Here is a 57,671-nt window from a genome sequence, read left to right on the forward strand (position 1 = left end):
TTAGGTGGCAAGTGGTATAACTATTTGCAAAAACTAGGATTTGGGCAAAGTACTCACTCTGGTTTGGATGATGAAGTTGCGGGTGCTTTACCAACTGCTAATATCGTTGACCAAGCGATGAGTGCGTATGGTCAAGCGATTGGTGTTACGAATTTCCAAATGATGAAAGCTTTCACTGCGATCGCCAACAACGGCACGATGATCCAACCACGTTACATTAGTAAGATCGTTGATCCAAATACTGGAGAAGAAGTCTCTACTGAAACGGAAGTGTTAGGACAGCCATTTTCAAAAGAAACGACAGAAAAAGTTCGTGAGTATATGCGAGATGTCATAGAAAATGAAAATTACGGTAGTGCTTACGGAGTATATAATGTTCCGGGATACAATATTGCAGCTAAAACAGGAACAGCCCAGATTGCTTCTGATACAGGAGGTTATCTAACGGGTGATACCGCGTATCTGTATTCGATCGTCGAAATGGTACCAGCTGAAGATCCCGAATATGTCCTTTATCTGACAATGAAACATCCTAAGACGTATGACCGCACGGCTTTAGCAAAAATTGCGAACCCATTACTGAAACGAGCAATGGATTTCAAAGAAGCGGAAACAGCTACGCCAGAAGAGAAAAAGACGGAAAATATCACTGTTTCTGACTATCGTAATTTAAATCCTGATATTGCCGCTGCTGATGCACAAAAGAGTGGTTTGCAACCAGTAGTCATTGGCGATGGAAATAAGGTAGAAGCGCAATCCACAGCAAATGGGGATGAGCTGATATCGGGAGAAAAATTGATTCTATATAGTGGTGGTACTGCGTTGATGCCTGATGTGACAGGTTGGTCAAAGGCGGATATCATGAAATTAGGAAAAATACTTGGTGTCGAAGTGACGTTCCACGGTGATGGTTACTGTACAGAACAAAGCCTCGCACCTTATGAAAAAATATCTGATGAAACATTAAGTTTCCATCTAAAAGAATAATAGGAGAGAAGAGAGCATGGATTTGACACAAACATTAATTCCCATTGCGAGTAGTTGTGCAATGACGATTGCAACAATGCCGTTATTTATTGGTTATTTTCAAATGAAAAAACAAGGCCAAGCCATTCGTGAGGAAGGACCTAAATGGCATAATGTAAAAGCCGGAACTCCAACGATGGGGGGATTGGTGTTTTTAGTCAGTGCGCTCTTGACTGGTATCTGGGTAGGCGCTTGGCAACAACAGTTGACGCCTACTCTTTTCATCCTACTTTTTGTACTTGCCCTATATGGAGCAATTGGTTTTTTAGATGATTTCATCAAAATCTTCAAGAAAAGAAATATGGGATTGAACTCAAAGCAAAAATTGATTGGCCAAATTGTTGGGGGAATCATCTTTTATTTCGTTTATCGTGGTGAAGGATACCCTGGAACACTGAATTTTTTTGGAATTGATCTTCCATTAAGTTGGTTGTACGGATTATTCGCGATTTTCTGGTTAGTTGGCTTTTCCAATGCTGTTAACTTAACAGATGGTATTGATGGCTTAGTAGCTGGATTAGGAAGTATTTCTTTTTTGACCTACGCAGTTATCGCTTGGCACCAACAGCAGTATGATGTCTTAATTATCTGCTTGAGTGTTTTAGGTGGTTTACTAGGATTTTTCGTCTATAATCGCAAGCCTGCCAAAATATTCATGGGGGATGTCGGTTCCTTAGCATTAGGAGGATTGTTAGCAGCAATCTCGATCATGCTCAATCAGGAATGGACATTACTATTGATCGGTCTGATGTATGTCATCGAAACAGCTAGCGTGATGTTACAAGTATCTTCTTTCAAATTGACTGGTAAAAGAATCTTTAAAATGTCACCGATCCATCATCATTTCGAGATGAGTGGTTGGTCTGAATGGAAGATAGATACTGTCTTTTGGATAACAAGTGTAATTACTTCATTAATCACATTGTGGATCGTATGGTAGGAGATGACGAGAATGAAAAAAATAACAACTTATGAAAATAAAAAAGTCCTTGTATTAGGATTAGCAAAAAGTGGATTCAGTGCGGCCAAGTTATTACATGAACTGGGCGCACTTGTCACCGTTAATGACGGAAAACCGTTTGATGAAAATCCTGAAGCACAAGAATTGCTTTCTTTAGGGATCAAAGTAGTGACTGGTAGTCACCCAATTGAATTATTAGATGAAAAATTTTCAATGCTGGTCAAAAATCCAGGTATTCCTTACACACATCCATTAGTTGCAAAAGCTCAAGAAATGGGTATTCCGGTAATTACGGAAGTTGAACTGGCTTACGAAGTAGCGGAATGCCCAATTATCGGCATAACAGGCACCAACGGAAAAACGACGACAACAACAATGACTGGGTTATTGTTGAATGCGGGGAAATCAGCAGGTATCACTCGTTTAGCTGGTAATATTGGCTTCCCTGCAAGTAGTGTGGCACAAGAAGCTAATCCGGAAGACAAGATTGTTATGGAACTTTCAAGTTTTCAATTGATGGGGATTACTGATCTTCGTCCTCACATTGCAGTGATCACGAATATCTATGAAGCACATATCGACTATCATGGCTCTCGTCCAGCCTACGTCAAAGCTAAATGGCACTTGCAAAAAAACATGACGTCAGAGGATTATCTTGTACTGAATTGGAATCAGAAAGAATTACAGGAACTAAGTAAAAAAACAAAAGCGAAAGTGTTACCTTTTGCGACAGATCAAGTCTTAGAAACAGGTGCTTATTCTTTTGAAGGAGTTATTTATTACGACAAAGAAAAAGTCATGGAGATCTCAGAAATAGGTGTTCCAGGGGCACACAATGTCGAAAATGCGTTAGCAGCTATTACTGTTGCAAAACAATACAATATCTCAAATGAAGAAATTAAAGAAACATTGAGTCATTTTCATGGCGTACCACATCGTACACAATATGTCGGTGAGGTCCAAGGACGTAAATTTTACAATGATTCGAAAGCCACAAATATCTTAGCGACCAAGATGGCATTAAGCGGATTTCAACCAGAAAAATTGATTCTGATCGCCGGTGGACTTGATCGGGGCAATAGCTTTGATGAACTCATTCCATCACTTGAAGGTGTGAAGGGATTGATCACTTTTGGTGAAACCAAAGATAAATTGAAAGATGCTGGTGAAAAAGCGGGCATACCAACGATCTGCACAGCAGAGTCTGTGGAAGCTGCGGTTCCTGTAGCTTTAGAAAATAGCAAGCCAGGAGATGTGGTTTTATTATCACCAGCCAATGCAAGTTGGGATCAATATCCTAATTTTGAGATCCGTGGTGATCGCTTTATGGAAGCCGTTAGAAAATTAAAAATAGAAAAGTAGAAACGAGCGATAATAACTATGAAAATTTTGGTAACAGGTGGAGGAACCGGTGGACATATCTATCCCGCGCTAGCCTTCGTCAATTATGTGAAAACACAAGAGCCGAACGCCGAGTTTATGTATGTAGGTGCAAAACGTGGTTTGGAAAACAAAATCGTTCCAACCACTGGGATTCCTTTTCATACCTTAGAGATCCAAGGATTTCAGCGAAAGTTTTCACTAGCTAATGTCAAAACGATCCAATTATTCTTAAAAAGTATCCATCAAGCGAAAAAAATACTAAAAGAATTCCAACCAGATATCGTGATCGGAACCGGTGGGTATGTTTCTGGGGCAGTTGTGTATGCTTCTGCTAAGTTAGGGATTCCGACAATCATCCATGAACAAAATAGTGTGCCGGGGATGACAAATAAATTTCTAAGTCGTTATGTGGATCGAATCGCGCTTTCTTTTAAAGATGCAGCAACTTTTTTCCCGGAGGAAAAATCAGTTTTGATCGGTAACCCGCGAGCACAAGAAGTTGCAGATACGATGAAAACAGATATTCTAAAAAAATTTGATCTTGATCCTGAGAAGAAAACAGTCTTGATTTTTGGAGGAAGCCAAGGAGCATTAAAAATAAATCAAGCTGTTACTTCTTATTTGGATACATTTGAAGCGACGGATTATCAGATCCTTTATGCATCAGGAGAACGTTATTATCAAAGCATTAAGGAAAAGTTAGGAGAAACAAAAGCAAATATCAGTATTCAACCCTACATCAATGAAATGGCAGCGGTGATGGCGGCAAGTGATCTATTGGTCGGACGAGCAGGAGCAACCTCCATTGCTGAGTTGACCGCACTTGGGTTACCAGCGATCCTTATCCCAAGTCCTTATGTGACAAACGATCATCAGACAAAAAACGCGATGAGTCTCGTTCGAGTTGGGGCGGCTAAGATGATTGCGGATGGAGAGCTGGATGGTGATTCGTTGGGTGCCGCGATAAATGAGATCATGACAGATGAATCACTGCAACAAAACATGTCAACTGCCTCTAAAACATTAGGTATTCCGGATGCGTCTGAGCGCTTGTATCAACTAGCAAAATCGTTAATCATAGAATAAGGTGGTGGTCATAGATGAGTAAGAAAAAAGAAACAAAAAAAATGCCTGAGAAGTCAAACGATGAAAACTCGCTGACGCCTTGGCAAATGGCCAACCGAAAATACTTAGAAGAACATAAAGAACACACAGATCATCAGACAGGAACAAGTGAAAAAAGCGAGCATAAAGAGGAACAAAAAGAACCTACACCTCCTAAAAAAGAAGAACTGCTTGTTGAAGAAGATGATTTATTAGACTATGAAGAAATCGAACATAAGAAAGACGGGGGACCGTATAATGGTTCGTTTATCGATCGCTTGCCTAATTTAAAAAATTATCGAAACAAAGTTTTATACAAAAGGCTAAGTTTAATCATTTCCATTCTTTTGATTCCTTTGTTATTTTTGATTTATTACGTTTCCCCGTTGAGCAAATTAGAGGGCGTTTCTATTTCCGGAAATGAAGTTGTTTCGAAAGAAGAAATATTGAAGGATACGCAATTGGCATTGAATCAGCATATTTGGGGACAGTATTGGCAGCGCCAAAGTTACATCGATCATTTGAAAAAAGAGCAGCCTCGAATAAAATCTGCTACGATCGGTTTTAGTAGTGTCAATACATTTGATCTGTCTGTCACTGAATATAAAGAGATTGCTTTGATTTTAACGGACGGAAAATATAGCCCTGTGATCGAAGATGGAACAGTGTTGGATGAGATAGTTGAAAGTCCAACAAAAAATCTGCCGATCCTAGAAGGATTTACTGACTCAACAAAAATCAAAGATTTAGCAAAAGAATATAATAAATTGTCTCCAGAGTTACAAAAAGCCATTTCGGAAATCAAATATACGCCGCGTAATACGAATCAAAATTTGATCCAGCTGAATATGAACGATGGGAACCAAGTGATCGTCAATATTACTAACTTAGCAACGCAAATGAATTTTTATGCGCAAGTAGCTAGCGAAATGGAAGAAAATGGTGTGATCGATATGGAAGTAGGGATTTTTTCTTACCCTTACTCAAATAATAGCGAAGAAGCGCAAGAAGATGGATCAGAAGAAAGTACAGATGAAAATCCGCAAACTGCGGATCAAACTTCTACTCCAGAAACAGGCGTTGATGAGTCTCAAATAAGTGAGAATCAAGACGAAATGAATCCAACGAATGAAAATACGACCCCATCTTCGTCAAGTTTAGATGAAAATTAAGAAAACCACTGTAAAATGTGATAATCTACTTTCTAAAAACTGGTAATTTATGGTAAAATTGGAAACAGTGAATATATCTATAAAGTATATTTTTAAAACGGACGTTATTGGTTCGCATGTATATGGAATAGTTAAGTAGGAGGGAATCCCATTCATGGCAAAAACAGGAATGTACGTAGGCCTTGATATTGGAACGACATCTGTCAAAGTTGTCGTGGCTGAATATATCGACAGCCAAATGAATATTATTGGAGTAGGGAACGCAAAATCAGAAGGGATTAACCGAGGCATCATCGTTGATATCGATAAAACAGTACAAGCGATACAGCGAGCAGTGCGTCAAGCAGAAGAAAAAGCCGGCATTCAAATCAAAAGTGTAAGCGTGGGTCTACCAGCAAACATGCTTGAAGTAGAAAACTGCCAAGGGATGATTGCAGTAAACGGAGATTCAAAAGAAATCACCGATGAAGATGTCCGCAATGTGGCTTCAGCTGCACTGGTTCGTTCAATACCTCCTGAACGTCAAATCGTGTCAATTTTACCACAGGACTTTACGGTAGATGGATTCGAAGGCATCAAAGATCCTCGTGGGATGATCGGTGTCAGATTAGAAATGTATGGTCTATTATTTACTGGACCAAAAACAATCATTCATAACATTCGTAAATGTGTTGAAAATGCGGGATTGATCGTCAATGAATTAGTGATCACACCTTTAGCGTTGACTGAATCAATTCTATCGGATGGAGAAAAAGATTTTGGTACAATCGTTATCGATATGGGTGGCGGACAAACAACAACAGCTGTCATGCATGACAAACAGTTGAAATTCACGAGCCTAGATCAAGAAGGTGGCGAATTTGTCACAAAAGATATCTCCATTGTGTTAAATACTTCCTTCAACAATGCAGAAGCATTAAAAATAAATTACGGGGATGCATATCCAGAACGTACCTCAGAGCAAGAAGAATTTCCGGTAGATGTGATCGGCCAAACTGAACCTGTTCGAGTCGATGAACATTACCTATCAGAAGTGATCTCTGCTCGAATGGAACAAATCTTCAATAAAGCAAAAGAAGCGTTAGATCAAATCGAAGCGTTAGAGCTGCCTGGTGGTATCGTATTGACTGGTGGGGCAGCTAGCCTTCCAGGTGTCGTTGATTTGGCACAGGAAATATTTGGCGTAAATGTGAAGCTTTATGTACCAAATCAAATGGGTCTAAGAAATCCAGTATTTACAAACGTGATCAGTATCGTTGATTACTCGGCGAATTTAAGTGAAGTATACCAATTAGCTAAAATCGCTGTTATGGGTGAATCAGCACCTGTTCATTATACAACCAATGAGCCGGAAGCTCACACATCTTATGAACAATACGATGTGGCAGAAGAAACAACGTATAACGAAGAACCAGAAGAAAAAAATTCTGGCGAAAACGTAACAAGTAAAATCAAAGGATTTTTTACCAATATATTTGATTAATCATCGTGGGAGGAAAAAAACATGGAATTCTCAATTGATAATAACATCAATGACGGCGCAGTCATCAAAGTAATCGGCGTCGGTGGTGGAGGCGGAAACGCTGTAAACCGTATGATTGAAGAAAACGTTAAAGGTGTTGAATTTATCACTGCCAACACAGACGTTCAAGCATTAAAAAATTCAAAAGCTGAAACAGTGATCCAATTAGGCCCTAAATACACACGTGGTTTAGGAGCAGGTTCACAACCAGAAGTTGGCCAAAAAGCAGCTGAAGAGAGTGAACAATCTTTACGTGAAGCATTAGAAGGCGCAGACATGATCTTCATCACTGCAGGTATGGGTGGTGGAACTGGTACTGGTGCTGCACCAATCGTTGCTGGAATCGCTAGAGAATTAGGCGCATTAACAGTAGGTGTTGTCACTCGTCCATTTACATTTGAAGGACCAAAACGTGGCCGTTTTGCTGCGGAAGGTATCGCACGTTTGAAAGAAAACGTTGATACATTATTGATCATCTCAAACAACCGTCTTCTTGAAGTCGTTGACAAAAAGACACCAATGCTTGAAGCATTCCGCGAGGCAGATAATGTCTTACGCCAAGGTGTGCAAGGTATCTCTGATCTAATCACTGCACCAGGTTACGTAAACTTGGATTTTGCTGATGTGAAAACAGTGATGGCAAACCAAGGTACTGCTTTGATGGGTATCGGAGTAGCAAGCGGTGAAGAACGCGTGATCGAAGCAACGAAGAAAGCAATCTCTTCTCCATTATTAGAAACATCGATCGATGGGGCAGAACAAGTCCTATTGAACATCACTGGTGGCTTGGATATGACGTTATTCGAAGCACAAGATGCTTCAGATATCGTAGCAAATGCAGCAACTGGCGATGTAAATATCATCTTAGGTACATCGATCAATGAAGAAATGGGCGATGAAATCCGTGTAACGGTCATTGCTACAGGTATTGATGAAACAAAAAAGGAACGGAAGTCTAGTCGTCCAGCTAGACAAACGTCAACTCAAACGCAATCTTCTGCTCAAAGCAATCGATTAGACATGGACCAAGCAAAACCAATTACTGCTGAAGATGAAAGCAGTTTTGGTGATTGGGACATCCGTCGCGAACAAAATGTTCGTCCAAAAGTGGATGAGTCTAATTACGAAACTATTGAGAAAAAAGAATTTGATACATTCAATCGTGAAGAAACAAAAACAAAAGGTGACGACGAATTGAATACACCGCCGTTTTTCCGTCGTAAAAAATAAAAGGAGGAAGAGCACATGATTGCTGACAACTTGCAGAATATCAAGCAAGACATTCAGGATTCGTGTGCTCTTGTTCATCGTGACCCGAAAGAAGTGACATTAGTAGCTGTTACAAAATCTGTAGAATCACTCCAAGCTGAAGAATTAATCAATGCTGGAGTCACACATTGTGCAGAAAATCGTGTCGATAAATTGTTGCAAAAAAAACAAGATTTGCTTAAATATTCTGAAGTAAAGTGGCATTTAATTGGTAATTTACAACGCAGAAAGGTAAAATTGATTGTAAATGAAATTGATTACTTTCATGCGTTAGACAGTTTGAAATTAGCAGAAGAAATCCAAAAAAGATTAGAAAAACAGCTAGCTTGTTTTGTGGAAGTCAATGTGTCTGGTGAAGTATCGAAACACGGTATCTCACCAGCGGAGCTTCTACCTTTCTTAGAATCTTTAGCAGCCTATCCAAATATACAGGTAGTGGGACTTATGACTATGGCACCGAAGGACGCTTCTGCTGAACAAATTCGTAAAGTGTTTGAAACGCTGAGAGAATTGCGTGATCTTGCCCAATCAAAACAATACACACATGCACCATGTACCGAACTGAGCATGGGGATGAGCCAAGATTTTCAACTTGCAATTGAAGAAGGAGCTACATTTATCCGTGTAGGAACAGCGCTATTCAAAGACGAGGAGGAAGAATAATGCCACTTTTAAACAGGGGAGCAATTGCTAATTTTTTCGGATTAGCTGATGAAGAAGAGTACGAATACGAAGATTATCCTGAACAACAACAGGTTGCTAAGCAGCCAACTAAATCAAACACACAGTATCAACAACATTCTCCAGCTGTTTCACAGCCGATTGAAAAAAAACAACGCCCAACGACGACATCTCGTCCGGTTGGTCGTGAGAATGCGCCGACGAACGAAACAAAAAAAATTATCGAATTACATCAAACTTCTACAAAAAATACGCAAAAAGACCAACGACAAACGAGACCATCTGTTCAACCTAACACACAGTTAGCAGGAAAAATCACAGTGATGGAACCTCGTGCCTACTCTGAAGCAATGACGATTGCTAAAAGGATCATTGCGGGAGAAGCAACATTAGTCAACTTTCGGTTAGTAGAAGAAAAGCAGGCTCGACGTATCGTGGATTTCCTAACAGGGACAGTTTATGCGTTAGACGGCGATATCAAACGAGTAGGTGATGAGATTTTCCTTTGCACACCAGCTGGTCTGGAAATCGATAGTTCAACGGCTCAATCTTTCGCAGATGGAAGTATGTTTGATCTGTAAAGAGGAGGAGCAAACATTTATATTCTTTTTATGTTACTTAATTTAATTTCACGTGCTGCATACTTTTATAGCATGATCCTAGTAGTTTATGCGTTACTATCTTGGTTTCCAGGAGGGTATCAATCTAGCCTTGGACGTATATTAGCAAAGATTTGTGAACCATATATCAGCCTATTCGATCGTTTGCCTTTAAGATTTGGACCAATGGATTTTACGATCTTAGCATCAATTGTGATTTTAAATCTTGCTGTCCAAGGATTGCAGCATATCGTTTTATGGATGATTACGTTCGCTATTTAGTGTAGAACAACCAGGGATATATAGGAGGGAATCAAGTGGATACGAATGTGTATCAGCATTTCCGAGTAGATGAACGTCCGTTTATTGACTCTGTCGGAGATTGGATCGAACAGGTCCAGAGTCAGTATGCACCTTATCTGACAGAATTTCTTGACCCAAGACAATGTTACATCTTGGAGACCTTGATTCGCCAAAATAGTGACTTGCGTTTTCAATTATACGGTGGCTATGAGCAAGCAGAACGGAAAAGATGCTTGATTTTCCCAGACTACTATGAACCAGTTGACGATGATTTTGAAATGTCGTTATATGAAATCCATTACCCAAGTAAATTTGCCAGTTTGAGTCATGGAAAGATTTTAGGTACACTAGTTGGCACAGGGATCAAACGTTCTTACTTCGGTGATATTATTTCAGATGATGACCGATGGCAAGTTTTCATTGCAGACGAAATCGATCATTTTGTCGTTAATCAAGTGACTAAAATTGGCAAAGTGGCTGTTCGCTTAGAGGAGATCAATTACACAGATATGATCTTGCCAAAAGACAGCTGGACTCAAGAAAGAGGTACGGTCAGTTCACTTAGACTGGATAGTGTGATTTCGGAAATTTATAATATTTCAAGACAGCGTTCAAAGCAACTGATCGAATCGGGGAAAGTAAAAGTGAATTGGACAGAAAATACAAAACCGGATTTTTTGCTTGAGTTATTAGATATTGTTTCGATCAGAGGATATGGTAGAATACAAATCCAAGACCTTGAGGGGAAAACAAAGAAAGACAAGTGCAGGGTGTTGTTTGGTGTATTACGTAAATAAAACAAGAAGGTGGTTTACTCATGGCTTTAACTCCATTAGATATTCAAAATAAAACATTCCCAACAAAAATGCGGGGATATAATCAAGACGAAGTAGATGATTTCTTAGATTTAGTTGTTCGTGATTACGAAGAAGTAACACAAAGAAATCGTGAGTTAGAAAAAGCAGTGAAGCATTCAGAAGAAAAACTTGAATACTTCAATGAACTGAAAGATGCGTTGAATCAATCGATTATCGTGGCACAAGATACAGCCGACAAAGTAAAAACAAGCGCAAGTAAAGAATCAGAAGTGATCGTGACTTCTGCGCAAAATAAAGCAGACGAAATGGTAGCAAACGCTGAAAAACGCGCACATCAATTAACAACGGATGCAGAAGAAAAAGCACGTCGTATTTTGACAGACGCAACTGAAAAAGCAAGACAACTAGCGACAGAAACAGAAGATTTGAAGAAGAAAACACGTGTATTCCATCAACGAATCAGCTTGATGTTGGAATCACAACTTGAACAAGTGAAAAGTCCAGAATGGGATGAGATTTTACAACCATTCTCTAGTTATGTAACAGACAGCCATGAAGTAATCAAAGAAGTTTTGGCAAAACAGCTTGACAATGAAATTGAAAGTGATGTACACTCTGAAACAGGAGTATACGAGTCTCCAGTGACTGCTTTTGATACGCAAGCAATCGATCTTTCGATCATTCCTGGAGAATACGAAGAAGAGTAGAACAGAAAAGCATTTTGACATTCTTAAAGCGAGCCAATGACAGTGTAAGATTGGTAAGACCCTGCAAAGTGAAAGATCCTCTACTTGCTTTATTTCTGAACGACAGTAAGAAATAGCGGCTGACCTCGTTATCGGTCTTCGAGAGTTACGATCGTAACTAAATTTGGGTGGTACCACGGCATGTTCGTCCCTAGGATGAACATGCTTTTTTGCGTTCTGTAAACTATAGTTAAGGAGTGTTTGTATGAAAATGAAAGAAACCTTGCAACTAGGAAAAACAAGTTTTCCTATGCGTGGGAATTTGCCGAACCGTGAAGGTGAGTGGCAAAAAGAATGGGAAGAAAATCAAATCTATCAACAAAGACAAGCGTTGAATGAAGGCAAACCAAGCTTTATTCTTCATGATGGGCCTCCGTATGCAAACGGAAATATCCATTTAGGGCATTCTTTAAACAAAATCAGTAAAGATATCATCATCCGTTCAAAATCAATGTCTGGTTTTCGTGCGCCGTACGTTCCCGGTTGGGATACGCATGGCTTGCCGATTGAGCAAGTGTTGACGAACAAAGGGATTAAAAGAAAAGAAATGACGATGGCTGAATACTTGGAAAAATGTCGTGAATACGCCCTTTCACAAGTAGACAAACAGCGAGAAGACTTTAAACGTCTAGGCGTTGCTGGTGATTGGGAAAATCCTTATGTCACTTTAGATCCTTCCTATGAAGCTGCACAGATCCGTGTGTTTGGTAAAATGGCTGAAAAAGGATATATCTATAAAGGATTAAAACCAATTTACTGGTCACCGTCTAGTGAATCCTCATTAGCTGAAGCTGAAATTGAATATAAAGATGTCAAATCTCCTTCAATCTACGTCGCCTTCACTGTGAAAGATGGCAAAGGTCTTTTGGAAGAAGATACTGCTTTCGTTATTTGGACCACGACACCATGGACATTACCAGCTAACCAAGGGATTGCTGTAAACCCAACATTTACGTATGTCTTAGTAGAAGCTGATGGCCGCAAATTTGTCGTTGCCAAAGATTTGATGGAAACGGTGCAACAGGCAATTGGCTGGGAAACAGTCACAGTCTTAAAAGAATTTGCAGGACAAGAGATGGAATACATGACAGCGACACATCCATTCTATGATCGTGAATCTTTAGTGATTTTAGGAGATCACGTGACTCTGGATGCAGGTACTGGATTAGTCCACACCGCACCTGGGCATGGTGAAGATGACTATATTGCTGGAAATCGTTACAAATTACCAGTTGTTTCTCCCGTTGATTCTAAAGGTGTATTTACTGATGAAGCGCCTGGATTTGAAGGGATCTTTTATGACAAAGCAAATCCAATGATCACGGATCTATTACAAGAAAAAGGTGCCTTGTTGAAATTGGATTTCTTCACCCATAGTTACCCACATGACTGGCGTACTAAAAAACCTGTCATTTATCGTGCAACACCACAATGGTTTGCTTCGATCAATGATTTCCGCCAAAACATTCTTGATGAAGTGGAAAAAGTTGATTGGATCATTCCATGGGGAAAAACACGTCTTTACAATATGGTACGTGATCGCGGCGATTGGGTCATCTCACGCCAACGTGCTTGGGGCGTCCCTCTACCAATTTTTTATGCTGAAAATGGCGAAGCGATCATTACCCCTGAGACGATTGAACATGTCGCTGAATTATTTGCGGCACATGGCTCAATCATTTGGTTTGAAAAAGAAGCGAAGGACTTACTACCTGAAGGCTTTACGCATCCAGGATCGCCAAATGGCGAATTCACTAAAGAAACAGACATCATGGACGTCTGGTTTGATTCAGGTTCTTCTCATGAAGCTGTTTTACGTCAACGCCCTGAGTTATCTTTCCCAGCAGATATGTATCTTGAAGGTTCAGATCAATATCGTGGTTGGTTCAATTCAAGTATCACTACAAGTGTAGCGATCAATGGTGTTGCGCCATACAAATCAGTTTTATCCCAAGGCTTCACGTTAGATGGCGAAGGTCGAAAAATGAGTAAATCATTAGGCAATACGATCGTTCCAGATAAAGTCATCAAACAATTTGGTGCGGATATTCTACGTCTATGGGTATCTAGTGTGGACTACGAAGCAGATGTTCGTGTGTCTATGGATATTTTAGGTCAAGTTGCTGAAGTTTATCGGAAAATCCGAAATACGATGCGTTTCCTATTAGCAAATACGGATGATTTTGATCCTAAGAAAGATGCAGTAGCGTATGAAGATCGTCGTTCAGTTGATAAATATATGACAGTTCGTTTAAATCAAGTCATCAAAGAAATCCGTGAAGAAGGATATGATAAGTATAACTTTATGCAAATCTATCGCACAGTGATGAATTTCTTAACAGTTGATCTTTCTTCTTTCTATCTTGATTTTGCAAAAGATGTTGTTTATATTGAAGCAGAACATGATCATCAACGTCGTTGTATGCAAACTGTTTTTTACGAAACGGCTGTTTCATTAACAAAATTACTGACACCGATCATTCCTCACACAACAGAGGAAATCTGGTCCTTCTTAAAAGAAGAGGAAGCTTATGTTCAATTAAGTGAGCTACCAGGATATGTTGAATATCCTAACCAAGATGAGTTATTAGATACATGGGCGGCCTTCATGGATTTCCGTGATAAAGTCTTAAAAGCACTAGAAGAAGCAAGAAATAGTAAATTGATCGGAAAATCATTAGAAGCAAAATTAACGATTTATCCAAATCAACAGGTGAATCAATTATTGACAGCAGTTGCTGCTGACATTCCTCAATTATTGATCGTCTCACCAGACTACTTTACGATTATGCCAGAAAACACTGAAGCGCCTGAAAATGCTTTAGTCTTTGATGATGTAGCGATTTTAGTCGAAAAAGCAGAAGGTGAAACATGTGATCGTTGCCGTCAAATCCGTAAAGATGTCGGAACTGATGAAAAATTACCACACTTATGCGGACGTTGCGCACAGCTTGTTGAAGAATTCTATCCAGAAGCAGTCGCAGAAGGTTTTGAATAGAAGTTAGTAAAAAACAACCAAACACATCTTGTGTTTGGTTGTTTTTATTACATCAAAGAGTATTTTTAAGCGAATAGCAAGTGATTGGTCACTAATCCAATTTACCACGTTCACGGTACCAATGATCTGGTTGCCAGATCCATTCGAACCCGTCTTTTTCTAAAAGCTCGAATGCTGCTTCAGGACCCATAGAACCAGCTTTATAATTCGGGAAATCTGGTTGTACTTGATCCCAAACTTGGCGGATCACGTCAACGATATGCCAAGATTGTGCGACTTCTTCCCAATGAGAGAAGTTGGTGCTATCACCGTTCAATGCATCTAACATAAGCTTTTCATACGCTTCAGGACTATTTTCGACCATTTCAGCACTATTACGATATTCCAGTTTGATTGGATCGGTGGCAAAGCCTTGACCAACTTTTTTTCCATTTAATGTAAATGAAAAACCTTCTGTTGGTTGAATATAGATAGTCAAAACATTTGGTGGTAACGTTGGATCATTACAAGGTTCGTCGATCGATGTTTTAAATACATTGACAGGTACTTGTTTAAAGACAATATTGATTCGTGTACCTTTTTCAGTAAGACGTTTCCCAGTACGTACATAAAACGGTACGCCAGACCAACGGAAATTATCGATCGTGAATTTTCCAGCAACAAATGTTTCAGTTGTTGATTCTGGATCAACGTTGTCTTCTTCACGATAGCCTTTGAATGTCTGGCCATCTAGTTGACCTGCAGCATATTGCCCACGTACAAAATTTTCTAAGACTTCTTTTTTTTCATAAATACGAATCGCTTTTAACGCTTTGATTTTTTCTGATCGGATTTCTTTTTCGGAAAAGGCAACGGGTGGTTCCATCGCAAGTAATGCTAATACTTGAAGGATATGATTTTGGACCATATCTTTTAACGCACCACTGTGGTCATAGTAGCCGCCACGATCTTCAACACCTAAACTCTCACCAAAAGTGATTTGGATGTTGTCGATGTAACGATTGTTCCATTGAGACTCAAAAATATTATTGGCAAAGCGAATTGCAGAGATATTTTGGATCATTTCTTTACCTAAATAATGGTCAATACGGAAAATATCGTCTTCTGGAAAGACTTGTCGAATTTTTTCATTCAATTCAAAGGCTGAATGGAAATCAGAACCAAAAGGTTTTTCGATAATCAATCGATTGAAGCCAGTTTCAGTGATGATTTTCTGAGATTTCAAATGTGAAACGATCGTTCCGAAAAATTGTGGAGCCATGGCTAAATAGTACATTCGATTACCATTCAAGTGGTATTTTTCATCTAAACGATCAGATAATTCTTTTAATGTTTGGTAATGAGAAGAATCATTGACATCATGAGATTGGTAATAAAAATGGCTAGCAAATCGTTCGGCTTCTTCGGCAGAAGGATTCAATGTTTCGATTGTTCCTTTAACCACTTCACGATAGTGTTCATCACTCCAAGGACGACGTGCTGTACCGATCACAGCAAAATGTTCACTCAAGTTGCCCTTTTTGTATAAACGAAAAAGGGAAGGATACAATTTACGTTGTGCTAAATCTCCTGTACCGCCAAATATAGTAAATAATACGTTTTTTTCATTCATTATTTGGGTAATCTCCTTTACAGTTTATCAACAAAAATTGTGCTGGCGGCTTTAAAGCTGACAGGAATTTTTTTAGTTTTATTTTGGATGGTGATTGGTCCTTCATAGGCCGCTACATCAGTAATTTCATAAGTTTCATCAATATTGACATCGATTGTGACTAAATAGTCTAATAATTCCTTTTCATCAAGGACACGAGCAATCCGAATTTTGGTACCGACTGGGTAGGATTCCAGTGTTTGACGACGCTCTTCATGGACAACCTGTTCCTTTTTAGGGATAATGCCTCCATGTGGGCAATGTTTAGGATGATTTAAATAACTTTCTAAATGATCCGCAAGCTGTTCAGAAGTCACATGCTCAAGGACCTCAGCATCGTCATGAACCTCATTCCAGTTGTAATCTAAATGTTCGACTAAAAAAACTTCCCATAATCGATGTTTACGTATCAGGCTACTTGCTTTTATCAGTCCGCTATCAGTCAATTGTACACCTTGGTAAGGAGAGTGTTCGACTAGTTTTTCTTTAACGAGTTTAGAAATCATTTCGCTTACTGAAGCAGGTGACACTGCTAGGCTAGAAACGATTTGTTTATTATTGACTTTTGTTGTGTCACCGCCTAATTCCAGAATGATTTTTAAATAATCTTCTCGGTTTGGTGTCATATGCGATCATCCTTTCATGGTAAGAAACCATCACTTGTAAGTGTAACAAAAAAAACACAAATTGACTATTTTATGAGAAAAAAATAGGACGGAAATGTCGGTTTTTTTATTTTTCGTATGCCATCGTTTGTCCATCTTTCTAAGTAGTTGTTTGAGATGTATAGTGATCAAATAGCCGCTAATTGAAAAGTACTTTGCTCTTATCATAGCATAATTTGTTCGATCGTTGTGACCTAGAGGAAATTGCATGGATGAAACTTGTAAAACGAGACAAAGGGTTTAGAAAACAGCAATTTTCTAAACCCTTTGTCTCGTTTTTATAAAAAAGAAGTACGTTAATGAAGTGATTGGCAGTGTATCATCTACTAAGCTAGGATAATCATGATTTTTTAGATAATAAATAAGCGGAATCATTTGCTTCATCGTACAGTAACATGTCGTTGTAAGAAAACGTTAGGTAAAAACCGTACTGATCTCTAACTATCAATTTTTCGGAGGTAACTTCGACTAATAGTGTTCCTAAAGAACGGTCATCAAGCCAAAACGAATAATCAGAATGGATGGTCAGTTCATGGTGTGTTTGGCTGGTATCCGTAAATGACCAAGTTCCACAGTATTTATTCAAATGATCGACCTGTGCTTCTTTCTTTTTATGATCGAGTACTTTTTTTCCAGCAAGTGTTGCGATACCGGCAAGTAGGATATAGATGATTCTTTTTTTCATTTTTTTCCACTCCTTTGTCTTCATTTATGATAAAAGCATATTTTGCTTATTGTTCCTTTTCTTATAGTTTACTAAAGAAAGTGCATGATTTCTCTAAGACTTTCGACTGGTTTTTCAAGTGTTTTTAGTAAAAATATGGTAGGATACAGTAGTAGGGAGACAGGTGATGACTATTGGACTACCAAGATGTTGAAATTGCTTACTTCATTGAACGACCAAATCGCTTTATTGCTTTTTGTTTGAACAAAAAAGTAGAAGTAGTCAAAACTCATGTTAAGAATACAGGTAGAGGCAAAGAGTTGTTGCTTCCTGGTGCAGAGGTGGCGTTAGTACACATTCCTGGAACAAAACGTAAAACTGCCTATGATCTAATTGCTGTAAAAAAAGAGCAGCAGTGGTTCAATATCGATAGTCAGTTACCAAACCGATTAGCGATTGATGGAATTTTAGATGGGACGATCCACTTACCAAATTTAAATGGTGATATTGAGTTCTACAAACGTGAAGTGACCTTTGGAAAGTCTAAATTCGATATTTATTTAGAAACAAGTTGCGGTCAAAAAGCATTTGTAGAGGTCAAAGGGATGACCCTGGAAAACAAAGCAATAGGTGCTTTTCCCGATGCACCGACCATTCGTGGACTTAAACACGTCAATGAATTGATCCGCGCGCATCAAGAAGGCTATGAGACCTATATTCTTTTTATTGCACAATTTGAACACTTGCATCAAGCAACGATCCATGAACAGATGCAACCAGAATTAGCTACTGCTTTTCGTTTTGCTCAACAAGCAGGTGTTCAAGTAATCGTATATAATTGTCAAGTAACAGAAAAACAAGTGGTATTGAAACAAGCAATCCCATTTGACCTAAATACAGTTTTTGAAGATCCTAATTTATAGAAAGAAGGCGTAAAGATGATCCATTTAGGTATAATCGGTACAAATTGGATTACCCATCAATTTGTTCAAGCAGCATTAGCGACACGTAAGTATGAACTAACAGCTGTTTATTCAAGACATTTAGAAAAAGCGCAACAATTTGGCGCAGAATATGAAGGCGATATCGCATTCGCAACAGATTTAACTGTTTTTTTTGAGTTAGAACACATGGATACGGTCTATATTGCTTCGCCAAATAGTTTGCATTTTCAGCATGCGAAGCAAGCAATTTTGGCAGGAAAAAATGTGATTGTAGAAAAACCGGCATTTAGTACACCAAAAGAAATGGAAGAGATCATTCATTTGGCAAACCAAGAGAAAGTCTTTTTCTTTGAAGCCGCGCGAAATATCCATGAAGCTGGGTTTAAAAAAATTGCAGAATTTTTACCTTTGAAAGATGAGATCATTGGCGCAAATTTCAGCTATATGAAATATTCTTCTCGTTATGATCAAGTATTAGATGGGGAAGAACCGAATATTTTCTCTCCGCGTTTTTCAGGTGGAGCAATGATGGATCTCGGCGTTTACCTTGTCTACGCAGCTGTAGGTTGGTTTGGCAAGCCGCAAGAAGTCCATTATTTCCCTAGAAAAATAGCTACAGATGTTGATGGATTAGGTTGGGGGATCTTGCGCTATGCTACTTTTGATGTAGCAATCCAACCGGGCAAAATTGGTGATTCATATCTACCTTCCGAGATTTATTTTGATAGTGGAACAGTGATCATGAATGGCGTCAATGCAATTGAGCAAGCAGAGTACCATGATCGTAACCATGAACAAATTGAAAAATTAGAGATCGTAGCTTCTGAAAATCCAATGAGTGAAGAGGCAGAAGATTTTGCGAATGTGATCATGAACCCTAAAGATCCACAATGGGGATTACAGTATGAAGAATGGGTCGAACTTGCACGAAACGTGAATCAAGTCGTTTATGATTTGCGAATCAGTGGTGGGATCGAATTCGATGCAGATAAAGAGGGAACTGAGTAATGACTGATTTTGTAAAACATTTTCCAACTAATTGGCAAAACAAATGGGCAGACAAAGGGTTCACTGTCCCATCGTTTATCCAACAAGAAGTATTCACTGACTTAAAAGAAGGTAAAAGCTTAATTGCTGTTTCTCCAACCGGTTCTGGAAAGACCTTAGCTTATCTATGGCCGTTACTATTGAATGTGAAAAAAGGAGAGGCAAGTACCCTATTGATCCTTGCTTCTTCGCAAGAATTGGCGATCCAAGTTGCTGAGGTCACCCGTGAATGGGCAAAAGATTTAGCAATCTCTGTCCAATCTGTTGTGGGCGGCGCAAATGTCAAACGCCAAATCGAAGGACTAAAAAAGAAACCGGAAGTATTGGTAGGCACACCAGGTCGTGTATTAGAGTTGATGAAACAAAAAAAAATAAAGGCTCATCAAATCCAAACAATCGTATTTGATGAGGCGGATCAGCTGTTTGATGAAGGAAATCGACCATTTATCGATCAAATCATGCATCAAGCACCAACAGACTATCAATTAGCTTTCTTTTCAGCTACAGCCGATCGTTCGATCGAGCAAATCGAAGCGTTGACTAAACAATCGCTGAAAGTCATCGATGTCACTAAAATGGATGATTCAAGAAAAGGACTTAGTCACTATTTTATCCGTGTTCCTGCTCGAAAAACAGAGGACTATCTAAGACGATTAGCCCATGTGGAAGGTTTCCAAGGTCTTGTTTTTTTCAACCAGTTGAGTGAGTTAGGCATGATGGAAGAAAAAATGAGTTATCGAGGAATCCGCGTGGCGAGTTTAGCATCTGATCAAAACAAGCTGTTACGAAAAGCGGCATTGAATCAATTCAAAGAAGGCAAAATCAGCATGTTGTTATCAACGGATGTAGCTGCTCGTGGGCTAGATATCGCGGAACTGCCTTATGTTGTCAATGTCGACGTTCCAATGACAGAAGAATCATATTTGCATCGTGCAGGTAGAACTGGTCGAATGGGGCAAGAAGGACAAGTCATCACCTTTGTGAATGAACATACACTAAGAGACTTAAAAAAAATGGCTCGACAAACAGAAACAGAACTCACTGAATTATTTATTTATGGGGGAGGCTTACAGACAGAAGCTCCTGAAAAAGCCCCAACAAAAATGCTCCCAAAAAAGAAAGAATTAGGAAAAAAAGAAGCAAGTGAAACAGTTACAAAAAAAGTTGCTTCTTCTCCTAAAAAAAAACACAAAAACAAGCATAAAAAAGATAAAAATAAAGGAGCAAGGCGCAAATAAGCGCCTTTTTGTGTTATTATATTGAAAATGGAAACAGGTCGTTTGGTTAAAGGAGAGTTAGCATGAACGAAAGACAGGAAGAAATCTTGGATTTACTTACGGAAAATCATAAAGGATTGACAGCAACGGATGTTGCGAAGCAATTAGAGATTGATCGTAGTAATGCAAGTCGTTATCTAAGTGATTTATATAAAGCGCATTACATCGTGAAAAGCACTGGCAGACCTGTAGTTTATTCTATGCCTCCCAAAAAAACAGCTTCAGATAAAGTTCATGTGGACGCTTCTACACAAGTCACTTTTGAAACCCTAGTAGGGGAGAATGAATCATTAAAAGTAAGTATCCAACAGGCTAAAGCAGCGATTTTATATCCGCCAAGAGGATTGCATACGATTATTTTTGGGGAGACAGGAACAGGGAAATCGATGTTTGCTGAATGTATGTACCATTTTGCAATCGATTCGGAAATGCTTTCTCCAGATGCCCCATTTATTTCATTTAATTGTGCAGATTATGCGCAAAACCCACAGTTGTTGTTTGGACATATCTTCGGAATAAAAAAAGGTGCTTATACAGGTGCAACACAAGATAGCCAAGGTTTGATGGCTAAAGCAGATGGGGGGATCTTATTTTTAGATGAGATCCATCGCTTACCTCCAGAAGGGCAAGAGATGCTCTTCACGTTTATCGACAAAGGCGTTTATCGCCCATTAGGGGAGAGCGCACAAGTCCATGAGGCGTCTGTTCAGATCATCGGAGCAACGACAGAATCATCTGAAAGTTTTTTGACGACATTTAACCGCAGGATACCGATGGCAATCACTTTGCCAAATCTGGCCTCTCGTTCATTAGATGAGCGGTATGAAATCATTTCCTTGTTTATCAAGCAAGAAGCGAATCGCTTGAATCAGCGGATCGATATTGAAAAAGAAGCGATTTTAGCTTTTATGTTATACGACGCAGAGGGAAATATCGGGCAAGTGAAACGTGACCTGAAATTAGTCTGTGCTAAGTCATTTCTTCATTACCGTATGCACCAAGAAGAAAAATTAGTCATTCGAAAAGAAGAGTTATCCCTGCAAGTCCAAAAAGGATTATTACGAATCAAAGAAGTCCCTGAACGATTAGATCGCTTCATGGATAGTAAGAGTCAATATTTGACATTTGAGCCAGGATTCGCTGATGTGGTTTGGTCTCGGGACCCAGAAAGAAACATGCAAGTGTACAATGATATTGAAGAAAAGGTGATGTCGCTTTCTGAAACGGGTGGCGAAAATATTGATCTTGAGGCGTTGATCTCGAAAGATGTTGATGCCTATTTTCAAACGTATGTCAAAGAATTGACGAAAAGTACGATTCCTAAAGATTTACTTCCAGAAGACATCTGGCGTTTGACAAATGAGCTATACGATGTTGCTGAGAAACGACTAGACCGAATCTATAACCAAAAAGCACGCTTTGCCTTTGCCTTACATTTGCAAAGTACATTGGATCGTGTGAAAGATGGACATATGATCGTTCATCCAGACTTGAATAATATACGAAAGAAGTTCAAAAAAGAATTTCAAGTTGCAATCGATTTGTCTACGATCATTGAAGAAGATCAACAAGTAGAGATACCATTTGATGAAATTGGCTTTATCAGTATGTTTTTATCGATCAACCTCGGAGAAAGTGAACCAGTCAAAGAAAACAAAGTCGACGTGTTAGTCTTGATGCATGGGCGACAAACCGCTTCAAGTATGTTGGAGATGGCGCAAGCTTTACTCGGAACAACGATCGGTCAAGCGTTCAATATGCCATTAGAGATGGAAGTTCAATCCATGTACGAAGAAGTATTGAAATATGTAAAGAATCGTCAAAGCAATTTAACAAATGGGTTGATATTACTGACTGATATGGGTTCACTGAATACATTCAGCGATTTGATCTATGAAGAGACGGGGATACGTACAAAAGCAATCACGATGACCAGTACCATGATCGTCATCGAAGCAATCCGGATGGCAAATGTTGGTAGAAGCTTAGAAGATATCTACCAAAGTATCCAAATGTCTTTTGAATCGATTGTCAAAGATCAATTTAAAATCGAAAAGCAGGAAATGAACGAACGGAAAAAAGCAGTGATCGTGACTTGTTTTACTGGAGAAGGGGTGGCAGCAAAACTGTATCAACGAATTGTGCCCGTTATCAATCAGGATAAAGTTGAAGTGATCCAAATGCAGTTTTTGGAACGTGAATCATTTAAACGCCACATTGATGCGTTATTGGAAGAATATGAGATCAAGGCGATTGCCGGAACTGTTGAGGTAGATTATCAAAATATCCCATTCTTTTCTGCCTATGACGTATTCGATGATGAAAAACTCAATACATTGAAACGCATCGCAGATGACGAAGTTCCGACAGCAAAAATTGTTGATTCATTAAAAGACTCATTGAATGCGATATCATCTGTTGAACGTTTGATTCAAGCTTTGCAAAAAGCGATCCAACAAATCCAAACAGACTTATCGATCATCGTTGAACCAGGTGTGGATACGGGTATCGTGATCCATGTTGCTTTTTTGATTGATGGTCTAATCAAACATGAAAAATTGCGTACATTTGATGATTTCCCCATTTTTGCAAAAATGTATCGCTTAGAAATGGATATTGTTCGAACGAATTTGATCGGGATCGAACGTAAATATGGTGTGAAAATCCCAGAACATGAAATTGCTTTTATCACACAAATGTTTATAGAAAATAAAATAAAAAAATGATTGAAATTACACAGTGTACACACTAACGGTTAGTGTGTACACTGTGTTTGCTTGATCAGTGTTATGAAAACGCTATTTTAGTTACTTAGTGTTTGGCATGCTTCTTGCATTATAGTTATAGTGTAAAACCAAATTTAAAGGAGTGGAAAAAATGGAGAAAAAAACAATCATGTTAGTATGTTCTGCAGGAATGAGTACAAGTTTATTAGTAACAAAAATGCAAAAAGCAGCAGAAGAAAAAGGAATGGAAGCAGATATCTTTGCGGTTTCAGCTTCAGATGCTGACAATAATCTTGAATCAAAAAATGTAGATGTTCTATTATTAGGTCCACAAGTTCGCTTTATGAAAGCACAATTTGAACAAAAATTAGCGCCAAAAGGAATTCCATTGGATGTTATCAATATGCAAGATTATGGCATGATGAACGGTGCAAAAGTACTTGAACAAGCTGAAAAATTAATGAAATAATCAATCGTGAAGCTGGAGGTAGAATAGTGGAAGATCAACAAAATCTAGAAGCCATCATGGGATTGATCATGTATGGTGGAAATGCAAAAAGCGATGCAATGGAAGCGATTTCTGCGGCAAAAAAAGGAGATTTTGATTTAGCGGAGCAAAAAATCCGCGATGCTGAAGCCTCTCTGGTAGAAGCGCATCATTCACAAACTCAAATGCTCACGCAAGAAGCACAAGGAAATCATATGCAAGTAACGCTGTTGACTGTGCATAGTCAAGATCACTTGATGACATCGATCGCATTTACAGACCTTGCAAAAGAAATCATTGATTTATATCGTAGAACTTACGTTGAATAACCAAAACACTTCTTTTTTGAACGGAAGAAGAAAAAAATTTTTGAACGGATTTTTTTAATTTGGTATAAGGAGTTATTCTTTATATAAAAACTTATAGGAGGAAGTAATAATGAATGGATTAACAAGTTGGATGGAAAAATACATCCTTCCAGTTGCCGGAAGAATCGGCGCGCAAAAGCACTTAGTGGCATTGCGTGACGCTTTTATCGGTACGATGCCTGCAACAATGGCTGGATCAGTAGCTGTAATGATCAACGCAATTATTCGTGATTTACCACAGCAATTTATTAGTACGTATGCTGACAGCTTAGCAGCAGACAAAGGTTTTTTTGCTGTATTGAATGTGATCATCGGCATCAATGGGTTCGTTTGGAATGGTACCTTAGCAATCGCCGGACTGATCTTTGCCTTTTCATGGGGATATAATTTAGCCCGTGCATATGGCGTGAATGATTTAGCAGGAGGGATCGTTGGTTTAGCAACACTGATCCAAGGAATCGCTTTTGGCCCGTCATTATCAGCTGCATTGAATGTCAATGTTCCACAAAATGTGGCAGATGCGATCAATGGCTCGGAAATTGGGGCAACGATTGCTGATGGCACTCTATCAGTTGGTTTGTGGGGATGGTTGAAATTAGATCATTTAAACGGTAACGCCTACTTTACAGTAATGATCATGGGTGCAATCTCTGTTATCATTTTCTGTAAATTGATGCTTGCTAATATCACGATCAAAATGCCTGACTCAGTACCACCCGCAGTTTCTAAAGCATTTGCAGCAATCCTACCAGCAACGATTTCATTATATGTCATCGCTATCATTAATTATGTTGTTGGACGTGTGGCAGATGGTCAACTGATCATTGATTTAGTACAAAAATATATTGCAGAACCTTTCTTAGGCTTATCACAAGGTATTGGTGCTGTATTAATCGTTACGATCTTCGTTCAGATTTTCTGGTTCTTTGGTATCCATGGTCCGAACGTATTAGCACCAGTATTAGAAGGTATTTGGGGTCAAGCACAATTGATCAACATCGATATCTTCCAAAAAGGTTACAATGGCAAAACAGGAACACCTGCAGTATTAGATGCGATTGAAGATGGTAAAGCTTACATGTGGGTACGTGGCTCATTTGATGCGTTTGCATGGTTTGGTGGATCAGGTGGAACAATCGTTCTATTGATCGCTATCTTACTATTATCAAAACGTGCAGACTACTTGACTGTAGCAAAACTTTCGATTGGACCTGGTATCTTCAATATCAATGAACCAGTGATGTTTGGTTTACCAATTGTCTTGAATGCGATCATGTTTATCCCATTCTTGGTTGCGCCAGTTGTTGCAACAACAATTGGTTGGGTAGCTACTTATCTAGGATTAGTCGCACCGGTATCCCAACAAGTGACTTGGGTCGTCCCACCGTTCTTGCTATCGTTCCTTGCAACAGGGGCAGACTGGCGGGCGCCGATTGTCACATTAGTATGTATGGTCGTGACCTTCCTGATCTGGGCACCATTTGTGATGTCAGCAAATAAAATGGATCCAGCAGCAGGGGAACCTAAATAATCAGTTGAAGTAGGGGCTATGGGCGATGACGATCCGTCAAATCCCTAGCCCTCGCTTCATTCGAGTAAAACTAAAAGTAATCAATAAAAAAAGAAAAGAGGAGAACAAATGATTTCAATCGCTAGTGCTATGCAACAAGATGCAATCAAAGAATTATTAGAAGGATACAACGAAGAAGGCATGACCTTTACCTTCAAAGAAAAACAAGGAATCAAATTATTCTTTGAAACAAGTGCAGAAGATAAAGAAGCAGCTGCCAAAACAGCAAAAGAATTGATCAAAGCTCAACCATGGGGCACGGTATTATATTTCCAAGCAGCAGCAGTCTAAGAAACAAGATAAGGGTGGTTCAAATGATAAAAAATGGATTGTTTTTGTGTAGTATTGGTTCACTGATCATACTATATAGTTTAAATCCGGGAACACAACAATATGACATTTATAGTATGGTCACTGGGTTGTTTTTTGCAGGACTAGGGATTTACTTCTTTTTAAAAGGTAAGAAAAAAGAAGAAGCAAAGGAGAAAAAGAACTAATGGAAATAATTAAAACACTAAACATTCCGGCATCGTTTTTCTATGATAAAGTGATGGATTCTGTTCTTTTTGATGTCCGCAAAGCCACTGGGAAATCAGTGACACGCAAACAATTAAAGAATCTTGAATACGTCAAACAATTCTCTCAAAATAATCGTGCACGCATTATCATTGAGGAAGTCATTGATAACCAATCTTATAAATTTCGTACCTCAACGACTAAAAATGATTTTGTCGTTCATTATCAAATCAAACCAATTGATGAAAAATCGTGTGAAGTCCACTATACGGAACAAATGGAATCACATGGTATGTTGCAGAAAATGAATGATATGATCTTAGGAACGATGTTGATGTATTTTAAAAAGAGACGTTTTAAAAAGATGCTAGGGATGATTGAAGAATCCTATTAAAAGAGGATGGTCAATCAAATCGTCCATCCAAGAGGATAACTAATGATCAAAATAAGAATAAGTTGTGGAAACAACGTTTGGATCAAAAAAATGAAGCGCTAAAAACCAAAATCGTTTGTTCTATTTTGGCTTTTTAGCGCTATTTTTTGTAAATCATTTTTTGAGAGATACTACTTTGTGAAAGTAATGAAGGTCCGCTTGCTATTATAAAGAAAATAATAGTACAATTGGTATAGATATTTAAAGGGAGAAGGGAAAGTATGACGAATGTTATAAAAGAATTAGGGAACCAAGCGCTAGAAGAAATGTACGCTTTAGCAACCTATGCTTTTAATTCACAAGATACAGACGAACGACGTGAACGATTTAAAATGATTGTTGAAAATTCATGGAACTACGGCTTTTTAGATCCAGAGGGCCATTTGACAAGTCAAGTAATGGCCACACCTTTTTCAGTGGATTTCTATGGAAAAAATTACTTGATGGCTGGGATTGGATACGTTGCTTCCTATCCTGAAGCGCGAGGGCAGGGCGGTATCAATCGGATCATGGAAAAAATTCTTGAAGACTGTCGAGAAAGAAATGTCACGCTGTCTTATCTAGCACCATTTTCTTATCCTTTTTATCGTCGCTATGGCTACGAACAATTATTTGATCGAATCAGCTATGAGTTGGCGAGCCGTGATATGCCAGCTGTAAAGAAAACAACTGGTTATATGAAACGGACAAGTTTTGAAGAATCAGTGGATGCCATACGATCCGTTTATACAAATATGCCGGAGAGTACGCGAGGCGGTTTGGTCCGAGAAGAATGGTGGTATTCCTACAAGTTTAAACAACGAAAAGAGAATCAATATGCACTGTATTACGACCGTGAGGGGAATGCTACAGGATATGTCGTTTATAAATTAGCCGCCCCTACATTTATCATCGTCGAAATGGGTTATCTGAATCATGAAGCATTGAAAGGATTGATGCGTTTCGTTGGTTCACATAGTGGCGCATTTGATTCGTTTGAGTATACATGTGGTTTTTCTGGCTACAGTAAAAATTATTTATTGGATAATCCATTTGCTAAAACCACGATCACGCCTTATATGATGGGGAGAATCGTAGATATTGAGAAATTTATGCAGACTTATCCATTCCGACATGCAATCAACTTTTCTATCCATGTGACAGAAGATCCGTATGCAAAATGGAACGAAGGATTTTTTGATATTTCTTATGTCAATGGAGTACTTGAAGTAAAGAAAGTCCAACAGACAGAATTACCTGTGGTCAGTGGAACGATTCAAAGCTTGACACAATTATTGTTAGGATATCAAACAGTTGAAGAGCTTGATTTCCATGAAAAAATCAAAGTAGAAGGCGCATTGGTGGCTGAACTTAGTCAAGCACTGCCTAACCAACAACCAATTCTCAATGATTATTTCTGAGTGAAGACAATCAGATGATAGGAGGAGCATAGAAATGGAAGCAATGACGTATTGTCAAAGTTGTGGGATGCCACTTGATTCAGTTGAGATTTTAGGGACAAACAAAAACAATAGCAAGAGTGAAGAATATTGCATTTACTGCTACAAAGATGGCGCATTTTTAACTGATTGTACAATGGATGAAATGATTGAAGAGAGTGTCAAGCACATGAATGAATCAGGCATGCTGAAAGAACAAGGCAAGACAAAGGAAGAAGCACGGGAATTCATGCATCACTTTTTCCCAGATTTAAAAAGGTGGAAACATCAATAAAGTTTATTCCAATAGCAAAAAATGGATGCTACCTCATTATCGAATAAAATGACTTCGCATAATGTATTTGGTAATAAGTAAAAAAATGGGATTTAACTTTTGACGCTATTTTTTAAAGAGCAGAAATATAATAGGGGATTGTGACTTGAGGGATCTCATGATTATTAAAACTGAATAAACAGTGTCCATAAGAAATAAGCCCGTCCCCCAAAATACAAGAACAAATTTCTGGGGAGCGGGCTTATTTATCGGAGCTGAACATCACTATCACAAACTCATGATAAGTTCTAAGACGTTCCTGACTGGAATCGAACCAGCGACCTATCGCTTAGGAGGCGATCGCTCTATCCTACTGAGCTACAGGAACAAGCATCAATACTATTATTTTAGCGCTTTGAAGGCATACATGCAAGCTGATTTTTAGAGCAAAACGTTTCCAATAAAGGAATCCTGAGTGGTAGAATGAGGGTGATAAAGGGGGTTTTGATTATGTCTGATAAGCCAAAAGAAGAAGTAATTGCAGAACGTTTAGATGAAGCAAAAAGAGAACGTGAAGAAATTACGAAAGAGGCAATCCAAAAACACGAAGAAGAAAAACCTGTAGAAAAAGAAAGTCGCAAATTTACGTTTACTAAAAAAGAAGATTTATTATAAACATATCTATGGAAAAACAAAAAAAGATCTGGGATTTCCAGATCTTTTTTTGTTTTATTATTACGCCCAGTCGCCATTTCTGAAGATCGGTACGCGTGAGCCATCTTCGCGGATACCATCAATATCCATTTTATCTGAACCAACCATGAAATCCACATGCGTCTGGCTTCGATTCAAGCCTGCAGCTGCCAATTCTTCATCGGTCATTTCTGTTCCACCTTGCACACTAAACGCATAGGCTGAACCAAGTGCTAAATGGTTTGAAGCATTTTCGTCGAATAATGTGTTATAGAAAATGATACCAGATTGTGAAATCGGTGAAGGATCAGGAACTAGAGCAACTTCGCCTAAACGACGTGCACCTTCATCGGTATCTAGTAGTTTTGCCAAGACTTCTTGTCCTTGTTCCGCTGAAAAATCAACGACTTTACCGTCTTTAAATGTAAATTTCATTCCAGTAATGGTCGTTCCTGCATAACTTAAAGGTTTCGTACTTGAGATATACCCATCAACGCGATGACTATCAGGTGCGGTGAAGACTTCTTCTGTTGGCATGTTTGCCATGAATTTTTCATCACGAGCATTATAACTTCCAGCGCCTTCCCACAAGTGATTTTTCGGCAAGCCAATTACGATATCTGTCCCTGGGGCAGTATAATGTAAAGCTGTAAATTGTTCTTTGTTCAATTCTTCTGCTTTTGTCGCTAGTTTTTCATCGTGATTTTTCCAAGCAATTACAGGATCAGATTCATAAATGCGAGTCGTTTTGAAAATCTCATCCCATAATGCGTCGACTTGTTCTTCCTCTGGTAGATCAGGGAATACTTTTGCTGCCCACTGTTTCCCAGCAGCTGCGACAACTGTCCAACTTACTTTATTTGATTGTGTCGCTTTTCTTAGATTCATCAATGCTTTTCCAACTGCTGATTGATAAGTGGCTACACGATCATTGTCAACTCCTGCGAATGCATCTGGATCAGAAGAAACAACGCTGATTCTGCTTGCACCTTTTTCAATCCAATCATCTGCTTGATCGATTTTATATTGTGGAACTGTAGAGATTCGATCATCTGCAGCGTGAGTCAAGAATTCTTTTTGAATGATATCATCTGTCCATTGAACGATCACCTCATCTGCACCTAATTGGTAAGCCTCTTTCGTGATCAATCGGGCTAATTCCGCTTGCTCTACATTGATTTGTAAGACTACTGTGTGCCCCTTCGATACATTGACCCCTGTTTCTGCAATTAAACGGGCGTATTTTTTTAAATTAACATTAAAATCAGCTGACATAATTAAATTCCTCCTCATCGTATTTTTTGTAATTCCTCATTGTATGATAACATTTTATTAGAAGTGAAACAAATAAACATCTGATAAAATAATCATTTGTTTTTAATTAGAAAACACAAAAAAGCGTTGATATCCGAGTATAATGACAGAAAAATTTGTAAAAAATAAAAAAACAAGTTTTGCTTATTGAAAAAAAATGGTACAATAGTATTAATCAATGGTGGAAGCGTTATAAAAAATTTCAAGGAGATTAGAAAATTATGGCAAGAAAAAAAACGATAACAAAGGAGCAGATTTTGGCAGCCGCCTATGAAGTTGCTGCCAATGAAGGATTTTCAAAATTCACTGCGAGAAACATTGCAAATAAAATGAACTGTTCTACTCAACCAATCTATCTAGAGTTTAAAAATATGGATGATTTGAAACACGCGCTATTTGAGCAAATCTACGATTATCTAAAATACGAAGTCTTTCCTGTAGAACATACCGGCAATACGATTGTCGATCTAGCGTTGAATTACATCCATTTCGCAAATCGTGAAAAGAAATTATATAGCTCACTTTACTTGGAAGAGTATGGCGGCGGAAGAGAGATGCAAAATTTCTCCTATAATTACTTTATGGACGTAGTGAAAGAAGATCCAAAATACATGGACTTGTCAGATGATAAACTAGTCTCGCTTCACAATGGGACTTGGATCATTGCAACAGGTATCGCAGCTTTGATGTCATCGAATATCATCCATCCGACGGATACACAAATCGAGAAGATGATCCAAGACAGCATCAATGCCATTTTAAGCTTAAAAGATCCGATTGAAGTAGACTGATCTGCTTATTTGAAAAATTGATCAACCCCATTTGATAGTAATGCCTTGATTTACAAAACGTAATGCTTCTAAATAAAAAGAAGGATGTGGTAAACACATCCTTCTTTTTGTGATTAAGATAACATGGATACAAGAGATTTTGCGAACGCTTCAAGATTTTCAATATCTTCTTCCTCAGCGTTTAAATCAACTTTCACGCTTTCGGCACCTTTAACAGCACCAGTTTTTGCAAAGGCAGCATCAAAATCGTCCACTGACTTACAAAACTCATCATAGAAAGTATCTCCAGAGCCACACACACCGTAGATTTTTCCAGGTAATTCAAGTTCTTGTAAATCTTCATAAAAATCAACGATTTCGTCCGGTAGATCACCGTCATCGTATGTATAAGTAGCAACTACGCAAATATCTGCTTCTTGAAAGTCTTCTGCATCTACTTGTGTGCATTCATTGATTTCAACATCGATATCCATATTTTCCAGAGCCTCTGCAACAATATCGGCGATTTCTTCCGTGTTACCAGTCATACTTGCATAAACGATTTTTGCTAAAGCCATAAGGCGCCTCCTAAATTTTAATGAATAGCATTTCAACAACTACCAATTATACCAAAAGTTTGAGAAAAAGGAAGCGAGATTTATAAAGGTACTATGGGATTTGGCTAAATACTTCCTACTATGTTAAAATAAAAAGGATTTGTAAAAAGGAGACGAGAATAGATGATAACATTAAAATCAGCACGTGAGATCGAAGCAATGGCAGAGTCTGGTGCATTATTAGCAGATGTCCATAAAAATCTGCGAGACTTCATTAAACCAGGAGTAACTAGTTGGGATATCGAAGTATTTGTACGTGATTATATCGAAAGTCACGGCGGAGTCGCTGCCCAAATTGGATTTGAAGGATATGAATATGCGACATGTATCAGTATCAATGATGAAATCTGTCATGGTTTTCCCCGAAAAAAACCACTAAAAAGTGGCGACTTAGTGAAAGTGGATATGTGTATTGACTTAAAAGGCGGAATCTCTGATTCTTGCTGGGCATATGTAGTCGGTGAATCCACACCTGAAATTGATCGTTTGATGGAAGTGACAAAAAAAGCACTATATATCGGTATTGAGCAAGCGCAAGTTGGTAATCGTATTGGGGATATTGGTCATGCGATCCAAACGTATGTCGAAGGAGAAAATCTAGGAATCGTACGAGACTTTGTTGGACATGGGGTAGGACCAACGATCCATGAAGAACCAACTATTCCTCACTATGGTGAACCAGGTAAAGGGCTACGTTTAAAAGAAGGTATGGTCATTACGATCGAGCCAATGGTCAATACAGGAACATGGAAAATGAAAATGGACCCAAATGGTTGGACAGCTTATACCAGAGATGGTGGATTATCTTGCCAATATGAACACACATTGGCTATCACCAAAGATGGTCCAAGAATCTTGACTTCTCAAGGTGAGGAAGGAACTTATTAAGTTCTTCTTTCAACGAACAGTTTGCAAACTGTTTAATATTAAATGGAGAAAGTTGTTGATGACCTTCTTCTTCAAATAATGGATAAAAATTGTAGGAAAGCTAGTAACTAAGATAGTAGGGTGGCAATTGGAAAAATATGTCTATTATTTTCTGGTTTGCCACCCTTTTCCTCAGTGTTATTAGTTTTTTTACAACCTAGATAAACGGTGTTCGAAAGCCAGCTCCTTCAATATTAAGGCAAAATTTGAAAAAATATGGAGAGCTATTTTCTCAAATTCTGCCTTAATACTTGGAGCTGACCGGCTTTTTCACAACCTATGATAAACGGTGTTCAAGAAGCAACACTTCAATAATAAGTCAAAAAAATCCAAAATGAAAAAGCCATTTTCGATTTTTCTGCCTTATTACTCAGTGTAGACCGCTTCTTTCACAACCTAGATAAACGGTGTTCGAAAAGCTGACCTTCAACATTAAGCTAAAAAATCAAAAAATATGGGGAGCTATTTTCTGATTTTTTAGCTTAATGCTCAGGTCAAAGCGCTTTTCTCACAACCTATGATAAACGGTGTTCAAAAGCCAACTCCTACGATATTAAGAGCAACATCGAAAAAATATGAGAAGCTATTTTCTCAATGTTGCTCTTAATACTTGGAGCTGACCGGCTTTTTCACAACCTTGAACAGGAGATTACTATGAATATTTTGAATAAAATAAAACAACATAAGAATTTAATGCGTTTTATTGAGACGACGCAAAAGAGGATCGTTGATTCTGAAATGGGAACGACTTCAGTAGTTGTGGCTTATTATTTACTCTTATCTTTGTTTCCATTGATTATTGCGCTTGGAAATATTCTACCGTATCTTCAAATCGATCAAGAAACTGTCTTGACTTATATTCGCCAAGTGATTCCTGAAACGATCTATCAGTTTATTGGACCGGCGGTAAAAAATTTGTTGACACAAAGTTCTGGTAGTTTGTTGTCATTGTCGGCTATTGCAGCTTTATGGTCAGCTAGTCAGAGTATCAATGCGTTACAGATTGCCATGAATAAAGCGTATGGAGTTGAAAATAGAGAAAATTTCATCATTGTCCGTTTCTTTTCCTTAATAGTTATCATCTTGTTCATGATTGCGATTAGTGGTGTCACTTTAGTACTTGGATTAGGACAAATGATTTTAGAGGCGATTCAACCGATCTTTAAAATACCTGTAAACTTTATTGACCAATTCCAAACATTGAAATGGCCGATTACTTTGGTGGCTTTATTTGTGATCATGTTTATGATTTATTGGATTGTACCAAATGCGCAATTGAAATTTAAAGCAGTGATTCCTGGTGCTGTATTTGCAACGACTGGTTGGATGTTGTTGTCACAAGTTTTTGGAATTTATGCTCGTTATTTTGCAACGCGTGTGAGCGGTTATCAAATCATCGGAAGTTTTATCGTTTTGATGCTTTGGTTAAACTTTGCTGCGACGATCATTATTCTTGGTGGAATCATCAATGCTGTTGTGCAAGAGTACATAACAGGAAACGAAATAAAAGAACGAAGAAGCATCACATCAACATGGCTTGGTAAACTAAAAAATAAATTTTCTCAAAAAAAGAATTAGAAACACGAGTTCTTATTGTAAAATAGCGATAGTGTTTTATAATTATTAATGACTCTTTAAATAAAGTAGGTGCCCGTATGCTGGTTTCTTTTAGTATTGTAATAAAGATTTTTTTGACAATTTTATTGTCTTTGATATTGACCCCCATTTTTAAAATAATTTCAGTTCAAACTGGAATGGTCGATAAACCGAATGAACGACGAATAAACAAAGTGCCGATGCCTTCAGCTGGTGGCTTACCTATCTTTGTTTCCTTCGTGATATCTAGTTTGTTTTTATTCAAAGATATCATCCCTAAATTTTATATTCTACCTATATTATTGGCTGCATCCGTCATCGTATTGACCGGATTACTTGATGACAAATATGAACTTTCACCTAAGCAAAAAAGTATTGGTATTTTATTAGCGGCTTTGATCATCTATTTTGTCGCTGATATCAGGATCGATTCTTTTACCTTACCGTTCTTAGGATATATCCAATTAGGTTGGCTTAGTTTTCCTGTCACCATTTTTTGGATTTTTGGGATCACTAATGCAGTCAATTTGATTGATGGTTTAGATGGCTTAGCAGCAGGGATATCTTTGATTGGCTTGATGACCATTGGTATTATTGGTTACTTTTTTTTACATGCCTCAACAGTTTATATACCTATAGTTATTTTTTGTTTAGTCGCAAGTATCATCGGCTTTTTTCCTTACAATTTTTATCCTGCCAAAATATATTTAGGGGATACAGGTGCACTTTTCTTAGGCTTTATGATGGCGGTTTTATCATTGCAAGGATTAAAGAATGTTACTTTCGTTTCATCGATTTCTTTGTTGATCATCATGGGGGTACCTGTTACAGATACTTTTTTTGCAATCATTCGTAGAAAAGCGAATCGAGTATCATTTTCTACGGCAGATAAGAAGCATTTGCATCATCGATTGCTCGCTTTAGGCTTTACCCATAAAGGAGCTGTTTTGACGATCTACTCCATCGCTTTGATGTTTTCATTTACTGCAATGATCATGAATTATACGGGAAGTCTTGGAACGATTGCTTTGTTCTTAGTGATGCTATTTGCTGCTATTTTATTATTTGAATTGATCGGATTGATCAATGAAAAATACCAATTCATTCTAAAAACATTACGGTTTTTAGGGAATAAAGAATACCGTACACAAGTGATGCAGAAATACTTTAAGAAATGGAAAAGACCTTAATGGAGAACAATAAAAAAAAGCCGATTTTAATTAGCATTGTGACAGCAAATAGTAAAAAAATATTCCAGACATTAGATACGATCATTGCGACGATCGGTGAAGAACCGGCAATTGAATTTCAAATTTTTGATAATAACTCGACACCTGAATACCAAGACCGATTACGCGAATATTTAAAATATCCGTTCATGAATATTTATTTCAATAATGAAAACCGAGGCTTTGGATTTGGTCATAACCATACCTTGCTCCAAAGCGCTGCAAAATATGCGGTGATTTTTAATCCAGATATTTTAGTAGATGAGCAGACGGTGATCGACCTGGTTGCGCTCTTAGAAACGCATCCTGAATGTGCGATGTTGGCACCTAAAATCTTGAATGAAGATGGGACGACTCAATACTTGATTAGACAGCGTTTAGCTCTATTCGACTATGTACTACGTTTCATTCCTTTCAAATTTGTCAAAAAAATGTTTGATCGGCGATTGAATCGCTTTGAATGTCGTGATTTGCCGGAGGATCGTGATTCTTATGTTCGCATGATTTCTGGTAGTTTTATGGTAGTAGATGTTGCGAAATTCAAATCAATCAATGGGTTTGATACTCGCTACTTTATGTATTTTGAAGATAATGATCTTTGTTTAAGTTTTGAAAAAGCAAACGAAAAAATCCTTTATACGCCACGTTATAGCGCCATCCATCTATATGGAAAAGGGGCACATCGTAACTTCAAGCTTTTTCGAATATTTTTAAATTCAATGATGAAATTCTTCCATAAGTGGGGGTGGACTTTCTTCTAATGACACCAGAAATAGCAGTAGTGATCGTATTGTATCACCAAAAAATCAGCCAATCGCCTTCTTACGATTATTTAAAAGCAGCTACCCAAGCTGGGACAGTAGAGTTAGTTATTTTTGATAATAGTCCTGTTGCACATGCTGATGTGCTTTATTCAGAAAAGAACGTCCATTATCATCATGATCCAGCAAATCCAGGCCTAGCGGTTGCTTACAATTATGCAATTGACCACATTTCAGATACAGTACAGACACTTATAACATTAGATCAGGACACTCAGTTAGGTACTAATTATTTAGAAACCATAGCCGAACTCACTTGGACAAAGGAGCGAGTAGCTGCGGTCCCCTTAGTATTTTCTGGTACAAAACAAATCTCTCCGGTGTGGGCAGACCACTATATCAATCGCCACTTCGAAGTGATCGAAGAGCCAGTAGTAACACGTCAACGGATTATGGCAATCAATTCTGGCGCGGCATTCTCGCTCACATTTTTAAGAGAGATCAATGGCTATAATACAGTGTTCCCACTCGATTTTTTAGATCATTGGCTTTTTTGGCAAATCAAACAATTAAACAAAGAAATTGTAGTTTTAGCCACTAGCATGACTCATGATCTCTCAGTATTAGATTATAAAAAAGTCAACGTAACACGCTATCAGTCGATATTGGCTGCTGAGTCGATCTTTTACCAAGAATACGACCGTCAGCATTTAATGCAACATCGGAAGCAGTTAGTATTAAGAATGACAAAGCAATTTTTGACTGTCAAGAATCGTCAAATCTGGCGAATGACTTTACGTTCGTTTGTTGATAATTGGAAGGTGTGAAATGATGCGATCGGTTTGTATAGCAACCTTTAATGGTGGCGCGTATTTAAAAGAACAATTGGATAGTATCTTAAAGCAACTTTCTCCAGAAGATGAAGTGATTATCTCGGATGATGGTTCAGTCGATGATACTTGGTCGATCTTAACAGAATATGCACATAATGATCCACGTATCAAACTTTTTGAAGGTCCTAAACAAGGTTTGATCAAAAATTTTGGCTTTGCGATTGAACAAGCTCAGGGAGACCTGATATTTTTAGCAGATCAAGATGATGTATGGTTAGATGGGAAAGTAGAGAAAATCACACAATACTTTAGTCTTCATCCAAAACAACTAGTAGTTATTTCAGATTTAGTGATCGTAGATAGCCAGTTGAATGAGATCCATTCCTCATACTTTACCTTTAGAAGATCCAAAGAAGGCTGGTTGACGAATTTGATTCGTAGTAACTATATCGGTGCAGGGATGGCTTTTCGCTCTTCATTAAAAGAGACGATCTTACCGATACCTGACAATGTACCGATGCATGATATGTGGATCGGTTTGCTGGCGGGGAATCATGCGGGCTTTATTCGAGAACCGCTGACTCTTTATCGGCGACACGATTTTAATGCAAGTGAAATTGAAACGAAGAGTAGTTGGCGCCAGAAAATCACTTGGCGGATTCATTTGATCCAAGCACTCATTCAGCGGAAATGGAAAAAATATCCCTAAAAAATATCCCTAAAAGATATTGTTAAATTCTCAAGAAATCCATGACAAATAGTAGGATTGATGAGATAATAACGAAAGTGAAAATTTAAAGAAAAAGGAGCGCTTATATTCATGAAAGGAATCATCCTTGCGGGAGGAAGCGGAACACGCTTGTATCCACTAACAAAGGCAACCTCGAAACAGTTGATGCCAGTCTACGATAAACCAATGATCTATTATCCAATGTCTATTTTGATGTTGGCAGGTATCAAGGAGATATTGATTATTTCAACACCTCAAGATACCCCACGCTTTAAAGAATTATTTGGAAATGGGCATGATCTAGGTATTCACCTTGAATATGCGGTTCAAGAGAGTCCCGATGGCTTAGCTCAAGCTTTTATCATTGGGGAAGAATTTATTGGCGATGATAGTGTTTGTCTTGTTTTAGGAGATAATATCTACTATGGTGGCGGACTATCAAAAATGTTGCAACGTGCTGCCTCTAGAGAAAGTGGAGCAACTGTCTTCGGCTATCATGTTAATGATCCGGAACGTTTTGGTGTGGTCGAATTTGATGAAAATATGCAAGCTCTCTCTATTGAAGAGAAACCAACAGAACCAAAATCAAATTATGCTGTCACAGGACTTTATTTCTACGACAACGATGTGATTTCAATTGCAAAAGAAATCAAACCATCTGAGCGTGGCGAACTAGAGATCACTGACGTCAACAAAGCATATTTAGAAAGAGGCAAACTTTCTGTAGAGATTATGGGACGTGGTTTTGCTTGGTTAGATACAGGCACGCATGAATCTTTACTTGAAGCCTCTACATTTATTGAAACGATTGAAAAGCGTCAAAACTTAAAAGTTGCTTGTTTAGAAGAGGTGGCTTATCGAATGGGCTATATCGACAAACAACAATTAGCTGTTTTGGCAGAACCACTGAAAAAAAATCAATATGGTCAATATTTATTAAGATTGGCTGCTGAATAAGGAGTTTTTAGTGATGAAAGTGACGGATACTAAATTAACAGATGTTAAAATTATCGAAATGGATGTTTTTGGGGACCATCGTGGTTTCTTTACAGAAAGCTATTCAAAAGCAAAATTTGCGGAACATGGATTAGATTTTGATTTTGTCCAAGACAATCACTCTCTATCTGCTGAAGCCGGAGTGATTCGTGGTTTGCATTTTCAAAAAGGGGCATCCGCTCAAACAAAATTGATCCGTGTCACTTCAGGAGCAGTCTTAGATGTGATCGTCGATATTCGTAAAGGTAGTCCGACCTATGGACAGTGGGAAAGTTATATCTTATCTGAACATAACCATCGTCAATTACTTGTACCCAAGGGATACGCACATGGGTTCGTGACATTGACACCAAATGTGAATTTCCTATATAAATGTGATAATTATTATGATGCCGCAGCAGACGGTGGGATCGCATTTGACGATCCAGAGTTAGCGATTGATTGGCCAATCGATCTTTCAAAAGCGATCATGTCTGAAAAAGATCATAATCATCCTACACTGAAAGAATTTGAAGCAGAAAACCCATTTGTTTATGGTGAAATCTAACATTTGATGAGGAGAAAGATTAAATGAAAAATATCATTGTTACTGGTGGAGCAGGCTTCATTGGATCAAATTTTGTACATTATGTTGTACAAAACCACCCAGAAGTACATGTGACAGTCTTAGATAAATTAACTTATGCAGGAAACAAAGAAAATCTAGCAGGATTGCCAACTGATCGTGTGGAGCTAGTTGTCGGAGATATTGCAGATGCAGAATTAGTCGATCGATTAGTGGAAAAAGCAGATGCAGTGGTTCATTATGCTGCTGAATCACATAATGATAATTCACTTAAAGATCCGTTTCCGTTTGTACACACGAACATCATTGGTACGTATACATTGCTAGAAGCTTGCCGTAAGTACGATGTTCGTTATCATCATGTTTCTACGGATGAAGTCTATGGTGACCTACCATTACGTGAAGATTTACCAGGTCATGGCGAGGGTGAAGGTGAGAAGTTCACTGCGGAAACACCTTACAACCCGTCCAGCCCCTATTCTTCAACAAAAGCTGGTTCTGATTTATTAGTGAAAGCTTGGGTTCGTTCATTTGGGCTAAAGGCGACAATCTCAAATTGTTCCAATAACTATGGACCTTATCAACACATTGAAAAATTCATTCCACGTCAAATCACCAATATTTTAAGTGGTATCCAACCTAAGTTATACGGAGAAGGAAAAAATGTTCGTGATTGGATCCATACGAATGACCACTCTTCTGCCGTATGGTTGATCCTAACCAAAGGGAATATTGGGGAAACTTATTTGATTGGCGCTGATGGCGAGGAAGACAACAAAACCGTATTGGAAATGATCTTAGAAATGATGGGTCAGCCTAAAGATGCCTATGAACATGTCAAAGATCGTGCTGGCCATGATTTGCGTTATGCGATCGACTCAACCAAGCTTCGACAAGAACTTGGTTGGCAACCAGAGTTCACTAATTTCCGTGATGGTTTAGCAGAAACCATTAAGTGGTACGAAGAGAACCAAGAATGGTGGCAAAAAGAGAAAGAAGCAGTTGAAGCAGCTTACGCTAAAAATGGACAATAAGAGGCGAGAAATCGAATTCCCTCGGACAAGCTGCGTAGATAAGAGTCAGAGACTTCCTCTTATCAGATGTTTTTCTTGCTTGAATAGATAGCTTGAGAGACTCAACCTCTTTTTAAATAGTCATTGAAGGGGCACTGCGTTTAACTGACGCTGCCCCTTTTTTCATGAAAAAGTTTTTAAGAGCGCGGGATGGATGCTCATCCTCTCGAAAAGCGAGAACCGATATGGTAGAATAAGCTTGGTTCTTAGAACGTGGTTGGCACATAAGTGTTCTGCCGTTGTTTGGGGATAAGGGGAAATAATGAGACCGTTATTTTTGTCCAATACTCCGAACAAACAGTTGAATGAATCGAACTTCAAAGATAAAGCGTTCATTAAAGACAACATGATAGCTAATGATATTTTTACAAAAAAAGTTTAAAAATAAATAAATCAAGGAGCGATTGCGTTATGTTTTTATTAACAGGTGGAAATGGTCAACTTGGTACCGAGTTACGTCATTTATTAGATGAGAAAGGGTTAGATTATGTTTCGACTGACGCCCAAGAACTGGATATTACGGATGCAGAAAAAACAATGGCTTATATCACAGACTTAAAGCCTGAAGTCATTTTCCATTGTGCAGCCTATACTGCTGTCGATAAAGCAGAAGACGAAGGAAAAGAATTAGATGAAAAAATCAATGTAGACGGAACGAGAAATGTTGCATTGGCAGCGAAAGCAGTGAATGCGAAATTGATTTATATCAGTACCGATTATGTCTTTGATGGTAAAAAAGAAGATGAAGAATATCTAGAAGATGATGCAACGAATCCATTGAATGAATATGGTCGTACAAAACTACTAGGCGAACAAGCAGTGCAGGAAATTTTAGAAGATTATTATATTATTCGTACGTCATGGGTATTTGGTGTATATGGTCATAACTTTGTTTATACGATGCAACGTTTGGCACAAACCCATGATCGATTAACAGTGGTCAATGACCAATTTGGACGTCCGACATGGACACGCACACTGGCTGAATTTATGGTTTATGTAATCGAAGAAAAAGTACCATATGGTGTCTATCATCTATCAAACGAGAATAGTTGTTCATGGTATGAATTCGCAAAAGAAATCTTAAAAGATACAGCAGTAGAAGTAGCTCCTGTTACTTCAGCCGAATATCCACAAAAAGCGACACGTCCACAATATTCAGTGATGAGCCTGAAGAAAACGGAAGATCTTGGTTTTGTTATTCCAACGTGGCAAGAAGCACTTGAACAAATGTTACAAGCTTCTGAAAAATTAAACAAATAAGGTTTTTCCTTAGAAAAAAGAAACAACGAAGAAATTGGAGAATTTTATGGAAAAACAAACAAGAAGTGCAAGGCGAGATAAATCACGAGAACCGGAGACAGAACAGACGAATCTATTTTTAGATATCCTATTGAAATTACGTTATGTGATTGGCTTATTGGTGATCGTTATCGTTGTGACCTTCAACTTGAATGGTAGCTCGATCGGTAGCTGGGATAACTATGTGTCCCAAAGAGATGATGGGAAAAAGACGGATGTGATTTTTGGTCAAAATCGAGAAGTTCGTTCAGATGAATGGCTAGTCCAAACGCCTTTTTATTTCTCTCAAGCAGAATCGGGTTATCCGGTCATCAATGAAGATTATTCATTGAATGGTCAAAATATGATTATTGCCTACAATTCACCAGTAAAAGATATCACTGTTATCGGTAAACCATTTAACTGGGGATTCTTCTTTTTGGGAAGGGATCGAGGATTGTCCTTTTATTGGGCAATGAAACTGGTAGTCATGGTTCTGTTAGGATTTGAACTCCTGATGATCTTAACGAAAAGAAACAAGCCACTTTCGTTGATTGGGTCATTTGCATTGACCTTCTCACCAGCTGTTCAATGGTGGTTCATGCAACACGTTGGCGATTTGATTTTCTTTACAATTGGTTTAATGGTCGCCTTTTATCATTATTTTTATCAACATGAAAAAAAGTGGCTGCGTGCATTGATGATGTTATTAGTGGTCATATTCGGTCTCGGATTTATCTTAGTTATCTATCCAGCCCATCAAGTGATGCTCGCCTATCTATTAGTTTTTTATTTTGTCGGTTTACTGATCTATTACCGCAAAAAAATACAATGGGATTGGTTTGACGCTGTATTGATTACTGCTGCGTTGTTGTTTATTGGTATTGTCATGTGGCATTTTTGGTCAATTTCTAAAGATGCGTTACTCGCCTCTTTGAATACGTTGTATCCTGGGAATCGAGTAAGTACAGGTGGTAAATGGAAATTTAGTGAATTTTTCTATTTCTTAACGAACTGGAAAATCCCATTCGAGGATATCAGTTTCTCAAATAATTCAGAAGTAGCACTATTTTACCATTTCTTCCCAACTGTCTTTTTAGCAAGTCCATTTGTCTTGTTTGGGAAAAAAGACGACGATCAAAAAATTATTGGTCGGATCTTAATGCTCTTTTGTCTCTTCGCGATTTTTTGGATCACCATTGGCTTACCTAGAACGATGGCTCAATTGACCTTGTTATCATTTGTCCCACCATTTCGTGCGATCTTAACTTTCAGCTTTGCTGCCTTTCTATTATCGATTTGGTTTATCGCGTACATTTGGAAACACGATGTCATCCCAACGTGGTATAAATTCGTCTTATTGATTGCTAATGCAGGTATCTATTACTATGCGTTACAAGGTTCCAAGATGGAAGGCTATTTCTCTGGCTTTGAGTTAATCAGTGTGATTGTTTTGGGAACACTCCTTTTAGCATTTGCACTGTTTCGACAACGCGTCTTTTTCTACCTTTCATTTAGTGCATTGATCATTGCTTCTGGTTTCTTTGTGAATCCAGTTGTCCAAGGAACAGGTGCGATTTTTGAAAAAACGTTAGCCAAGGAAATCCAAAAAATCGATCAACAGGATCCAGGTCAAGTATGGTTAACCGAAGATGAGCTCTATAATTTCACACCGGCTTTAGGAGTGAAGGCATTCAATACGGTCCGCTTTTATCCAGACAAAGCTGCATGGCAATTGATTGATCCAGAAGGGGAATATGAGCGTTTCTACAATCGTTATGCCCATACTAGAGCCTTTATTGCCAAAGAAGATACAGCCTTCAAACTAGATCGTCCAGACATGTTCTCAGTGACTCTGAATTTTGATGATGCTGAAAAGTTAGGCATCAAATATGTCGTAACCAAGCGTCCATTAGATGACTATAACCAGCGCAATGAAGCGCAGTTCACTAAATTATATGGACCAGACGACGATGGGCACATGATCTATGAAGTAGCGTATCCAAACTATGCTACTTGGCAAACACAGTCTACTGGTCAATAAAAAACTTTTAGTTTGAAGAAGATGTGTGCAAAAAAAAGGGATATTGGATCAGTTAAAAATCATTGTGATAACGCTGATCTAATGATCCGTTTTTAAAAAGTATTATTTCGAAGAGGAGGTGGAAACCATTCAAACATTTGTCGAAAAATTCATAAATAAAATGAGTACTGGGATCTTGTTACTGATGCTGATCGCTCTTTTTTCTGTCTGGACGATCGGTATAGGCACACCAGCTACTTTATTTTTATATGAACATAGCGCACAGTTCGTCACTTTTGGTGTATTTGTCTTAACAGGACTGAATATCTATAAAGCAAGAGGATTTGACTTTTTTTATCTAGGAGCAGCAGTTGTAATCTTCTGTTTCTATACGTATTTCAGTGGAATACGAGAAGGTTCTTTGGCAGGTAATCTGTTGATCCCAATCTTGATTCTGATTGGATTGAGTGTAAAGTGGATCGAATTTGACAAAGTAGATCGGGTAATTTATTTGCTTGTCTTCTCATTTTTCCTTGCTGTGACGGTATATCGAGTATTTACAGAGATTCAAGTACCTGAAGGACAAAGTATATGGAACCAAGATAATAAATTATCCGATATTTGGATCAATACAAATACGATCGGCAGCTCGTTGATGATGCTTGGACTACTGATCAGTGGTTTCGCCAGTTCATTTGAACGTTGGTATATTCGGATTCTTGGAGTACCAGCGATCATTGCTGCATTTTTAGGGATCTGGGTATGTCAATCACGCTCGGCATTGATTGCGATCATCATTTTTGCTTTATTGGATATCTGGCCTAAAAGATTCTTTAAATTTATTCGTGCACCTTTTATCGGCTATTTAGCTATTTTTAGCTTGGCGCTACCGATATCCTATTTAGCTGCTACTTCTGAAGAGATCAATCTCTTCACTGGAAGAGAGGGCATATGGCTGAAATTTTATCAAACGATTTCCGAGAGTACAGAGCAACTACTGGTTGGAATGAAGCCTTTTCTTTATTTTCGTGGGGATGAGGTTTTAGGTAATCACAATAGTTATAATTCTATTTTGAATTTATATGGATTGATAGGAATCGCAATTGTAGGGATTTTATTACTTGTTTTTGTTGGAAGACTAACACTAAAAGCTGATTATTCGAATGGACAGCTTACGTTCTTATGGGCATTCATGGCAGTAATGATCCAATCGTTTATGGAAGATACATTGACTTCTTTTCCTTGGGTACCTATCGGCTACTTGTTGTTAGCGATGGCAAGTCATCGTTACGATCAGCCACCAGGTAAGCAAATAAAAATACAAGAGGAAAATCAACTGTCAACTTCAAGACTTGCACGCTATCACTGAATTTGAAAATAAGGGGTGTGAGACAACAGCAACAATTATTTTGTCTGTCACCTTAGAATCGAATAAATGGTGGAAACAGGAGCAAGCACTTCGGAAATAAGGCTAAACACTTCTGTTCCAACCTCAATCAAAAAAATAAAAACGTGGGTAAGCCTTTTTTGGCAGGCCCACGTTTTTTGCTTCATTGCAATTAAGTATCATCTTTTGTAAAATAGTAACGTTGACAAAAAGTTTGCTTAATAGAAAATTAAGAAACAACGAATATCGCAGTCCTTGGCTCAATATGTGGTAAAATGGCTGTTGACTGTAATTAATTGAAACTGCTTGGAGGAACACAAATGTTGAAAGATTTGTTTTTATTTATGAAGGATATCTATCAAAATCGAAAGCTATTACTTCAATTCTCGTTAAACGATTTTAAATCGCGTTTTGCGGGTTCATTTTTAGGGATTTTATGGGCGTTCATCAATCCCGTGTTTACGGTTCTCATTTACTGGTTAGTCTTTGGCTTCGGCTTGAAAGCGGCAATGACTGACGGAAAGTATCCGTTTATCGTCTATCTGATCACAGGGATGGTCCCATGGTTCTTTTTCTCAGATGCGTTTACCTCTACAACACTTGTTTTCCGAGAATACACCTATTTAGTGAAAAAAGTGGTATTCAATATTCGTATCTTACCAACAACTAAAATCCTTTCAAACTTGTACTCACATATGTTCTTTATTTTGATTGGTTTAGTCGTAACAATGGGACATGGTATTTTTCCAACGGTCATGTCTTTACAATTGATTTATTATCTATTTTGTATGGTTGCTTTTTTGACCGGATTGACGTGGTTGACCGCATCGATTCAACCTTTTATACCAGATATCATGCAATTTATCACAATTTTGCTACAGCTGATTATGTGGACATTGCCGATTCTTTGGAGTCCTAGTCAATTTAATCCAGCAATCATAAAGATTCTAAAATTAAACCCACTGTATTATGTTGTTCAAGGTTACCGTGAATCATTTTTAAGTCAAGCTTGGTTCTGGGAACATGGTACTTATACAATCTATTTTTGGGTAGTTACATTAATCATGTTCGTAATCGGTTCCTTAGTGTTCCGTAGATTGAAACCACATTTTTCAGATGTGCTGTAAGGAGTATAGTTATGACAGAATACGCAATTAAATTAAACAACATCACTAAATCATATAATATGTATGCGAAACCGACGGATCGTTTTAGAGAAGCTTTGAATCCGTTCAAGAAATCGTACCATGATGTGTTCTATGCATTGAAAAATATTGATGTAGAGATCAAAAAAGGTGAAATGATTGGTTTTGTCGGTGAAAATGGTTCTGGTAAATCAACGATGCTCAAAATCATTACAGGCGTTTTGACTCCAACAAGTGGAACCATGGAGATCGAAGGAAAGATTTCTGCCTTACTTGAATTGGGTTCAGGTTTTAATCCAGAATATTCTGGGTATGAAAATATTTATTTAAACGGAATGGTACTTGGCTTTTCACGTGAAGAAGTCGATGCGATGGTGGATGACATCATTGATTTCGCAGATATCGGAGACCACGTTTATCAACCAGTTAAAACTTACTCAAGTGGGATGTTCGTACGCTTAGCTTTTGCGGTAGCGATCAATGTCAATCCAGATATTCTGATCGTTGATGAGGCACTCGCAGTAGGTGACTTGGAGTTTCAATTGAAATGTATGGAAAAATTTACGGAAATCAAAAATTCTGGGAAGACGATTTTATTTGTTTCCCATGATATCAGCTCGATCCGTCGTTTCTGCGACCGTTCTTACTGGCTAAAAAATGGTGAAGTTGTAGAATTTGGTGATACGATGGATGTGACAACCAATTACGAAAACTTCTTAAAGAAAAAATCAGTAAAAACAGTAGATCGTAACAAAAATCAAGTGGAGCGTTTTGCTGCCCCAGATATCGTCGATGTGTTAAGTGCTGAGTTACTAGATGAAAACAAGCAACCAATCGATATGTTAGAACAAGGGGAAGATCTTTATGTCAAGGTTACTTATGAAGTGAAAGATGATACCATCAAAAAACCTGTATTAGGGATTGCCCTACGAACGGTCGATAATTTCTATGTCTGTGGCTTGAATACCTTACTGGACGATATCACGATTCCTTGGGAAAAAGGAAAAAACGTCTTTTATCTCAAGTATAAGAAGTTAGGCTTACTTGCTGGCGAATACTATTTCGATGTGGCGGTTTTTGAAGAAAATGCCACTGTTCCATTAGTTTATAAAACGAAGTATATGAACTTATTTGTGACGGGTTCTTATATTGGTGAAGGGATCGTGGTCTTGGATCACCAGTGGAAAGAAGGAGATCAAAACAATGAAGTATGATTTCGAAATGGATTTAGATGAACAAAGTAGCGTAGGTAAGATTGTCGGACAAATCAAACCGGGAAGTAAAGTCTTGGAATTTGGTCCAGGCAATGGACGCATGACGAAACATTTGATCGGTGCAAAAAACTGTGAAGTAAGCATCGTTGAACTGGACAAAGAACTGTTTGATTACGTCAATGAAATTGCACAAGATGGTTTTTATGGCGATATTGAAAGTTTTGAATGGGCAAAATATTATGCTGGTCAAACGTTTGATTATATATTATTTGCAGATGTCTTGGAACATTTAGTGGATCCTTTGAAGACATTAAAAAAAGTCAGAGAGTTTCTAAATGAAGAAGGCGAGATTTTGATTACTTTTCCTAATCTCGTGCATAATTCTGTATTGATCCACCTCTTTAATAACGAATTGCCGTGGGCTTCGTTTGGGCTACTAGATGAAACACATAATTCATTTTATACCCACGAAGGCTTTCAAAAAGTATTTGCAAACGCTGATCTGCACATCAACATTGAAGATTATTTATATCTAGCAGTAGGGGATACTGAATTGAAGTCGGCATATACTGACTTACCAGAAGCAGTTCGTTATGATTTCAAAATGCGCCCATTTGGCGAAGTGTATCAGTACTTCTTTTCATTGAAAAAACACCCAAATGTGGAAGCTAAAATCAATTCACCGCAAAATTCAAATTATGTCAAAATGATGGAAATCATCAAAAAGAGTACGCAAGAAGAAACATTACAGATTCCGTTCAATAATTATACGGGAGAAAACCAAGTATTGACTTTTCCACTGACAGAAGAATCGGCAAGTTTTATTTTTCAATTTGAAAAGCAACCAAGTTACCTTGAGTTCAGTGTTGAAGTAGACGGAGTAAAGCTTGATTTTATCGCATCGAATGCGGTCATCAAAACAGCGACAGACTGTTATATCTTTGATGGATCAGAAGCACCAAGACTAGAATTGACCGATATAAGTGGAGAAACGATCAAAATCGCTTGCCATTATCGATTCATTGGTGAATTACCAGCAACGATGGCTGAAGTCCTTAGAGAAATCAAACCTATGGCTGCTGTTCAAAAAGAACTATCTGCTGAAAACGAGAGATTAACAAAAGAAAACCAGCACTTGCAAATAGAGAATAAAGAGCTGACGAATGTCTTGAAGACTACGGCTGATCGATATTTTGACTTGTTGCAGCCTAACAATTGGGCAATAAAGCCAAAAGGACGATTAGGGAGACCAAAAGAAACGGCAAAAAAAATCCAAGCCAAAGATCTTTCTCTTTGTATCGACGAAAAAAATTGGGATCCAGAAACAAAATTACTCAAAATCATTGGATGGGGAATTTCAAATGCGGAACGTAAACCTTTATCTTATAAGTTGTCTGTAGATCAATCACCATTCTTCGAGGTTCAGCAGATTGAGCGAGCCGAAGTGAATGAAGCCGAAAAACTTCCTCCCCACACAAAAGCTGGTTTTGAGATCCAGATAGCGTGTGAACAAGAAAAATCATTTTTGATCGAATTGATTGCAGAAAATGGGCAGTCTTGGCTAGTTGAAATATAAATAACTTATTAGATAAAGGAGTACCAAACCAGTGCAAAAAAAAGAAATTGCTGTATTTATCGATAAAATCACTCGTGAGCGGGCGACTGGCGATTTATTGATCGTTGGTTGGGCAATCGATGAAGTAACGAAAGAAATACCGACGATCCAAGTTGAAAAAGAAAATATTATAGCAAAAAATACACCAGTCGTGCGTTTAGATATCAATCATCTCTATGATTTGGATGTAAAAACGCAAAGTGGTTTTAATCTTCGATTATCTGGAAAGATGAAGGGAAAAGCAATTTTAGATTTTCAAACGAAAGATCATCAAAATGGAATAGCCGTCAAATTGAATGGACGCTATCCTTATGATGATGGCATCGAGTCGAGTTTAGAAAAGAAAAAACGATTGTTAAAAAAAGGCTTGAACTATGCTCGAACGCATGGCCTAAAAAAGGCTGTACGTCGTGTGAAAATGGAATTGAAACCAGGTTCGATCGACTATGCACAATGGATCGCTAAGCATGAACAAATCGACGTTGCAGCACAAAAAACAAAAGCCCAAGCCTTTGGCTATCGTCCGTTGATTTCTGTCGTGATGCCAGTTTATAACGTAGAAATCAAATGGCTAGAAAAATGTATCGATTCTGTGATTGCTCAAACATATGACCATTGGGAATTGTGTATCAGTGATGATGCCTCTACCGATCCTAAAATCCATAAATGTTTAGAACGTTATCAGCAAAAAGACCCACGGATCAAAGTTGTTTTTCGTGAAGAAAACGGGCATATCAGTATAGCCACGAACTCTGCGCTTGAGATCGCTGAAGGGGAATTCATGGCATTACTTGATAATGACGACGAACTTCCTGTCAATGCATTGTTTGAAGTAGTCAATGTCTTGAATGATCGGCCAGAACTTGATTTGATCTATAGTGATGAAGATAAGATCGATGCTGATGGCAATCGCTTCGATCCTCATTTTAAAGCAGACTGGTCACCCAATACTTTGATGGGAAATAACTATATTTCTCATTTAGGCGTCTATCGATTAAGTATCGTCAAAGAACTAGGTGGGTTCCGAAAAGGCTATGAAGGTTCACAAGATTATGACCTAGTTCTTCGTTTTACAGAAAAGATCCCAGCAGATCATATTTATCATATCGATCGTGTCCTTTACCATTGGCGTACGATTCCAGGATCAACAGCTAGCAGTGGAGAAGCTAAAAGTTATATTTACGATTCTGGTGTGAAAGCTTTGACAGATGCATTAGCTCGCAGGAATATCAAAGGGCAAGTGCGCCCAGGAAGAATCTCAGGGTTTTATGAGATCAATTATGATGTCTTACAAGAGGATCTAGTCAGCGTCATCATCCCGACCAAAAATGGGTATGACGATTTGAAAATGTGTATTGATTCGATCATCGAAAAAACGACTTATCCTAACTACGAGATCATTGTAGCTGATAATGGTAGTACTGATCCGAAGATGCAAAATCTTTTCGACTCATATAAGGAACAACTAAAAGAACGCTTTATTGTCGAATTGATCGATATCCCATTCAACTATTCCCGTATCAATAACCTTGCTGCTGAAAAAGCTAGTGGAAAGTATTATTTATTCTTGAACAATGATACGGAAGTGATCGCTCCTAATTGGATGACAACGATGGTCTCATATGCTCAGTTTGATTCAATTGGCTGTGTGGGTGCAAAACTTTACTATCCAGATGATACGACGCAACATGCGGGTGTACTCGTTGGCATCGGTGGCGTCGCTGGTCACGCGTTGAATAATTATGACCGCACACATTGTGGCTATTTCGGACGATTAGTGATCGACGTCGATTATTTAGCAGTGACCGCCGCTTGTATGATGGTCAAAGCGGATGATTTCAAAGCGGTAGGTGGCTTCGATGAGACATTACAAGTTGCCTTCAATGATGTAGACTTATGTCTTAAAGTCTATGAACTGGGCAGAAACAATGTGTATGCTCATCAGGTTGAACTATATCACTTTGAGTCAAAATCTCGCGGGTACGAAGATACGCCAGAAAAGCAGAAACGCTTTGCGGGTGAAATCAAAAAAATGCAAGATAAATGGCCAAAATATATCGCACATGATCCTTTCTATAATGACAATTTGACCAAACAAGGAATTGGCGATTTTTCATTACGACCAGAATGATTCTTGCATATTATGCTATGCCTTCAACAAAACTTGATGCCTCATCAAGTCTTGCTGAAGGCATAGTTTTTTGGAGACTGTTTTTGACACGACATTGTTGCTAAACCTACCATTAGAAACTTTGAAATTAGGTTACAATTTGTTTATCCACTATGTTTTTAAAGGTGGCTATGGTAAGATGATAGAGGTATTATTTTGTGGTTAGGAGTGTATACATGAATAAAAATGGAGAATGGAATGCTGCCCGTCGGATATTTATTATCATGATGGATGTCTTGGTATACAATGCAGCAGTATATATAAGTTTCTTATTGAAATTTCAAGGAGAGATCCCAATGCGGAATTTTGAGACCTTTCAACATTCTGCAATATTTATTTCCATTATTTTTATCGCATTGAATATTTTGTTAGGGGCATATGTATTTTATAATCGGATGATCAGTGACATCATATTTGTGACTGTCATCGGACAAGTATTGATGTCTCTAGGTGTAATGATCGTCACATTTGCTGGTCGTTGGTTTGCTTTTCCACGAGCAGTCATTCTTTTGTCCTTTGTGGTAGGAACGATATTGTTGAGTCTGTATCGTATTTTGATCTACAAATTATATTTGCGAGTAAGCAGAGATAAAAAAGTAGTGATCGTGGGGCTAGAAAAAGATGTCGCTCCAGCGATCCAAAACTTTCAATCCAAAAAAAATAATAAACATAAAGTAGAAGCGGTCATTATCGACCACTACTACGAAAATATCCAAAAGATGATTGATGAGATCGATATCGTTTATCTATCTTCTCATATCGAAGAAAATGAAAAAATCAAGATCTATCAATTGATTACGAAGAAAGAAAAGAAATTATTCTTGAACACGACATTTGAGAATTTAACGATGATCAATCCGAATATCATGAACTTTGAAGACGAAAGTATCATTGAAGCTTCTGGATTTAGGATCCAACCTGAATATGAACTATTCAAACGCTTATTCGATATTGTCGTTTCTCTTATTTTACTAATCCTTGCTTCACCATTCATGTTGCTGACAGCAGTCTTAGTCAAAGTGACTTCTCCTGGACCAGTGATCTACAAACAAGTCCGTATCACGAAGAATCAAAAAGAATTTTCTATCTACAAGTTTCGTTCGATGACAGCAACAGCAGAAGCCAAATCAGGACCTGTCTTAGCCAAAAGCAACGATGCCCGAGTAACACCAGTAGGTAAATTTATCCGTGCTGTCCGTTTTGACGAATTGCCGCAGATTTTCAATGTATTGAAAGGTGATATGTCGATTGTTGGTCCACGACCAGAGAGACCCTTTTTTGTGGATCAATTCAATGCAGAGAATCCTTATTATTATTTGAGACATAATGTTCGAGCGGGTATCACCGGCTATGCCCAAGTCTATGGAAAATATGTTTCTGACTATAACAGCAAGTTACGCTTTGATTTGTTGTATATCAAAAAATATTCGTTAATGATGGACCTAAAGATCTTATTGCAAACGATCAAGATCCTTTTTGATAAAATGTCTTCCCAAGGCTTAGAAGAAGATGAAAATGCTAGCTCATTACAGGAAATAGATTTTCCAAAAGAACGAATTTATCGCTAGATCGGGAGGCACATAAAATGATCGAACCAAAATTTAGCATTATTGTGCCAGTCTATAATGCGCAATCCACGATAAAGAAAACGATCAAAACATTACAGACATTGGACTACGATGATTATGAAGTGATCATCGTCAACGATGGTTCAACAGATGATACTGAAAAATTGATTGTCACATTGACTGAAGGAAATCCAATTTTTCAATTGATAACAACGGAGAATAATGGACCAGGTATTGCAAGAAATACTGGTATTGAACAGGCAAAGGGTTCTTATATTTTATTATTTGATGCCGATGACGAACCAAGTAGATCGATTTTAAAGGACTATGATCAGCTACTTACCGACCAGCCAGAAGCCGATTTGATCGTTAGCTCCTTCCTTTTTAGAACGATGGATAATGACAAAGTAGTATCTGAAAAAGTGAATCAGGTATCCGATACCATTTATCGCAACCATGAAACATTTTTAGAAGATATGTATCACTTGATGAACCAGCAACTAATGTATGTTGTATGGAATAAGTGCTATCGTAGAGAGATAGTCATGAGACAAAATATTCGATTCAGAAATTACCGTAGCTGTGAAGATCGTATCTTTAATTTAGAATACTATCAGCATTGCCAATATGTGATCATGAACCCAACCGTTGAATATACGTATGAATTCGTTGGAGGAAAGGGTATTACTAATAAATATCACCCAAATAAATTTCAAACCTTCAAAGAATTTTATCTGTTAGCAAACGATGTAACCAATCAAATAAACAAACCTGGAATGGCTGCACTTTTATTAAAAGGAACGACTTCAGTGATTTTTTCTATTTATGGCAATTCCAATCAAACATCTAAAGAAAAAAACAGAGAAGCAAAAAAAATTTTAGCAGATCCGGTGATCCTTGAAGCTAAAAATATAGCTTTGACAGATTCAACGGCAAAAAAGGTTACGAAGCTTCTGTATAAATTACCTGCACCGATTTTTTTATCGGCTGTTAGAATAGGTAGTTTTGTAGAAGAAAAGATGCCAGGATTGATGGCTTTCTTAAAACGATCGTATTAAAAAGCACGCTCAAATGTTTGAGCGTGCTTTTTCGTAATGTCTTTTTAACGAAATGGCAACTTGTAAAAAACACATGCTTATGCGAAAATATATAAGAAATCAAAAATGGATGAGGCTGTAATAATGTATAGTAATGATGTAGAACTAAAGAGTGTACAAAAAGTCGTACTTGAAATGTCAAAGTATTTTGTTGAATTTTGTAATGAGAATGGGTTGGTATGTTATTTTTGTGGCGGTGGCTGTATTGGATCGATTCGTCATCAGGGATTCATACCTTGGGATGATGACTTAGATTTTTTCATGCCTAGACAAGACTACGAAAAACTGAAGGTCCTTTGGGACGAACGTGCAAATAAGGATCGTTATCCGTTATTATTTGCTTCATTAGATTACAATGATCATAATTCATTTATGACTATTCGTGATACAGAAACAACATTTGTAAAAACATATCAAAAAGATTTGGATATTCCACATGGAATCCCTATCGATATTTTTCCATTAGATGGCGCCCCAGAAAGTGGATATAAGCAAAAGATTCAAAAAATATGGGCATTGATCTATGCTTTATTCTGCTCACAGGTGGTTCCAGAAAAACATGGTGGGATTTTAGCTACTGGTAGTAGAGCGCTCCTAACTATCTTTAACTCTAAAAAAACACGATACAAGATTTGGCGTTTCGCTGAAAAACAAATGAGTAAATATCCATTTGGTTCAACAAAGTATGTGACAGAGTTGTGTGTCGGACCAAAATATATGGGTAATATTTATAAGTTGGATGATTTTAAATCTGCAGTTTTTGTCCCTTTTGAAGATGTCAAGATGCCGATTCCAATTGGTTATGATCGCTACTTGAGACAAGTCTTTGGAGAGTACATGGAACTACCTCCAAAAGAAGATCGTCAACCGCACCACGAGGCTGTTGTTCTTGATACAAAAGTATCGTACAAGAATAGATATAATAAAAATGAGGAGAATTAGATGGTGAAGAAAAATACAGGAAAGTTGTCCCGAAAAATCAGCATTAAAAAGATCTTATCAGGAACACTTTTGTGCACGATGCTATTGAATAGTTTTGCTCCTAGTATGTCTGCAAATGAAATCCAGTTTTCAAAAGCCAAAACAGGTAAAGATATTTCAGCTGTCCAACAAAGTGATCCTACTACCGAAGAAACAACGGGTAGTACATCGAGTAGCTCAACTGAGAATATAGAGGAGAGTACTGCTACTACAGAAACAATATTAGAGAGCTCTACCACTACGGATGTGTCAAGTGAGTCCGTAGAAAATAGTTCGACTACAACAGAAACTGGAGGCAGTTCTTCAACAACTGAGAGTAGCTCTACAAACCAAGAAACGACAGAATCAACTGATGAGGCTGCAAAACAACAATCAACTGAAGATGTCGAAGTTGGTCAACAAGGAACAAATCATAAAAAAGGTACGTATGCAATGCAATCTGGTGGGATATCTTTGCGAGCAGCATCAGTGATTGACAAAGTTTATGCGAACAATCCTAATCTTCCAGGTAAACATTTTATAGATGTAGCTAGTTGGAATGGAAATATTTCAGTAGCTGAATACCAAAAAATAAAAAGTTATGGTGTGACATCCGTATCAGTGAAATTAACAGAAGGAACTTCATACACTAATCCATATGCTGAGAATCAAATTAACAATGCAAAAGCTGCTGGCTTGACAGTTTCTGCCTACCATTACAGTTTATATACATCAGCCCAAACTGCACAAGCCGAAGCAAATTATTTTGCTGATGCTGCAAATCGATTGGGATTAAATAAGAATACGATCATGTTCAACGACGCAGAAGACCCTACGTTGATCAACAACGGAAGAGACGCACATAATAATTCGCTAGCTTTTAACAGACAACTACAGGCAAAAGGTTTTTCTAATGCAGCTTTATATATAGGCAAATATTGGATCACTAACGGATATATCAATACTTCGGCTTTCGGTAAAGATCGGGTATGGGTAGCGCAATATCCTTATTCACCAGATCAATCAATGCAATGGAACAATGACCATGGCGCGTGGCAGTGGTCCTCTAATATGCACTTCCCTGGGATTGCTAATTATGAAAACAGACCATTTGATATCTCAATGAGTTACAGTGCATTTTTCAGTGCGCCTAATCCGGGTCCAGATCTAAGTAAATATTATACAACCAATCCAGGTAGAGTCATTGTCAAGCAAGATGATAACTTTTACAATGATGTGAATTTTACTGATCCAGGTCTGAGAGTCAAAAAAAATACTCTTGTGAATGTAAAAAGTATTCAGACAACTGCTAGCGGTATCCCTCGATTGTATACAGATAAAGGCTACTTAACGGCGAATAAATCATATGTAGTTGCGGCTCAAAGCAATATCGATTCATACTTCACAACGAATCCTAAAAAAGTTCGTTTAAAAGCAGATGATTATTATTACGCAGATACAGACTTCAAGCAACGTTTGAATAAAGTGTCAAAAGGTACCATCGTAGAAGTAGAGGATCTAGCGTATACCCAATCAGGCATTTTCCGTCTTAAAACAAAAAATGGTTATTTAACAGCTAATAAAAGTATAGTTGAACAATTTTTAGAAATGTCAGATTTATATTATACAACGAATCCTGGTCAAATCATTAGTTTAAAAAATGATCAATATTATAAAGACGTTGAGTTTTCGACAGCAGGTGAATCTGTCCCAGCCGGTACAGTCATAAAAGTAACAGGTATCGAAAAAACTAAAAGTGGGATTCCTCGTCTCAAGACGAATAAAGGTTATTATACTGCTAATAAAGACTACGTGATCGCTACAGTATCAGGCATTGATAATTACTACACGAAGCGTCCGACACAGGTTGTTTTAAAAGCAAATGACGCCTATTATCGAGACCTTGAGTTTTTGCACAAGGGAGCGGTGGTTAATAAAGGAACCTTGGTAAATGTAACCGGAGTTGAATATCGTGAAAATGCAGTTCCACGTTTGATTACACCAAAAGGTTATTTAACTGCAAATAAAAGTTATGTACAAGAAGTGCCAAGTAATATCAACGATTATTACTATAGCAATATCAATCAAGTAGTCATGAAGAAGAATGATAGTTACTATAAAGATGTTTCTTTTAGCCAAAAAGGGGATCCCGTCTTAAAAGATGAAGTGATCAAAGTGCAAGATATCGTCTTCACTACCAGTGGCATCCCACGTTTAAAAACAGCCAAAGGTTATGTGACATCAAATAAAACTTACGTCACGACATTAGTTTCTAATAGTGACAATTATTTCTTAGAAAATCCTAGAAAAATCATTATGTTAAAAGAGGATCGCTATTATTCTGATCTTGCTTTTAAAAATCCTGGGGCGATTATCCCCAAAGGTAGAGTAATCGATGTATTAGGTGTAGAATTTACAACTACTGGGGTTCCTAGATTAAAAACTGCCAATGGGTATATCACAGCAAATAAAACATATGTGACAG

52 protein-coding genes and 1 tRNA gene (2 of these 53 cut by a window edge) are annotated in these 57,671 nt (G+C 38.0%); 47 read left to right on the top strand and 6 right to left on the bottom strand.

Annotation, left to right across the window (positions count from 1 at the left end; all coding sequences use genetic code 11):
* The 13 genes from IGJ39_RS04145 to ileS form a co-directional block, all read left to right on the top strand.
* Nucleotides 1–987, top strand: the end of a protein-coding gene (locus IGJ39_RS04145) for a penicillin-binding transpeptidase domain-containing protein (protein ID WP_019723323.1). Its footprint begins 1,206 nt before the window's first position; the window shows 987 of its 2,193 coding nt (coding positions 1,207–2,193); its start codon lies off the left edge, out of view; its stop codon occupies nucleotides 985–987.
* Nucleotides 988–1,003: 16 nt separating this feature from the next.
* Nucleotides 1,004–1,966 (top strand): phospho-N-acetylmuramoyl-pentapeptide-transferase, encoded by a 963-nt coding sequence (gene mraY / locus IGJ39_RS04150; RefSeq protein ID WP_019723322.1) that lies wholly within the window; start codon nucleotides 1,004–1,006, stop codon nucleotides 1,964–1,966.
* Between the two features lie 12 nt (nucleotides 1,967–1,978).
* Nucleotides 1,979–3,349 carry a UDP-N-acetylmuramoyl-L-alanine--D-glutamate ligase gene (gene murD / locus IGJ39_RS04155; RefSeq protein WP_019723321.1) on the top strand — a complete coding sequence of 457 codons (1,371 nt, stop codon included), beginning with the start codon at nucleotides 1,979–1,981 and terminating at the stop codon, nucleotides 3,347–3,349.
* Nucleotides 3,350–3,367: 18 nt separating this feature from the next.
* Complete coding sequence (gene murG / locus IGJ39_RS04160) at nucleotides 3,368–4,456, top strand: undecaprenyldiphospho-muramoylpentapeptide beta-N-acetylglucosaminyltransferase (RefSeq protein WP_019723320.1); 1,089 nt, start codon at nucleotides 3,368–3,370, stop codon at nucleotides 4,454–4,456.
* 14 nt (nucleotides 4,457–4,470) lie between these two features.
* Nucleotides 4,471–5,646 (top strand): cell division protein FtsQ/DivIB, encoded by a 1,176-nt coding sequence (locus IGJ39_RS04165; RefSeq protein WP_019723319.1) that lies wholly within the window; start codon nucleotides 4,471–4,473, stop codon nucleotides 5,644–5,646.
* 154 nt (nucleotides 5,647–5,800) lie between these two features.
* On the top strand, nucleotides 5,801–7,129 hold the full coding sequence (gene ftsA, locus IGJ39_RS04170) for a cell division protein FtsA (RefSeq protein ID WP_019723318.1): 1,329 nt from the start codon (nucleotides 5,801–5,803) through the stop codon (nucleotides 7,127–7,129).
* A 21-nt stretch (nucleotides 7,130–7,150) separates the two neighbouring features.
* The gene (gene ftsZ / locus IGJ39_RS04175) at nucleotides 7,151–8,398 is read left to right on the top strand and encodes a cell division protein FtsZ (RefSeq protein WP_010735977.1); all 1,248 of its coding nucleotides are present in this window, start codon (nucleotides 7,151–7,153) and stop codon (nucleotides 8,396–8,398) included.
* 15 nt (nucleotides 8,399–8,413) lie between these two features.
* Nucleotides 8,414–9,100: a YggS family pyridoxal phosphate-dependent enzyme gene (locus IGJ39_RS04180; protein ID WP_019723317.1), complete on the top strand. Its 687-nt coding sequence runs from the start codon at nucleotides 8,414–8,416 to the stop codon at nucleotides 9,098–9,100.
* Entirely contained in the window at nucleotides 9,100–9,699 is a 600-nt protein-coding gene (locus IGJ39_RS04185; RefSeq protein WP_019723316.1) for a cell division protein SepF, read from the top strand. Before IGJ39_RS04180 ends, IGJ39_RS04185 begins: the two co-directional genes overlap by 1 nt.
* Before the next feature lie 30 nt (nucleotides 9,700–9,729).
* Complete coding sequence (locus IGJ39_RS04190) at nucleotides 9,730–9,999, top strand: YggT family protein (RefSeq protein WP_019723315.1); 270 nt, start codon at nucleotides 9,730–9,732, stop codon at nucleotides 9,997–9,999.
* Between the two features lie 35 nt (nucleotides 10,000–10,034).
* Complete coding sequence (locus IGJ39_RS04195) at nucleotides 10,035–10,817, top strand: RNA-binding protein (protein ID WP_065095675.1); 783 nt, start codon at nucleotides 10,035–10,037, stop codon at nucleotides 10,815–10,817.
* Between the two features lie 20 nt (nucleotides 10,818–10,837).
* Entirely contained in the window at nucleotides 10,838–11,545 is a 708-nt protein-coding gene (locus IGJ39_RS04200) for a DivIVA domain-containing protein (protein ID WP_019722916.1), read from the top strand.
* Nucleotides 11,546–11,789: 244 nt separating this feature from the next.
* Nucleotides 11,790–14,582, top strand: coding sequence for an isoleucine--tRNA ligase (gene ileS, locus IGJ39_RS04205; RefSeq protein WP_019722915.1), 2,793 nt, complete (start codon nucleotides 11,790–11,792; stop codon nucleotides 14,580–14,582).
* A gap of 91 nt (nucleotides 14,583–14,673) precedes the next feature.
* Here ileS and zwf read toward each other — a convergent pair whose 3' ends face one another.
* The 3 genes from zwf to IGJ39_RS04220 all read right to left on the bottom strand — a co-directional run bounded on the left by zwf (nucleotide 14,674) and on the right by IGJ39_RS04220 (nucleotide 17,583).
* Entirely contained in the window at nucleotides 14,674–16,197 is a 1,524-nt protein-coding gene (zwf, locus tag IGJ39_RS04210; protein ID WP_029593992.1) for a glucose-6-phosphate dehydrogenase, read from the bottom strand.
* A gap of 14 nt (nucleotides 16,198–16,211) precedes the next feature.
* Nucleotides 16,212–16,859, bottom strand: coding sequence for a metal-dependent transcriptional regulator (locus IGJ39_RS04215; RefSeq protein ID WP_010735969.1), 648 nt, complete (start codon nucleotides 16,857–16,859; stop codon nucleotides 16,212–16,214).
* A gap of 379 nt (nucleotides 16,860–17,238) precedes the next feature.
* Nucleotides 17,239–17,583, bottom strand: a complete 345-nt coding sequence (locus tag IGJ39_RS04220) for a DUF4828 domain-containing protein (RefSeq protein ID WP_010735968.1) — start codon at nucleotides 17,581–17,583, stop codon at nucleotides 17,239–17,241.
* A 173-nt stretch (nucleotides 17,584–17,756) separates the two neighbouring features.
* Between IGJ39_RS04220 and sfsA the strand changes: the two genes are divergently transcribed.
* The 12 genes from sfsA to IGJ39_RS04280 all read left to right on the top strand — a co-directional run bounded on the left by sfsA (nucleotide 17,757) and on the right by IGJ39_RS04280 (nucleotide 28,643).
* The gene (gene sfsA, locus IGJ39_RS04225) at nucleotides 17,757–18,485 is read left to right on the top strand and encodes a DNA/RNA nuclease SfsA (RefSeq protein WP_195339122.1); all 729 of its coding nucleotides are present in this window, start codon (nucleotides 17,757–17,759) and stop codon (nucleotides 18,483–18,485) included.
* 15 nt (nucleotides 18,486–18,500) lie between these two features.
* Nucleotides 18,501–19,514 carry a Gfo/Idh/MocA family protein gene (locus IGJ39_RS04230; RefSeq protein WP_195339121.1) on the top strand — a complete coding sequence of 338 codons (1,014 nt, stop codon included), beginning with the start codon at nucleotides 18,501–18,503 and terminating at the stop codon, nucleotides 19,512–19,514.
* Nucleotides 19,514–20,791 (top strand): DEAD/DEAH box helicase, encoded by a 1,278-nt coding sequence (locus tag IGJ39_RS04235; RefSeq protein WP_195339120.1) that lies wholly within the window; start codon nucleotides 19,514–19,516, stop codon nucleotides 20,789–20,791. Before IGJ39_RS04230 ends, IGJ39_RS04235 begins: the two co-directional genes overlap by 1 nt.
* 62 nt (nucleotides 20,792–20,853) lie before the next feature.
* Nucleotides 20,854–23,556, top strand: a complete 2,703-nt coding sequence (locus IGJ39_RS04240; protein ID WP_066026554.1) for a sigma 54-interacting transcriptional regulator — start codon at nucleotides 20,854–20,856, stop codon at nucleotides 23,554–23,556.
* Nucleotides 23,557–23,707: 151 nt separating this feature from the next.
* Nucleotides 23,708–24,025, top strand: a complete 318-nt coding sequence (locus IGJ39_RS04245) for a PTS sugar transporter subunit IIB (RefSeq protein ID WP_010735963.1) — start codon at nucleotides 23,708–23,710, stop codon at nucleotides 24,023–24,025.
* Nucleotides 24,026–24,051: 26 nt separating this feature from the next.
* Nucleotides 24,052–24,372 (top strand): PTS lactose/cellobiose transporter subunit IIA, encoded by a 321-nt coding sequence (locus IGJ39_RS04250; protein WP_010735962.1) that lies wholly within the window; start codon nucleotides 24,052–24,054, stop codon nucleotides 24,370–24,372.
* Between the two features lie 109 nt (nucleotides 24,373–24,481).
* Nucleotides 24,482–25,942: a PTS sugar transporter subunit IIC gene (locus IGJ39_RS04255; RefSeq protein WP_010735961.1), complete on the top strand. Its 1,461-nt coding sequence runs from the start codon at nucleotides 24,482–24,484 to the stop codon at nucleotides 25,940–25,942.
* 108 nt (nucleotides 25,943–26,050) lie between these two features.
* Entirely contained in the window at nucleotides 26,051–26,272 is a 222-nt protein-coding gene (locus tag IGJ39_RS04260; protein ID WP_010735960.1) for a hypothetical protein, read from the top strand.
* 23 nt (nucleotides 26,273–26,295) lie between these two features.
* Complete coding sequence (locus tag IGJ39_RS04265) at nucleotides 26,296–26,478, top strand: DUF3188 domain-containing protein (protein ID WP_010735959.1); 183 nt, start codon at nucleotides 26,296–26,298, stop codon at nucleotides 26,476–26,478.
* Nucleotides 26,478–26,891 (top strand): DUF3284 domain-containing protein, encoded by a 414-nt coding sequence (locus tag IGJ39_RS04270; RefSeq protein WP_010735958.1) that lies wholly within the window; start codon nucleotides 26,478–26,480, stop codon nucleotides 26,889–26,891. Before IGJ39_RS04265 ends, IGJ39_RS04270 begins: the two co-directional genes overlap by 1 nt.
* A gap of 260 nt (nucleotides 26,892–27,151) precedes the next feature.
* Nucleotides 27,152–28,330: a GNAT family N-acetyltransferase gene (locus IGJ39_RS04275; protein WP_195339119.1), complete on the top strand. Its 1,179-nt coding sequence runs from the start codon at nucleotides 27,152–27,154 to the stop codon at nucleotides 28,328–28,330.
* Nucleotides 28,331–28,364: 34 nt separating this feature from the next.
* Nucleotides 28,365–28,643, top strand: coding sequence for a zinc ribbon domain-containing protein (locus IGJ39_RS04280; RefSeq protein WP_019722905.1), 279 nt, complete (start codon nucleotides 28,365–28,367; stop codon nucleotides 28,641–28,643).
* Nucleotides 28,644–28,936: 293 nt separating this feature from the next.
* On the opposite strand, the gene IGJ39_RS04285 is transcribed toward IGJ39_RS04280, so the two are convergent.
* Nucleotides 28,937–29,010 (bottom strand) — tRNA-Arg (locus tag IGJ39_RS04285).
* A gap of 122 nt (nucleotides 29,011–29,132) precedes the next feature.
* On the opposite strand from IGJ39_RS04285, the gene IGJ39_RS04290 reads away from it, so the two are divergent.
* Entirely contained in the window at nucleotides 29,133–29,297 is a 165-nt protein-coding gene (locus tag IGJ39_RS04290; RefSeq protein WP_010735955.1) for a hypothetical protein, read from the top strand.
* A gap of 60 nt (nucleotides 29,298–29,357) precedes the next feature.
* On the opposite strand, the gene IGJ39_RS04295 is transcribed toward IGJ39_RS04290, so the two are convergent.
* Nucleotides 29,358–30,590, bottom strand: a complete 1,233-nt coding sequence (locus IGJ39_RS04295; protein ID WP_108145909.1) for an aminopeptidase — start codon at nucleotides 30,588–30,590, stop codon at nucleotides 29,358–29,360.
* Between the two features lie 260 nt (nucleotides 30,591–30,850).
* Between IGJ39_RS04295 and IGJ39_RS04300 the strand changes: the two genes are divergently transcribed.
* Nucleotides 30,851–31,420: a TetR/AcrR family transcriptional regulator gene (locus IGJ39_RS04300; RefSeq protein WP_010735953.1), complete on the top strand. Its 570-nt coding sequence runs from the start codon at nucleotides 30,851–30,853 to the stop codon at nucleotides 31,418–31,420.
* 113 nt (nucleotides 31,421–31,533) lie between these two features.
* Here the strand turns inward: IGJ39_RS04300 and IGJ39_RS04305 are convergent, their stop codons facing one another.
* Entirely contained in the window at nucleotides 31,534–31,977 is a 444-nt protein-coding gene (locus IGJ39_RS04305; RefSeq protein ID WP_010735952.1) for a flavodoxin, read from the bottom strand.
* Nucleotides 31,978–32,139: 162 nt separating this feature from the next.
* Here IGJ39_RS04305 and map point away from each other — a divergent pair, with 162 nt between their 5' ends.
* The 20 genes from map to IGJ39_RS04405 form a co-directional block, all read left to right on the top strand.
* Entirely contained in the window at nucleotides 32,140–32,904 is a 765-nt protein-coding gene (gene map, locus IGJ39_RS04310; protein ID WP_104871465.1) for a type I methionyl aminopeptidase, read from the top strand.
* A gap of 693 nt (nucleotides 32,905–33,597) precedes the next feature.
* Nucleotides 33,598–34,521 (top strand): YihY/virulence factor BrkB family protein, encoded by a 924-nt coding sequence (locus IGJ39_RS04315; RefSeq protein WP_010735950.1) that lies wholly within the window; start codon nucleotides 33,598–33,600, stop codon nucleotides 34,519–34,521.
* A gap of 77 nt (nucleotides 34,522–34,598) precedes the next feature.
* Nucleotides 34,599–35,729, top strand: coding sequence for an MraY family glycosyltransferase (locus IGJ39_RS04320; RefSeq protein ID WP_010735949.1), 1,131 nt, complete (start codon nucleotides 34,599–34,601; stop codon nucleotides 35,727–35,729).
* Nucleotides 35,729–36,529, top strand: a complete 801-nt coding sequence (locus tag IGJ39_RS04325; RefSeq protein ID WP_019722605.1) for a glycosyltransferase — start codon at nucleotides 35,729–35,731, stop codon at nucleotides 36,527–36,529. Before IGJ39_RS04320 ends, IGJ39_RS04325 begins: the two co-directional genes overlap by 1 nt.
* Entirely contained in the window at nucleotides 36,529–37,356 is an 828-nt protein-coding gene (locus IGJ39_RS04330) for a glycosyltransferase (RefSeq protein WP_195339118.1), read from the top strand. The genes IGJ39_RS04325 and IGJ39_RS04330 overlap by 1 nt, the downstream gene beginning before the upstream one ends.
* Nucleotides 37,357–37,360: 4 nt before the next feature.
* Nucleotides 37,361–38,071: a glycosyltransferase family 2 protein gene (locus IGJ39_RS04335; RefSeq protein ID WP_023519364.1), complete on the top strand. Its 711-nt coding sequence runs from the start codon at nucleotides 37,361–37,363 to the stop codon at nucleotides 38,069–38,071.
* Between the two features lie 111 nt (nucleotides 38,072–38,182).
* Nucleotides 38,183–39,049, top strand: coding sequence for a glucose-1-phosphate thymidylyltransferase RfbA (gene rfbA, locus IGJ39_RS04340; RefSeq protein ID WP_010735945.1), 867 nt, complete (start codon nucleotides 38,183–38,185; stop codon nucleotides 39,047–39,049).
* A 13-nt stretch (nucleotides 39,050–39,062) separates the two neighbouring features.
* Nucleotides 39,063–39,635 (top strand): dTDP-4-dehydrorhamnose 3,5-epimerase, encoded by a 573-nt coding sequence (rfbC, locus tag IGJ39_RS04345; protein WP_010735944.1) that lies wholly within the window; start codon nucleotides 39,063–39,065, stop codon nucleotides 39,633–39,635.
* A gap of 23 nt (nucleotides 39,636–39,658) precedes the next feature.
* On the top strand, nucleotides 39,659–40,687 hold the full coding sequence (gene rfbB / locus IGJ39_RS04350) for a dTDP-glucose 4,6-dehydratase (RefSeq protein WP_010735943.1): 1,029 nt from the start codon (nucleotides 39,659–39,661) through the stop codon (nucleotides 40,685–40,687).
* A gap of 450 nt (nucleotides 40,688–41,137) precedes the next feature.
* The gene (rfbD, locus tag IGJ39_RS04355) at nucleotides 41,138–41,989 is read left to right on the top strand and encodes a dTDP-4-dehydrorhamnose reductase (protein WP_019722599.1); all 852 of its coding nucleotides are present in this window, start codon (nucleotides 41,138–41,140) and stop codon (nucleotides 41,987–41,989) included.
* Between the two features lie 46 nt (nucleotides 41,990–42,035).
* Nucleotides 42,036–44,051 (top strand): DUF7657 domain-containing protein, encoded by a 2,016-nt coding sequence (locus IGJ39_RS04360; RefSeq protein WP_065096423.1) that lies wholly within the window; start codon nucleotides 42,036–42,038, stop codon nucleotides 44,049–44,051.
* Between the two features lie 118 nt (nucleotides 44,052–44,169).
* Nucleotides 44,170–45,399 (top strand): EpaQ family protein, encoded by a 1,230-nt coding sequence (locus tag IGJ39_RS04365; RefSeq protein WP_195339117.1) that lies wholly within the window; start codon nucleotides 44,170–44,172, stop codon nucleotides 45,397–45,399.
* Between the two features lie 338 nt (nucleotides 45,400–45,737).
* Nucleotides 45,738–46,544 carry an ABC transporter permease gene (locus IGJ39_RS04370; protein WP_019722596.1) on the top strand — a complete coding sequence of 269 codons (807 nt, stop codon included), beginning with the start codon at nucleotides 45,738–45,740 and terminating at the stop codon, nucleotides 46,542–46,544.
* Between the two features lie 11 nt (nucleotides 46,545–46,555).
* Nucleotides 46,556–47,776: an ABC transporter ATP-binding protein gene (locus IGJ39_RS04375; RefSeq protein ID WP_010735938.1), complete on the top strand. Its 1,221-nt coding sequence runs from the start codon at nucleotides 46,556–46,558 to the stop codon at nucleotides 47,774–47,776.
* Nucleotides 47,766–49,352: a class I SAM-dependent methyltransferase gene (locus tag IGJ39_RS04380; RefSeq protein ID WP_195339116.1), complete on the top strand. Its 1,587-nt coding sequence runs from the start codon at nucleotides 47,766–47,768 to the stop codon at nucleotides 49,350–49,352. The genes IGJ39_RS04375 and IGJ39_RS04380 overlap by 11 nt, the downstream gene beginning before the upstream one ends.
* Nucleotides 49,353–49,383: 31 nt before the next feature.
* Complete coding sequence (locus IGJ39_RS04385) at nucleotides 49,384–51,522, top strand: glycosyltransferase family 2 protein (protein WP_195339115.1); 2,139 nt, start codon at nucleotides 49,384–49,386, stop codon at nucleotides 51,520–51,522.
* A gap of 215 nt (nucleotides 51,523–51,737) precedes the next feature.
* Entirely contained in the window at nucleotides 51,738–53,129 is a 1,392-nt protein-coding gene (locus tag IGJ39_RS04390; RefSeq protein ID WP_195339114.1) for a sugar transferase, read from the top strand.
* A gap of 17 nt (nucleotides 53,130–53,146) precedes the next feature.
* Entirely contained in the window at nucleotides 53,147–54,187 is a 1,041-nt protein-coding gene (locus IGJ39_RS04395; protein ID WP_195339113.1) for a glycosyltransferase family 2 protein, read from the top strand.
* A gap of 123 nt (nucleotides 54,188–54,310) precedes the next feature.
* Nucleotides 54,311–55,168: a LicD family protein gene (locus tag IGJ39_RS04400; protein WP_195339112.1), complete on the top strand. Its 858-nt coding sequence runs from the start codon at nucleotides 54,311–54,313 to the stop codon at nucleotides 55,166–55,168.
* Nucleotides 55,169–57,671, top strand: partial view of a DUF5776 domain-containing protein gene (locus IGJ39_RS04405; protein WP_229048817.1) — the 5' portion only. Its footprint extends 233 nt past the window's final position; 2,503 of the gene's 2,736 nt are visible here — the first part of the coding sequence; its start codon is at nucleotides 55,169–55,171; its stop codon lies off the right edge, out of view. It begins immediately after the preceding gene.

This window comes from Enterococcus sp. AZ140 (assembly GCF_051714405.1).
GTDB classification, from domain to species: Bacteria; Bacillota; Bacilli; order Lactobacillales; family Enterococcaceae; genus Enterococcus_B; species Enterococcus_B pernyi.

Bases quoted from the DNA above. Each gene is read 5' to 3' on its own strand.
- mraY (WP_019723322.1), top strand. From the start codon at position 1,004: ATGGATTTGACACAAACATTAATTCCCATTGCGAGTAGTTGTGCAATG.
- murD (WP_019723321.1), top strand. From the start codon at position 1,979: ATGAAAAAAATAACAACTTATGAAAATAAAAAAGTCCTTGTATTAGGA.
- murG (WP_019723320.1), top strand. From the start codon at position 3,368: ATGAAAATTTTGGTAACAGGTGGAGGAACCGGTGGACATATCTATCCC.
- IGJ39_RS04165 (WP_019723319.1), top strand. From the start codon at position 4,471: ATGAGTAAGAAAAAAGAAACAAAAAAAATGCCTGAGAAGTCAAACGAT.
- ftsA (WP_019723318.1), top strand. From the start codon at position 5,801: ATGGCAAAAACAGGAATGTACGTAGGCCTTGATATTGGAACGACATCT.
- ftsZ (WP_010735977.1), top strand. From the start codon at position 7,151: ATGGAATTCTCAATTGATAATAACATCAATGACGGCGCAGTCATCAAA.
- IGJ39_RS04180 (WP_019723317.1), top strand. From the start codon at position 8,414: ATGATTGCTGACAACTTGCAGAATATCAAGCAAGACATTCAGGATTCG.
- IGJ39_RS04185 (WP_019723316.1), top strand. From the start codon at position 9,100: ATGCCACTTTTAAACAGGGGAGCAATTGCTAATTTTTTCGGATTAGCT.
- IGJ39_RS04190 (WP_019723315.1), top strand. From the start codon at position 9,730: ATGTTACTTAATTTAATTTCACGTGCTGCATACTTTTATAGCATGATC.
- IGJ39_RS04200 (WP_019722916.1), top strand. From the start codon at position 10,838: ATGGCTTTAACTCCATTAGATATTCAAAATAAAACATTCCCAACAAAA.
- ileS (WP_019722915.1), top strand. From the start codon at position 11,790: ATGAAAATGAAAGAAACCTTGCAACTAGGAAAAACAAGTTTTCCTATG.
- IGJ39_RS04215 (WP_010735969.1), bottom strand. From the start codon at position 16,859: ATGACACCAAACCGAGAAGATTATTTAAAAATCATTCTGGAATTAGGC.
- IGJ39_RS04220 (WP_010735968.1), bottom strand. From the start codon at position 17,583: ATGAAAAAAAGAATCATCTATATCCTACTTGCCGGTATCGCAACACTT.
- IGJ39_RS04230 (WP_195339121.1), top strand. From the start codon at position 18,501: ATGATCCATTTAGGTATAATCGGTACAAATTGGATTACCCATCAATTT.
- IGJ39_RS04235 (WP_195339120.1), top strand. From the start codon at position 19,514: ATGACTGATTTTGTAAAACATTTTCCAACTAATTGGCAAAACAAATGG.
- IGJ39_RS04240 (WP_066026554.1), top strand. From the start codon at position 20,854: ATGAACGAAAGACAGGAAGAAATCTTGGATTTACTTACGGAAAATCAT.
- IGJ39_RS04245 (WP_010735963.1), top strand. From the start codon at position 23,708: ATGGAGAAAAAAACAATCATGTTAGTATGTTCTGCAGGAATGAGTACA.
- IGJ39_RS04255 (WP_010735961.1), top strand. From the start codon at position 24,482: ATGAATGGATTAACAAGTTGGATGGAAAAATACATCCTTCCAGTTGCC.
- IGJ39_RS04260 (WP_010735960.1), top strand. From the start codon at position 26,051: ATGATTTCAATCGCTAGTGCTATGCAACAAGATGCAATCAAAGAATTA.
- IGJ39_RS04265 (WP_010735959.1), top strand. From the start codon at position 26,296: ATGATAAAAAATGGATTGTTTTTGTGTAGTATTGGTTCACTGATCATA.
- IGJ39_RS04270 (WP_010735958.1), top strand. From the start codon at position 26,478: ATGGAAATAATTAAAACACTAAACATTCCGGCATCGTTTTTCTATGAT.
- IGJ39_RS04275 (WP_195339119.1), top strand. From the start codon at position 27,152: ATGACGAATGTTATAAAAGAATTAGGGAACCAAGCGCTAGAAGAAATG.
- IGJ39_RS04280 (WP_019722905.1), top strand. From the start codon at position 28,365: ATGGAAGCAATGACGTATTGTCAAAGTTGTGGGATGCCACTTGATTCA.
- IGJ39_RS04290 (WP_010735955.1), top strand. From the start codon at position 29,133: ATGTCTGATAAGCCAAAAGAAGAAGTAATTGCAGAACGTTTAGATGAA.
- IGJ39_RS04295 (WP_108145909.1), bottom strand. From the start codon at position 30,590: ATGTCAGCTGATTTTAATGTTAATTTAAAAAAATACGCCCGTTTAATT.
- IGJ39_RS04300 (WP_010735953.1), top strand. From the start codon at position 30,851: ATGGCAAGAAAAAAAACGATAACAAAGGAGCAGATTTTGGCAGCCGCC.
- IGJ39_RS04305 (WP_010735952.1), bottom strand. From the start codon at position 31,977: ATGGCTTTAGCAAAAATCGTTTATGCAAGTATGACTGGTAACACGGAA.
- map (WP_104871465.1), top strand. From the start codon at position 32,140: ATGATAACATTAAAATCAGCACGTGAGATCGAAGCAATGGCAGAGTCT.
- IGJ39_RS04315 (WP_010735950.1), top strand. From the start codon at position 33,598: ATGAATATTTTGAATAAAATAAAACAACATAAGAATTTAATGCGTTTT.
- IGJ39_RS04320 (WP_010735949.1), top strand. From the start codon at position 34,599: ATGCTGGTTTCTTTTAGTATTGTAATAAAGATTTTTTTGACAATTTTA.
- IGJ39_RS04325 (WP_019722605.1), top strand. From the start codon at position 35,729: ATGGAGAACAATAAAAAAAAGCCGATTTTAATTAGCATTGTGACAGCA.
- IGJ39_RS04330 (WP_195339118.1), top strand. From the start codon at position 36,529: ATGACACCAGAAATAGCAGTAGTGATCGTATTGTATCACCAAAAAATC.
- IGJ39_RS04335 (WP_023519364.1), top strand. From the start codon at position 37,361: ATGCGATCGGTTTGTATAGCAACCTTTAATGGTGGCGCGTATTTAAAA.
- rfbA (WP_010735945.1), top strand. From the start codon at position 38,183: ATGAAAGGAATCATCCTTGCGGGAGGAAGCGGAACACGCTTGTATCCA.
- rfbC (WP_010735944.1), top strand. From the start codon at position 39,063: ATGAAAGTGACGGATACTAAATTAACAGATGTTAAAATTATCGAAATG.
- rfbB (WP_010735943.1), top strand. From the start codon at position 39,659: ATGAAAAATATCATTGTTACTGGTGGAGCAGGCTTCATTGGATCAAAT.
- rfbD (WP_019722599.1), top strand. From the start codon at position 41,138: ATGTTTTTATTAACAGGTGGAAATGGTCAACTTGGTACCGAGTTACGT.
- IGJ39_RS04360 (WP_065096423.1), top strand. From the start codon at position 42,036: ATGGAAAAACAAACAAGAAGTGCAAGGCGAGATAAATCACGAGAACCG.
- IGJ39_RS04370 (WP_019722596.1), top strand. From the start codon at position 45,738: ATGTTGAAAGATTTGTTTTTATTTATGAAGGATATCTATCAAAATCGA.
- IGJ39_RS04375 (WP_010735938.1), top strand. From the start codon at position 46,556: ATGACAGAATACGCAATTAAATTAAACAACATCACTAAATCATATAAT.
- IGJ39_RS04380 (WP_195339116.1), top strand. From the start codon at position 47,766: ATGAAGTATGATTTCGAAATGGATTTAGATGAACAAAGTAGCGTAGGT.
- IGJ39_RS04390 (WP_195339114.1), top strand. From the start codon at position 51,738: ATGAATAAAAATGGAGAATGGAATGCTGCCCGTCGGATATTTATTATC.
- IGJ39_RS04395 (WP_195339113.1), top strand. From the start codon at position 53,147: ATGATCGAACCAAAATTTAGCATTATTGTGCCAGTCTATAATGCGCAA.
- IGJ39_RS04400 (WP_195339112.1), top strand. From the start codon at position 54,311: ATGTATAGTAATGATGTAGAACTAAAGAGTGTACAAAAAGTCGTACTT.